The organism is Stenotrophomonas sp. STEN013 (assembly GCF_056760355.1).
The window spans coordinates 1-56,695 of sequence record NZ_JBRREO010000005.1 but is presented as its reverse complement, the minus strand read 5'-3'; the positions used below and the strand labels follow the sequence as shown (position 1 = coordinate 56,695).

General features: G+C 66.6%; 48 protein-coding genes and 2 rRNA genes (1 of these 50 cut by a window edge). 19 read left to right on the top strand and 31 right to left on the bottom strand.

Annotation, left to right across the window (positions count from 1 at the left end):
* The 11 genes from ACVOMH_RS11695 to ACVOMH_RS11645 form a co-directional block, all read right to left on the bottom strand.
* Positions 1-403: the 5' portion of an HAD family hydrolase gene (locus ACVOMH_RS11695; protein ID WP_057506616.1), read on the bottom strand. Its footprint begins 344 nt before the window's first position; 403 of the gene's 747 nt are visible here — the first part of the coding sequence; the start codon lies at positions 401-403; the stop codon falls past the left edge of the window.
* Positions 404-485: 82 nt separating this feature from the next.
* Positions 486-866, bottom strand: coding sequence for an EF-hand domain-containing protein (locus ACVOMH_RS11690; RefSeq protein WP_481523102.1), 381 nt, complete (start codon positions 864-866; stop codon positions 486-488).
* Positions 867-1,088: 222 nt separating this feature from the next.
* Positions 1,089-1,469 (bottom strand): hypothetical protein, encoded by a 381-nt coding sequence (locus ACVOMH_RS11685; RefSeq protein WP_481552063.1) that lies wholly within the window; start codon positions 1,467-1,469, stop codon positions 1,089-1,091.
* Between the two features lie 55 nt (positions 1,470-1,524).
* On the bottom strand, positions 1,525-2,187 hold the full coding sequence (locus ACVOMH_RS11680) for a M15 family metallopeptidase (RefSeq protein WP_481552172.1): 663 nt from the start codon (positions 2,185-2,187) through the stop codon (positions 1,525-1,527).
* A gap of 50 nt (positions 2,188-2,237) precedes the next feature.
* Positions 2,238-4,322, bottom strand: coding sequence for a hypothetical protein (locus ACVOMH_RS11675; protein ID WP_481552062.1), 2,085 nt, complete (start codon positions 4,320-4,322; stop codon positions 2,238-2,240).
* A gap of 57 nt (positions 4,323-4,379) precedes the next feature.
* Positions 4,380-5,126, bottom strand: a complete 747-nt coding sequence (locus ACVOMH_RS11670; protein ID WP_481552061.1) for an N-acetylmuramoyl-L-alanine amidase — start codon at positions 5,124-5,126, stop codon at positions 4,380-4,382.
* Between the two features lie 141 nt (positions 5,127-5,267).
* A complete protein-coding gene (locus tag ACVOMH_RS11665) occupies positions 5,268-8,159 on the bottom strand; it encodes a TonB-dependent receptor (protein ID WP_057506613.1) in 2,892 nt (963 codons plus the stop codon).
* Between the two features lie 474 nt (positions 8,160-8,633).
* On the bottom strand, positions 8,634-10,202 hold the full coding sequence (locus ACVOMH_RS11660; RefSeq protein WP_481552060.1) for a serine hydrolase domain-containing protein: 1,569 nt from the start codon (positions 10,200-10,202) through the stop codon (positions 8,634-8,636).
* Between the two features lie 23 nt (positions 10,203-10,225).
* The gene (locus ACVOMH_RS11655) at positions 10,226-11,005 is read right to left on the bottom strand and encodes an N-acetylmuramoyl-L-alanine amidase (RefSeq protein WP_481523095.1); all 780 of its coding nucleotides are present in this window, start codon (positions 11,003-11,005) and stop codon (positions 10,226-10,228) included.
* Positions 11,002-12,264 carry a diaminopimelate decarboxylase gene (gene lysA / locus ACVOMH_RS11650; RefSeq protein ID WP_481552059.1) on the bottom strand — a complete coding sequence of 421 codons (1,263 nt, stop codon included), beginning with the start codon at positions 12,262-12,264 and terminating at the stop codon, positions 11,002-11,004. Before lysA ends, ACVOMH_RS11655 begins: the two co-directional genes overlap by 4 nt.
* A 105-nt stretch (positions 12,265-12,369) precedes the next feature.
* The gene (locus ACVOMH_RS11645; RefSeq protein WP_054659150.1) at positions 12,370-15,366 is read right to left on the bottom strand and encodes a TonB-dependent receptor; all 2,997 of its coding nucleotides are present in this window, start codon (positions 15,364-15,366) and stop codon (positions 12,370-12,372) included.
* Positions 15,367-15,773: 407 nt separating this feature from the next.
* Between ACVOMH_RS11645 and ACVOMH_RS11640 the strand changes: the two genes are divergently transcribed.
* The 6 genes from ACVOMH_RS11640 to ACVOMH_RS11615 all read left to right on the top strand — a co-directional run bounded on the left by ACVOMH_RS11640 (position 15,774) and on the right by ACVOMH_RS11615 (position 22,641).
* Positions 15,774-17,234: a C40 family peptidase gene (locus ACVOMH_RS11640; RefSeq protein ID WP_481523092.1), complete on the top strand. Its 1,461-nt coding sequence runs from the start codon at positions 15,774-15,776 to the stop codon at positions 17,232-17,234.
* Positions 17,231-18,328 carry a dipeptide epimerase gene (locus ACVOMH_RS11635; RefSeq protein ID WP_054659146.1) on the top strand — a complete coding sequence of 366 codons (1,098 nt, stop codon included), beginning with the start codon at positions 17,231-17,233 and terminating at the stop codon, positions 18,326-18,328. The genes ACVOMH_RS11640 and ACVOMH_RS11635 overlap by 4 nt, the downstream gene beginning before the upstream one ends.
* A gap of 151 nt (positions 18,329-18,479) precedes the next feature.
* A complete protein-coding gene (locus ACVOMH_RS11630) occupies positions 18,480-19,328 on the top strand; it encodes a MurR/RpiR family transcriptional regulator (protein WP_057506610.1) in 849 nt (282 codons plus the stop codon).
* 17 nt (positions 19,329-19,345) lie between these two features.
* On the top strand, positions 19,346-20,119 hold the full coding sequence (locus ACVOMH_RS11625) for a L,D-transpeptidase family protein (RefSeq protein ID WP_481552058.1): 774 nt from the start codon (positions 19,346-19,348) through the stop codon (positions 20,117-20,119).
* Entirely contained in the window at positions 20,116-21,396 is a 1,281-nt protein-coding gene (locus ACVOMH_RS11620; RefSeq protein WP_481552057.1) for a dicarboxylate/amino acid:cation symporter, read from the top strand. Before ACVOMH_RS11625 ends, ACVOMH_RS11620 begins: the two co-directional genes overlap by 4 nt.
* Positions 21,397-21,477: 81 nt before the next feature.
* Positions 21,478-22,641 carry a PQQ-dependent sugar dehydrogenase gene (locus ACVOMH_RS11615; RefSeq protein ID WP_481552056.1) on the top strand — a complete coding sequence of 388 codons (1,164 nt, stop codon included), beginning with the start codon at positions 21,478-21,480 and terminating at the stop codon, positions 22,639-22,641.
* Positions 22,642-22,706: 65 nt separating this feature from the next.
* Here ACVOMH_RS11615 and ACVOMH_RS11610 read toward each other — a convergent pair whose 3' ends face one another.
* The 4 genes from ACVOMH_RS11610 to tsaD form a co-directional block, all read right to left on the bottom strand.
* A complete protein-coding gene (locus ACVOMH_RS11610) occupies positions 22,707-24,884 on the bottom strand; it encodes a glycoside hydrolase family 3 N-terminal domain-containing protein (RefSeq protein ID WP_481552171.1) in 2,178 nt (725 codons plus the stop codon).
* A gap of 115 nt (positions 24,885-24,999) precedes the next feature.
* Positions 25,000-26,262: a mechanosensitive ion channel family protein gene (locus ACVOMH_RS11605; protein WP_481552055.1), complete on the bottom strand. Its 1,263-nt coding sequence runs from the start codon at positions 26,260-26,262 to the stop codon at positions 25,000-25,002.
* Positions 26,263-26,410: 148 nt separating this feature from the next.
* Entirely contained in the window at positions 26,411-26,770 is a 360-nt protein-coding gene (folB, locus tag ACVOMH_RS11600) for a dihydroneopterin aldolase (RefSeq protein WP_054660366.1), read from the bottom strand.
* Between the two features lie 147 nt (positions 26,771-26,917).
* Positions 26,918-27,955 (bottom strand): tRNA (adenosine(37)-N6)-threonylcarbamoyltransferase complex transferase subunit TsaD, encoded by a 1,038-nt coding sequence (tsaD, locus tag ACVOMH_RS11595; RefSeq protein ID WP_481552054.1) that lies wholly within the window; start codon positions 27,953-27,955, stop codon positions 26,918-26,920.
* Between the two features lie 198 nt (positions 27,956-28,153).
* On the opposite strand from tsaD, the gene rpsU reads away from it, so the two are divergent.
* The 6 genes from rpsU to ACVOMH_RS11565 all read left to right on the top strand — a co-directional run bounded on the left by rpsU (position 28,154) and on the right by ACVOMH_RS11565 (position 33,450).
* The gene (rpsU, locus tag ACVOMH_RS11590; protein ID WP_002808376.1) at positions 28,154-28,369 is read left to right on the top strand and encodes a 30S ribosomal protein S21; all 216 of its coding nucleotides are present in this window, start codon (positions 28,154-28,156) and stop codon (positions 28,367-28,369) included.
* Positions 28,370-28,515: 146 nt separating this feature from the next.
* Positions 28,516-28,962, top strand: a complete 447-nt coding sequence (locus ACVOMH_RS11585; protein WP_481523087.1) for a GatB/YqeY domain-containing protein — start codon at positions 28,516-28,518, stop codon at positions 28,960-28,962.
* A 253-nt stretch (positions 28,963-29,215) separates the two neighbouring features.
* A complete protein-coding gene (locus ACVOMH_RS11580; RefSeq protein ID WP_481523086.1) occupies positions 29,216-30,112 on the top strand; it encodes a YihY/virulence factor BrkB family protein in 897 nt (298 codons plus the stop codon).
* A 57-nt stretch (positions 30,113-30,169) separates the two neighbouring features.
* A complete protein-coding gene (dnaG, locus tag ACVOMH_RS11575; protein ID WP_481552053.1) occupies positions 30,170-31,903 on the top strand; it encodes a DNA primase in 1,734 nt (577 codons plus the stop codon).
* A 21-nt stretch (positions 31,904-31,924) separates the two neighbouring features.
* Complete coding sequence (locus ACVOMH_RS11570) at positions 31,925-32,422, top strand: protein tyrosine phosphatase family protein (protein WP_481523084.1); 498 nt, start codon at positions 31,925-31,927, stop codon at positions 32,420-32,422.
* Between the two features lie 53 nt (positions 32,423-32,475).
* Positions 32,476-33,450 carry a bile acid:sodium symporter family protein gene (locus tag ACVOMH_RS11565; RefSeq protein WP_481552052.1) on the top strand — a complete coding sequence of 325 codons (975 nt, stop codon included), beginning with the start codon at positions 32,476-32,478 and terminating at the stop codon, positions 33,448-33,450.
* Positions 33,451-33,484: 34 nt separating this feature from the next.
* On the opposite strand, the gene ACVOMH_RS11560 is transcribed toward ACVOMH_RS11565, so the two are convergent.
* From ACVOMH_RS11560 to ACVOMH_RS11540, 5 genes are all read right to left on the bottom strand, one after another.
* Positions 33,485-34,294 carry a TraB/GumN family protein gene (locus ACVOMH_RS11560; RefSeq protein ID WP_481552051.1) on the bottom strand — a complete coding sequence of 270 codons (810 nt, stop codon included), beginning with the start codon at positions 34,292-34,294 and terminating at the stop codon, positions 33,485-33,487.
* A 156-nt stretch (positions 34,295-34,450) separates the two neighbouring features.
* Entirely contained in the window at positions 34,451-35,344 is an 894-nt protein-coding gene (gene cyoE, locus ACVOMH_RS11555; protein ID WP_054659329.1) for a heme o synthase, read from the bottom strand.
* A 4-nt stretch (positions 35,345-35,348) separates the two neighbouring features.
* Complete coding sequence (locus ACVOMH_RS11550) at positions 35,349-36,512, bottom strand: COX15/CtaA family protein (protein WP_481552050.1); 1,164 nt, start codon at positions 36,510-36,512, stop codon at positions 35,349-35,351.
* Between the two features lie 10 nt (positions 36,513-36,522).
* Positions 36,523-37,098 (bottom strand): hypothetical protein, encoded by a 576-nt coding sequence (locus ACVOMH_RS11545; protein ID WP_481523080.1) that lies wholly within the window; start codon positions 37,096-37,098, stop codon positions 36,523-36,525.
* Between the two features lie 27 nt (positions 37,099-37,125).
* Positions 37,126-37,848: an SURF1 family protein gene (locus ACVOMH_RS11540; protein WP_481523079.1), complete on the bottom strand. Its 723-nt coding sequence runs from the start codon at positions 37,846-37,848 to the stop codon at positions 37,126-37,128.
* A 57-nt stretch (positions 37,849-37,905) separates the two neighbouring features.
* On the opposite strand from ACVOMH_RS11540, the gene ACVOMH_RS11535 reads away from it, so the two are divergent.
* A complete protein-coding gene (locus ACVOMH_RS11535; RefSeq protein ID WP_054659890.1) occupies positions 37,906-38,124 on the top strand; it encodes a twin transmembrane helix small protein in 219 nt (72 codons plus the stop codon).
* Positions 38,125-38,171: 47 nt separating this feature from the next.
* Here ACVOMH_RS11535 and ACVOMH_RS11530 read toward each other — a convergent pair whose 3' ends face one another.
* The 6 genes from ACVOMH_RS11530 to ACVOMH_RS11505 all read right to left on the bottom strand — a co-directional run bounded on the left by ACVOMH_RS11530 (position 38,172) and on the right by ACVOMH_RS11505 (position 42,893).
* On the bottom strand, positions 38,172-39,047 hold the full coding sequence (locus ACVOMH_RS11530) for a cytochrome c oxidase subunit 3 (protein WP_481552049.1): 876 nt from the start codon (positions 39,045-39,047) through the stop codon (positions 38,172-38,174).
* 22 nt (positions 39,048-39,069) lie between these two features.
* Complete coding sequence (locus ACVOMH_RS11525; protein WP_481552048.1) at positions 39,070-39,657, bottom strand: cytochrome c oxidase assembly protein; 588 nt, start codon at positions 39,655-39,657, stop codon at positions 39,070-39,072.
* Entirely contained in the window at positions 39,654-39,788 is a 135-nt protein-coding gene (locus ACVOMH_RS11520) for a hypothetical protein (protein ID WP_275043996.1), read from the bottom strand. The genes ACVOMH_RS11525 and ACVOMH_RS11520 overlap by 4 nt, the downstream gene beginning before the upstream one ends.
* Positions 39,789-39,802: 14 nt before the next feature.
* The gene (ctaD, locus tag ACVOMH_RS11515; protein ID WP_481552047.1) at positions 39,803-41,413 is read right to left on the bottom strand and encodes a cytochrome c oxidase subunit I; all 1,611 of its coding nucleotides are present in this window, start codon (positions 41,411-41,413) and stop codon (positions 39,803-39,805) included.
* Positions 41,414-41,478: 65 nt separating this feature from the next.
* Positions 41,479-42,402: a cytochrome c oxidase subunit II gene (gene coxB / locus ACVOMH_RS11510; protein ID WP_481552046.1), complete on the bottom strand. Its 924-nt coding sequence runs from the start codon at positions 42,400-42,402 to the stop codon at positions 41,479-41,481.
* A gap of 17 nt (positions 42,403-42,419) precedes the next feature.
* On the bottom strand, positions 42,420-42,893 hold the full coding sequence (locus ACVOMH_RS11505) for a DUF2244 domain-containing protein (RefSeq protein WP_054660081.1): 474 nt from the start codon (positions 42,891-42,893) through the stop codon (positions 42,420-42,422).
* Between the two features lie 293 nt (positions 42,894-43,186).
* Between ACVOMH_RS11505 and putA the strand changes: the two genes are divergently transcribed.
* Positions 43,187-46,405 carry a bifunctional proline dehydrogenase/L-glutamate gamma-semialdehyde dehydrogenase PutA gene (gene putA / locus ACVOMH_RS11500; protein WP_481552045.1) on the top strand — a complete coding sequence of 1,073 codons (3,219 nt, stop codon included), beginning with the start codon at positions 43,187-43,189 and terminating at the stop codon, positions 46,403-46,405.
* A gap of 750 nt (positions 46,406-47,155) precedes the next feature.
* On the opposite strand, the gene ACVOMH_RS11495 is transcribed toward putA, so the two are convergent.
* Entirely contained in the window at positions 47,156-48,607 is a 1,452-nt protein-coding gene (locus ACVOMH_RS11495; protein WP_481552044.1) for an outer membrane protein transport protein, read from the bottom strand.
* A 216-nt stretch (positions 48,608-48,823) separates the two neighbouring features.
* On the opposite strand from ACVOMH_RS11495, the gene ACVOMH_RS11490 reads away from it, so the two are divergent.
* A complete protein-coding gene (locus ACVOMH_RS11490) occupies positions 48,824-49,516 on the top strand; it encodes a rhomboid family intramembrane serine protease (RefSeq protein ID WP_481552043.1) in 693 nt (230 codons plus the stop codon).
* Positions 49,517-49,551: 35 nt separating this feature from the next.
* Positions 49,552-49,875 carry a DUF1820 family protein gene (locus tag ACVOMH_RS11485; RefSeq protein ID WP_481552042.1) on the top strand — a complete coding sequence of 108 codons (324 nt, stop codon included), beginning with the start codon at positions 49,552-49,554 and terminating at the stop codon, positions 49,873-49,875.
* 45 nt (positions 49,876-49,920) lie between these two features.
* On the opposite strand, the gene ACVOMH_RS11480 is transcribed toward ACVOMH_RS11485, so the two are convergent.
* On the bottom strand, positions 49,921-51,339 hold the full coding sequence (locus ACVOMH_RS11480) for a S41 family peptidase (protein WP_481552041.1): 1,419 nt from the start codon (positions 51,337-51,339) through the stop codon (positions 49,921-49,923).
* Positions 51,340-51,448: 109 nt separating this feature from the next.
* Positions 51,449-52,729 (bottom strand): murein hydrolase activator EnvC family protein, encoded by a 1,281-nt coding sequence (locus ACVOMH_RS11475; protein WP_481552040.1) that lies wholly within the window; start codon positions 52,727-52,729, stop codon positions 51,449-51,451.
* A 109-nt stretch (positions 52,730-52,838) separates the two neighbouring features.
* On the opposite strand from ACVOMH_RS11475, the gene ACVOMH_RS11470 reads away from it, so the two are divergent.
* From ACVOMH_RS11470 to ACVOMH_RS11460, 3 genes are all read left to right on the top strand, one after another.
* On the top strand, positions 52,839-53,492 hold the full coding sequence (locus ACVOMH_RS11470) for a DUF4097 family beta strand repeat-containing protein (RefSeq protein ID WP_481552039.1): 654 nt from the start codon (positions 52,839-52,841) through the stop codon (positions 53,490-53,492).
* Between the two features lie 59 nt (positions 53,493-53,551).
* Entirely contained in the window at positions 53,552-55,258 is a 1,707-nt protein-coding gene (locus ACVOMH_RS11465) for a M28 family metallopeptidase (protein WP_481552038.1), read from the top strand.
* Between the two features lie 188 nt (positions 55,259-55,446).
* Entirely contained in the window at positions 55,447-55,911 is a 465-nt protein-coding gene (locus tag ACVOMH_RS11460) for a PepSY domain-containing protein (protein WP_481552037.1), read from the top strand.
* A gap of 243 nt (positions 55,912-56,154) precedes the next feature.
* Here the strand turns inward: ACVOMH_RS11460 and rrf (ACVOMH_RS11455) are convergent.
* Together rrf (ACVOMH_RS11455) and rrf (ACVOMH_RS11450) are read right to left on the bottom strand one after the other, a co-directional pair.
* Positions 56,155-56,269, bottom strand: a 5S ribosomal RNA gene (gene rrf, locus ACVOMH_RS11455).
* Positions 56,270-56,395: 126 nt separating this feature from the next.
* Positions 56,396-56,510 (bottom strand): 5S ribosomal RNA (rrf, locus tag ACVOMH_RS11450).
* Positions 56,511-56,695 lie beyond the last annotated feature (185 nt).

The window sequence follows — 56,695 nt, the reverse complement described above, 5'->3', positions numbered from 1 at the left end:
ACAGATCACCCTTGGTGATCAGCACCACCGGATAGTCGGCGGCAATGGCCGCCACCGCCTCGCGCACGCCGTCGATGACATCCACCGGATGCTGCAGGGTGCGGCGGCCGATCTCGATGATCTGGTGCAGGTGCGTGGCGGAGATCTTCTCGCCGGTCAGTTCGATGGCCGCTTCCAGCATCGACAGGGTCATACCCTTGGCGCCATAACCGAACACGGCCAGGTTGCGGCGCTCCACCTTCAACAGGTGCTGGGCGGTGCCGGCGTCGTGCAGGTCGATGTAGTGGCCGAGGATGCTCTCGAATTCCTGTTCGGCGGCGCGGTAATAGTCTTCGCTCTTCCAGAGCGTGTCATCGCCATCGAAGCCGACCAGGCCGATGGCGGAAATGTCTGCGCTGTTCATGGGCACAGGATAAACCCGGCCGCAGGCAGCTCAAAGAAAAGGGCGGCAGCGGCCGCCCTTTCCTCCCTCACCGCGGGGCGGCCTAGTTCTGCTGGGCCGCGACGTAACTGCGGTACTCGTCCGGGGTCAGCAGGCCGTCCTTGTCGCTGTCGGCCTGCTCGAACACCTGCGCCAACCCGGCATTGGCCTGCGCCTCGGTCTTGCTGATGCTGCCGTCACTGTCGGCGTCCATGCTGGCCCAGGTCTGGCCGCCATTGGCTGCCGCCGAGGCCTGGGCCGCATGCGCGGAAGCGTCCGCGGCAGCGTCCTGCGCCTGGGCGGCCTGCTGCTGCGCCTGCTGTGCCTGGACCTGTGCGGCGGCAGCCTGCTCTTTGGCGGCGCTTTGCGCCATCGCCGGCAGCGCCAGCGCCGAACCCACCACAGCAACCAGGGCGAACAGCGGGGTGCGATTACGAAGGGTCATCGGGTATTTCCTCGTCAGCTTGGAAAAGCGCGTCAACTGCGCGGAACCAACCCTGACAAGCCTTGGCTGAATGGTCTTGTCGCTGGAAAACAGCGAACGACATCGCCTTAACCCTTGTCGCACCGGCAGCAGTTACCGCGGCGGTTAGCGCCTCGTGACAGGAAAGTAAGCGGCGCATTCAAGCGTTCCACCCATCGCGCTGATACGCGATTGGAACGGTATTTAAGCGACATCGCTGTCGTCAGAAGGCTGATGGCGCGAGATGAACCACCACCAACCCAGCCCGACGCCGATCACCGCACCGAGCACTTCCAGCAGCACCCGCAGGCCCAGTTGATCCGGATCGTGGATGCCGGCCAGCGCCAGGCGCGCGTACAGCGGCGACTCCAGCCGCACCATGCCCAGATAGAACAGGTTCCAGCTGTCCACGCCCGCGGCGAGGGCACAGGCGATCAGGCTGGCCCAGGCGATCGCGTTCCCGTGTGACAGCCCGTTGCGCCTGCAGACCTGCCACCACAGCGCGAACACGACAAAACCGATCGCCAGCGCGATCAGCGCCGCCTCCAGCGAGCCCAGCAGGCCGAAATGCAGAACCAGATTCATGGGCGCGTCGACCGCTCCGGAACAGGGACACGCAGTCTACCCGCCGGCACCGGCGTCACCGCACCGGGAAGTCGTAGGCGGTGTCGGGCGTGGGCTCGGGCTGGAAGGTGAAATGCCACCATTCCATCGGGTAGTTGGCAAAACCTTCGGCCTGCATCGCGGCGACCAGCAGCTGGCGGTTGGCGCGTTGCGCGGCGCTGATGTCCGGGCTGTCGGTATGCGCCTTCAGGTCGAAGTGGTCGAAGCCGGTGCCCATGTCCAGTGCCACACACGGCCCCTGGCGGCAATCGAGCAGACCTAGGTCGACCGTGGCACCGCGGCTGTGCCCGGAGTGCTCGGCGATATAGCCGTCCAGCAGCCGGGATTTGTCGATGTTCGGGTAGTAGCGGGCTTTGGCCTGCTGGTCGGCCGGATCATGCGCCCAGACCACGAAGGCCTGCACCGCGCGCACCGGCCGATAGCAGTCGTACAGACGCAAGGCATGGCCTTGCGCCTGCAAGGCGCGTTGTACCCGTGCCAGGGCCTGCGCCGGGGCGTCGAGCAGATAGCAGTGTGGCGCCTCGTAACCGGGCACCGGACGGCCGGTGAAGTTGTCGCTGCCGGCGTAGCGCATCTCCAGGTCGAACCCCGGCGCCAGCGTGGCCACATCGCGCATGCCGGCCTGCTGCGGACCACTGGCCGGCGATACCGCCGGGGCGGCGCCGGCACTGGCCGCCATCAACAGCAGCCCCCAGCCACCGGTACGCGAAAAAACCATGCCAGCCTCCCTCACCGTGATTGTCCATTGTCCACCGCAGCGGCCGGCGGCGCCTGCGGCTGCGCGGCGTCCGCCCAGCCGCGCAGATAACCATTCAAGCCATGGTCGCGCAGCTGCTGCGCGGCACCGGGCCAGTCCAGCGGGTTGCCACTGTCCAGGCGCTCCAGCGCCGCGACGATCGCCAGTTCCACTTCCGGCAGTTTGCCCGTTTCGGGCAACACCGCGCGCCGGGCGATGGCCTCAAACAGCAGCGCGTTGGCTTCGGCATAGCTCAAGGCCGCGGTGGCACCGTGCCGCTGCCGCCAGCGCGCACTCTCCAGCACCGGATTGACGTGCGCCTGGATCAGGTAGGTGGCGCGGCCGATCAGCTTGAGGTTGCCCGGCTGCACCGCGGTCATGGTGTTGCCGACGGTGCGGCCAAGCCGTGCCATCACCGCGGTGGAATGGGCATTGAGCGCCATCTTCAGTGCCAGCGTGCGGTCCAGACCGAGCGGATCGTTGCCTTGCGGCAGGTCCAGCACGATGTCCGGCCCGGCACCGGCAGGCACCGGCACCGATTGGCTGCCATCCCTAGGCTGGCCCACCGTCACGGTGAGCACCCCGGCCCCGGCACGGTCGAAGGTCTGCCACCATTGCCGGGCCAGCGTATCCAGCGGTTCGTCGGCATAGCGCAGCAGCACACCCAGATCACCGGGCTGCGGCGGCAGCCGCTGGCGGTTGTCCGCCGACCACGACAGGTCGTACAGCGCCTGCTGTTCGCCGCCGGCGCGTTCCAGGCTGCGCAGCGCGGTCTGGCGCAGGGCCGGATCGTCCACCTGCTCGAACGCGGGACGGTAACGGGCCGTCTCCAAGCCCTGGAACGGCCGCTGCAGCAGCGCCTCCCAGGCCGCCTGCGGCGTGTCCACCGGCGCCCACACGCGGATCCACGAGGCCGGCGGCGCAGTGTCGGTACGGTCCAGCGGCGCCAAGCGGAAGGTCGGCGCGCGCTCGGTGACATCGACGAACACCGGCATCAGCGCCTGCCCGGCCAGATAGGTCGCGTGATGGCCGTCGGCATAGGCCTGGGCCTCGCGCTGCGTCCAGCGCGCCAGCTGCGGCGCATGGGCCGCCACAGCCTGCTGCAGCCGGGCAAAGCCACGCAGGCGGGTGGCGAGGGTGTCGCGCGCATCCAGTCCCAACCGCTGCGCATCGGCCGGCGCCAGCTGCGGCAGCAACAGCGCGCGCAGCGCATCCTCCAGCACCAGTCCGAGCACATACAGGCTGGTGGTGGTGGCCTGCATGCGGGTCGAGCCGGTGATCGCCTGCGGCCCGGTCGGCAGTGCGATCTTGCCGATGCGGGCGTCATCGAGCACCCGCCGGCTGCGCTCGAACGGGCGCAGCAGCGCATCGGGGTTGTTGTAGACGAACCAGACCCGGTCGGTGCCGGGACCGCGCTGGTCGGCGGCGGCCAGCGCGGTCCCGATCACCGCCGAGGTCTCGCCGCCTTCGGTCACCGCGAACACCACATCCCCGGCGCCGATGCCGTCATCGCGCAGCTGCAGCGCGCCGATCAGCGGCAGGTCCTCGAAGCCTTCCAGCGAACTGATCAGGGCGCGGTCGCCGCCGGTGATCTGGCCGCGTACCCGCTCGTCCAGTGCTGGCGGCAGCCCCTCGGCGAGCTGCGACCACCCCGGATCGGCCTGCAGCCGGTGCCAGAACGGACGCCACAGCCCGCTTTCCAGGGTTTCGGCCAGACGCCCGGTCGAGCCAGTGCCGTAGAAATAGATCCGATGGCCATCACGCAGCGCACCTTGCACCGCCGCCGAGGCGGCCTGCAGCGCGGCCATGCGCTGCGGATCGTCGGCCAGCGCCGCCAGCGCGATGGCCACATCCTCGTCCACCGACAGCAGCTGCGACAGCGCCTGCGCCGGATCGGCGGCGGCCACGTCGCTGAGGTTCCAGGTCTTGGGATGACGCTGCTCGGTCAGCAGCGTGTGCAACTGGAACTGGCCGCGCTGCTGCACGAACTGGGTCGATTCGGCGGACGCCACCAGCCCCAGCCGCTCGCTGGCGGAGGCAAGCGGACACACCGCCAGCAGGGTCAGGGCGAGGCTCATGGCAAGGCACCGGTGACGGGAAGAAAAGACGGGTTCCAGCCGGGACATGGGCACCTCTCAGCGCGTTGCCGGTGATGGCGCAGGATCGGCCGGGGCCAGGGCATGCAGGATGCGCAGGTCCTCGGCATCGAGCGCCTCGCCGCCCTGGCCGCGGTAGTGGTTGCGGAACGCGCGCACGGTGTCCGCGCGATCCTCCAGCGGATAGCCGATCAGCCGCAACGCCGTCCACGGGTCGAACCCGGCCGGTGCCGGCGGCGCATCGGCGGCCGGCCAGCGGCCGAAGCCGGCCTCGGCCAACCGTTGCCACGGAAACAGCGGGCCCGGATCGGGCTTGCGGGTGGGCGCCATATCCTGGTGGCCGATGATCTGCGTGCGCGGAATGCGCAGCCGCGTGCACAGGTCCTCCAGCAGCACCAGCAGGCTGTCGATCTGCGCCGCGGCGAACGGCGTGCTGCCATCGTTGTCCAGTTCGATGCCGATCGACACCGAATTGATATCGCGCCATCCGGCCCAGCTGCCGGCACCGGCGTGCCAGGCGCGGCGTTCGTCGCTGACCAGCTGGAAACGCCGACCATCGGCACCGATCAGATAGTGCGCGCTGACCGGGCCACCACTGTTGCGGCCGCGCAGTGTGTCCAGGCTCTGCTGCACCGAGTCCTGCTGGGTGAAGTGGATGACGATCAGCACCGGCCGGCGCAGATCCTGGTTGGCGGACGGCACCCAGGTCGCCAGCGGATTGCGCGACGGGGTCTGCGCGCAGGCGCCCAGCAGCGCGACCAGCGCCACGGGCAACAGCAGTTTCATCGGGGTTCTCATCATCACCGCGGTCCAGTAGCGACCCGTCCGGCGGTAGGCATTGCTCCGCAGCACGGGTCTGTCACGACAACCGTGCCGCCGCCGGCGGACCGGCAGCGGCACCCTCGCACTTTCAGCATCCCGCCCGCATCAGCGGAAGCGGTATTCCAGCAGCACGTTGAACGAACGGCCGCGCGGGTCGGCCACGCGCGCCTCCCAGCCGGCGCCGTCGCCGTCATCCAGATAGCGCACGGTGAACGGCGGGTCGGTGTTGAGCAGGTTGCGGATGCCGAAGGTCGCCTTCAGGTTCTCCATGCCGCTCCAGGTCAGGCTGTAGTTGTAGGTGGTGTAGGCATCCACGTTCGGATCCCACGCCGGCGGGGTGTAGCCGTTGACGATGCCGCCGGGCTTCCAGTCCTTGTAACCGCCCCGGTAGACCTGGGTCAGCGTGTGCGCCCAGTCGCCGCGGGCCCAGCCCAGGCTGACGGTATGCTTCCACTTGATCGGCAGGTTGAAGTAGCGCTCGTACTCGCCGACCAGGTTGTCGCTGTAGGGCAGGTTGTCGAAGGTCTTGGTCTTGAAGGTGTCCAGATAATTGCCGTTGAGGTGCACGTTCCAGGCACCGCCGGCCAGTTCCCCACGCAGGTTGGCGTCCAGCTCGATACCGCGGGTCAGCGTGCCACCGGTGTTGATGAAGCGCTGGTCGATCGCGATGATCGTGCCGCTGGCGTCACGGATGAAGTTGGACGCATACAGCGGGTAGTTCGCGGTCATCGTGGACAGGTTGAAACCGCTGCGGATCGTGTTGGTGCGTTCGATCTCCCACCAGTCGACGCTGAGGTTGAAGGCATCCCACGGCGCCAGCACGAAGCCGATGCTGCGCTGTTCGGCTTCTTCCGGCTTCAGGTTCGGATTGCCGCCGGTGATGATGTCCGGGCGGATCTGCACGCTGCAGGCGGCCACGTCAGGGTTGTACTGGCCGCGCGGGCAGGTCGCCGGATCGGCCAGGTCCAGACCGGTGTACTGGGTCTCGGTGATGCCGCGGAACAGCTTGGCGAAGTCCGGCACCTTGAAACCGGTGCTGTAGGAACCGCGGAACACCAGCCAGTCGATCGGCTGCCACTTCAGCGAGTACTTCGGATTGGTGGTGCCACCGAAGCCGTCATAACGGTCATGGCGCACCGCCAGGTTCAGTTCCAGGCTGTCGAGCACCGGCAGGTTGAACTCGGCGAACGCCGCTTTCACGTTGCGCTGCTTGGGCGACATGTAGTTGGCCGCATCGCCCGGCACACCGAACACATAGGCGTTGCCGGCCAGCCATTCGGCCGGACCGCCGAATTCGTATTCCTCGCGACGCAGGTCCACCCCCACCGCGGCCTGCACCTGGTCCTCGCCCCACAGCGTGAAGCCGAGGCCGCCGCTGAAACTGGCGTCGAAGGTGGTGGTGGTCGAGGTGCCCTCATAGATCTGCAGGCCGCTGGCATCGGCCGCGGCCAGCGCGTCACGGCCGGCCTGCGACTGCGCCTGGCCGGGCATCAGGAACGGATTGAGCAGGCCGCTCTTCAGCGCGGCCTTCAGCTGCGGAGTGAAGTAGTAGCCGCCGGCGGTGGTCGATTCGGCCTTGCTCTGCGCGCGCGACAGACCGACATCGTAATCCCACGTGCCCAGCGTGCCGGTCATGCCGAACAGCAGGCGGTAGGCCTTGGTGCTGGTCTCGATCTGGCGCGGGCCGCAGACCTCGCAGCGCCAGCGGTAGGCGATCGGCCGGCCATAGACCAGGTTGGCCTGGTTGCCGAAATAGCCCTGCAGCTGGTTGTAGACCGCGTCGTAGGTGGCCTGGGTGTTGGCGTTGAGCTCGTAGGCGTCGAGCTGGGTGGCGCTGGCATTGATGCTGGTGGTGATCTGCTGCGCCTCGAACTGGCGCTTGGAGGTCACCTTCGAGCCCATCAGCTCGGCGTAGAACTCGTGGCTGTCGCCGAGCCGGAAGGTGGCGCGGCCGACACCCTGCACGGTATCCACCGGCTGCTGGATGGTGCGCGCGCGGCCATAGTCCCAGGCGCAGCCGAAGCTGGCGCCGGGGCTGGCCCAGATCTTGTCGTCGTACGGGCCCATCATGTCGCCGCCGGCCTCGCAGCCGGCACCGCCGGGCAGATCCAAGGTGTTGACCGTGGTCTTGGTCAGGCCGCTGGCCGGGTCGCGCAGGCCGCCGCCGATCAGGCTGCCGGTGCCGCTGACGATGTTGGCGAACGGGGTGCCACGCGTGTCCGGCGACAGCCCGCGCTCGGGCTGGAAGCTGTTGACGAAATCGCGCTGGTTGCCGCGCAGGATCTTGTTCTTCTTGGCGTTGACCGCGGCCCAGACGTTCCAGCGGTCGCTGTCCAGATCACCCCAGCCACCGAGCAGGCTGGCGTGGTAGATGTTGCCGCCGCCTTCCTGGGTGACGTCGGCGCCGGAGGTCAGGGTGATCCCCTGGTAGTTGGTGCGGGTGATGAAGTTGATCACCCCGCCGATGGCGTCGGTGCCGTACACCGCCGAGGCGCCATCGCGCAGCACTTCCACCCGCTCGATCGCGGCGAAGGGAATCGAGTTCAGATCCACCACCTGGCCGGCCAGGCCATGGGCGGCGACCCGGCGGCCGTTGAGCAGCACCAGCGTCGCGTCGGCGCCCTGGCCGCGCAGGTTGGCGCCGGACACGCCGTTGTTGCCGCGGGTTCCGGGTGGGGCGACGCCGCTGTTGGCGGCCAGGCTGTCCGGACCGCTGCTGGCGATGTTCAGCTGCTGCAGCAGCTGTTCGGCCGAGGTGATGCCCTGCGCCTCGATCTCGGCCTTCTGGATGATGGTGACCGGCAGCGCGGCCTCCACGTCGGTGCGCTGGATACGCGAACCGGTGACCGAGACGCGGTCCAGGGTGCGGGCCTCGGGCGAGCCGGCCGCAGCCGTGGCCGGCGAGGTCTGGGCGAAGGCGGCCAGCGGGCTGCCCAGTGCAAGCAGCACTGCGGCGCTGAGGTGGTGACGACGTGCGGGACGGGACAAGGCGGGCATGCTCTCTTTCTCTCCAAAGGGCGCATTACGGTGGGTGCTCTGGAAGCGGCCCGGTCCACTGCCCGCCCGTTTCCGGAAACAGGACGACCGTGCACCGCTCCCTCCTGCAATGGCGGCAACAAGGCCGCCCACTCATCACAGGGACGTCCCTCCCCGGGACGTCTCCCTCCTTCCCTGGTTGCACTGCCCGGGGTGCCTCCCTGTCAGCCCCGACCTGCAACTACCCGGGCCCGACCGGCGCCCGCCTGCTCCTGCCGCCCCCGCGGCCGGCTGCTGCTGGTGCCTGCGTGGACGCTTGCGTTCCGTTCAATACCGGCGCGGCTTGACGGACAGCACGGATTTACAGTTGTTTAACATGACCTGAATCAAACGGTCAATAAAGTATTCCCAAGCTTGGGGGTGCAGAAAAATAAAATATTTTTGTGCGCCGCAGCAGGCGATTCGCCGGGTGCCTGCCCGGCGCCGCCCGCCCGCTCAGGGGCAATCCCCCAGCCGGCGGAACTCCAGGTCCTGGAAGTCGTAGCTGAAGTCGATGTCCGGATCGATCGCGCGCAGCTGCATGCGCCGCTGCGTGCCGGCACCGGAGAACTCCAGCCAGGCCTCGGCGTCTTCGCCCAGCGCCAGCCACTGCAGCCAGCGCCGCCCACCGGACTGCACCAGCCGCGCGCGCATGGCCGGCGACTTGTCCGAGACCCACAGCATCCCGCCTTCGCCGGGGCACAGCGTCACCCGGCCGAACCACGGATCGCTCCAGACCCCGGCATCGGCCCCGACCTGCGCCGGCGTCACCACCACCGGCGGCGCCAGCACCGGGCGCACCTGGCCGGCCGACCGCCGCTGCGCGGCCTCGCGCTCCAGCAGCCGGGCGTAATGCAGCACGTCGCCGGCCTCCTGCGGGGCGGTATAGCGCTTGAGCAGCGCCTGCATCAGCGCGGTGCGGGCCGCCTCGCCCTCGCCGTTGATCAGGATCACCACGCCGGTGCGCCGGTCCGGCAGCAGCGCCAGCGAGGAATACATGCCCGACAGCGTGCCGGTGTGGGCGACCTTCCACTGGCCGTCCATGTCCGACAGCCGCCAGCCGTAGCCATAAGCGTGGAAGTGGGTGTTGTCCCAGTCGCGCAGGCGCTGGCCGACCGGCATCGGCATGTGCGCCGTCCACAGCGCGCGCCGCTGGGCGGCGTCCAGCCAGCCCGGCGCCTGCGCCGGATCGAGCAGCACCTGCATCCAGCGCAGCATGTCGTTGACGCTGCAGCGCACGCCGCCGGCCGCGGCGGACGGGAAGTCGGCCACGGTGTCCGGATCGGCGTCCGCGGCGATATTGCGCTCGCCCTGGCGGTAATGCGGCCGGGCGATATTGCCGACCGCCGCGGCCGACCATTGCCCCACCTGGCAGCGCGTCAGCCCCAGCGGCTGGAAGATCTCCTCGCGCACCAGGGTCGCATACGGCTTGCCGGCCGCCGCCGCGGCGACCTCACCGGCGACCACGTACAGCAGGTTGTCGTAGGCGTAATCGGCACGGAAGCTGCCCACCGGCTTGAGATGGGCCAGTCCGGCGAGGATGTCCTGGCGGCTGAAGCGGTTCGGCTCCGGCCACAGCATCAAATCGCCGGCGCCCAGGCCCAGGCCGCTGTTGTGGATCAGCAGGTCGCGCACCTGCAGATTGGCGGTCACCCACGGGTCGTACATGCGGAACCCGGGCAGATGTTTCGTCACCGGGTCTTCCCAGCGCAGCGTGCCGGCCTGGACCAGCCGCGCCAGCACCGCGCCGGTCATCGCCTTGGTGTTGGAGGCGATCTTGAACAGCGTGTCGGCATCGACCGGCTGCCCCAGACCGGCGGCCTGCTCGCCGCGGGTGACGACCTGCACGATCCGGCCGTCCTCGATCACCCCGACCGCGATACCGGGCAGCCGGTAGTGCGCCATCGCCTGCTCGACCAGCGTCTCCACCGGTGCCGGCAAGGACGCCGGGGTGGCGGCAGAGGGAAGCGCCAGCCCGCAGGCGAGCGCCAGGGCGGCCATACGCGGCCAGACGGTAAACGACATCGTCAGGTGTCCTCGCTCATGGATCAGGGAACCGGCGCGGCGGCCGGCAACAGCGGCCGGGTCAGCGCGTGCAGGATGCGGCGGTCTTCCTCCTCCAGCACCGCGCTGTCGCTGTCGATGCCGCGGAAGCGGTGGCGGAACGCACGCAGCGTCGCCGCCGGATCCTCCAGCGGATAGCCCAGCGCGGCCAGCGCCAGCCAGCCATCGAACGCGGCCGGCGGCTCGCCGGCCGCCGGATCCGGCCAGATGCCGAAACCGGCCTGGTACAGGCGCTGCCACGGGAAGAGCGGGCCCGGATCGATCTTGCGTCCCGGTGCCAGATCCTGGTGGCCGATGATCTGGCTGCGCGGGATGCCCAGGCGCGTGGTCAGGTCGTCCAGCAGCACGATCAGCCGTTCGATCTGCACCTCCGGATACGGCGAGCGGCCATCGTTGTCGATCTCGATACCGATCGAGGCCGAATTGATGTCGGTGATCGCGCCCCAGCGCCCGCCGCCGGCGTGCCAGGCGCGCTTGCGCTCATCGACCAGCTGGTACAGCGTGCCGTCCTTGCCCAGCAGGTAGTGCGCGCTGACCGGCCCGTTGCTGTTGGCCGTCTGCAGGGTGCGCAGGCTGCCTTCGGCGGTCTCGCCGGCGGTGTAGTGCAGCACCACCAGCACCGGCCGCCGCGTGTCGTGGTTGGGCGAGCGTGCCCACTGCGCGAGCGGATTGTGATGCGCACAGCCCGAGACCAGGGCCACCAGCAGCAGCGCCAGCAGGCCGCGTGCCCAGCGCGATCGGCGTGCCACAGCGCCCGCGCTCATGTCCGCACCCATTCGGTGGCCGGCAGCTCGGCCGCGAGCAGCTCGTCCAGCGTCTGCCGGCGCCGCACCAGCGCATAGCGATCACCGTCCACCAGCACCTCGGCCGGCAGCGGCCGCGAGTTGTAGGTCGAACCCATCGAGGCGGCATAGGCACCGGCGCCGAGGATCGCGACCAGCTCGCCGGCCGCGCAGGGCGGCAGCAGGCGATCGGTGGCGAAGGTGTCGCCGGTCTCGCATACCGGCCCGACCACGTCGTAGCGAACCGACGCCTGCCCGCCATCGATACGCACGATGTCGTGCCAGGCGTCATACAGCGTTGGCCGCAGCAGGTCGTTCATTGCCGCGTCCAGCACCAGGAAGCGGCGTTCCTGGCCGTGTTTTTCCAGCAGCACGCGGCTGAGCAGCAAGCCGGCCTCGGCCACCAGCCAGCGGCCCGGCTCGACCAGGATGCGGCCGCCGAAGCCGGCCAGCGCCTGCGCGATCGCCGCGGCGTACTCGCGCGCATCCGGCGCCTGTTCGCCTTCGCGGTAACGCACGCCCAGTCCGCCACCGACATCGATACTGGCGATGGGATGGCCCGCCGCTTCCAGCTCTTTCCAGAACGCGGCCATGCGTGCCAGTGCCTCGCGTACCGGCGCCAGGCTGAGCAGTTGCGAGCCGATGTGCATGTGCAGCCCGTCCAGGCGCACATTCGGCCATTGCGCCCGCGCCTGGAACCAGCCGCGGGCCTCGGCGATGGAAACGCCGAACTTGTTCTCGGCCTTGCCGGTGGAGATCTTGGCGTGGGTCTGTGCGTCCACGTCCGGATTGATCCGCACCGCGGCGGTGGCCATCAGCCCGCGCGCGGCGGCGATGCGCTGGAGGCTGTCCAGCTCGGCCCGCGATTCGATGTTGAAACGGCCAATGCCCACTTCCAGCGCCAGCACGATCTCCGCATCGGACTTGCCGACCCCGGAGAACACGATATCGGCCGCGGCGATGCCCGCGCGCAGCGCGCGTTCCAGCTCGCCGGCGGAAACGATGTCCGCCCCCGCGCCCTCCTCGGCCAGCAGGCGCAGCACCGCCGCGTTGCCATTGGCCTTGAGCGCATAGCGGATACCCGCGTTCAGGCCGGACAGCGCCTGCCGCAGCGCCCGCACGCGCTGGCGCAGCGCCGGGGCCGAGTACACATACAGCGGCGTGCCTTCGCGGGCGGCCAGCGCCGGCAGATCCACCTGGTCGAACGTGGCCGGCAAACCGTCCCGGCGATGTTTTTCCACAACGTGCTCCAAAGCAGTGCTCCAGAAAAAAGGCGGCCCCACTGCACGGGGCCGCCGGAGGGGAATCTCAGAACCGATGGACCGTCATTGACGGACGCGGCCGGCTCAGAAGTTCCAGGTCACCACCAGATTCGTATAGCGCGGTGCCTGCCAATTGGTGCCTTCGCCGAAGTAAGGCATCTTTGTCCCCGGGGTGCTCTCGTAGCGGGAGTGCACATTGACCACGGTCTGCCGGTTGAGCAGGTTGTACACCGACAGGCGAGCCTTCAGGTCGATGCCTTCCACCGGCAAGGTCCACATCACGCTGGCACCCATATCGATCACCCAGGGCATGCGGCCGAAGGCGCCGCGTCCGGAATACTCCAGCTCGCGGGTCGCCCAGGTCGAGCAGTTGGCCTTGCACAGCCACCCGGAGCCACCGCCACTGTATTCACCCGGGCCACCGGCATTGCGGTTGTCGTCCGGCCACACCACGCCGAACGCGGTGATCGGGCCGCCCGAGCGGGCCGACAGCGTGCTGCCGAAGGACCATTGCTCATTGAGCTTGAAGGTGCCGCGCAGCTTGAACTGGTGGCGGGCGTCATTGAAGGTGACACCGAAACGCTCGTTGACGGCCGGGTGATCGTAGTACTGCACCAGGTTGGTGTCGTTGTAGCCGGTATCCGAATTGACCGGCCCTTCGATATTGCCCTCGCTCTTGGACAGCAGGTAGCTGGCATTGAACGACCACTTGTCATTCCAGGCACGGTCAACCTGGAACTCCAGCGCCTTGTAGGTACGCTTGGGACGCTTGTAGCCCATGATGTTGCCACTGCCCAGGGCCTTGTAGCCGTCCTTGGACGAATCCAGCGTCACCCAGCTCTCGGTATCCGGGCACCACAGCTGATTGGTTTCACCCGGGTTGATGATCGGCCAATCTCCGGAATACCAGGCGCAGCCTTCCACATGGTTGATGCGCGCATCTTCCACCGCACGCGTCATACGGCGGTAGGTGGCGTTCACGCCGTAGGACCATTCCTCGTTGATCGCCTGCTGGAAGCCCAGGATGTATTCGTCCTGGAAGACCTGCTTCAGGTCACGCGCCACCGCCGTGCGCACATCCGTCGGTGCCGGGGCATTGCCATCGGTGTTCACCGGGCCGATCTGCTGGCCGAGCACCGGAACCAGGTAGGTATTGCCAGTCGAGCTCTGCTTCTGTGCCCAGCCATTGAGCGCATAGTAGGTGTGCTCGTCGGTGGTACCACCACCGAAGTAGTCGGCGATCTTGTTGGTGAGCGGGGTGTAGTAGCGGCCGGCGTTACCAAACACTTTCATCGAGCCATCGCCCTTCACGTCCCAGCTGAAGCCCAGGCGCGGGGAGATCATGTCGGTGAACTTGCTCTTGGCAAAGGTCGCACCGGAAGCCAGCTTGTTGTGGAACTGGTCAAAGCGCACGCCAAGGTTCAACAGCAGGTTCGGCGTGACATTCCAGTTGTCTTCCACATAGAACGCCTGCGCCTTGGTGCTCACCGGCGAGCCGGTAACCTTGTAACGCGCATCGATGATGTCGGTGACGCCGGGGGGCAGCACCACGCCATTGACCGAACTACCGGCGTTCACCACCAGTGCCTGGTACATGAACCCGTCGCCCGGATAGACCACCGAGCTGTCCGAATCCATCACCTCCTGGTCCATGCCGAAGCGGACCAGGTGATCGCCCAAAGTCCATTCGAAGTCCAGGCGCGCCGCCTCTCGCTTGTCCTCGCGGCTGCTGATGGCGGCATTGGTCGGGTGGCAGCCCTCGTTGGTCTTGGGGCCGTACTTCTTGGTGTAGCTGGACGCCAGGGTGATGATGCTGCACTCGGCATCCAGCGGGCTGTTGCTCATGGCACTGCGCTTGTTGACGCCGTACATCGCCTTGGCGACAAAGTTGTCGGTGAGGCTGCCGGTATAGGTCAACGACCAGTTGTCGCCACCGGAGGAACCGCTGCTCTGGCCGCTGGAATCACCGAAGATGTTGGTATCCCAGTTGTAGTTCTCATAACTGGTGGTGACCGAATCGGCCTTGTCCGAGAATGCCAGCAGCTCCAGGCGGTTGTTGTCGTTGATGTACCAGTCGAGCTTGGTGCCCCAGAAATCGTTGTTGCTCTTGGTCTTCCACGCCTCGGTGGTGTCCACGTCCTGCGATTTGCTGTCGCGGTTCTCGTACATCGCGAAGAAGAACAGCTTGTCCTTCATGATCGGACCGGAAGCCCACACATTGGTCTTTGTCAACGGGCTGCGATCGCGGCTGGTACGGTCGCGCTCGTCGATGGTGCCGTCGCTATGGAAATGGTCCTTCTTCGCCGAAGCCCATGCCGAGGGCTCCATGGTGACTTCGACGCCGCCCTTGAACTCGTTGCTGCCGGAACGGGTGATGGCGTTGATGACGCCACCGGTGCTGCGGCCGAACTCGGCCGAGTAGCCTCCGGTCTTGATCTGGAACTCTTCGTAGAAATTGAAGGGCACCGTCGAGAAGCCCTGGCGACGATAGGGGTCGGTGACGTTCAGCCCGTTGATGTAGGCCACGTTCTCGGCGACGGAGGAGCCGCCGAAGCTCAAGCCGCCGAAGCTTGAGCCCGAGCTCACCACGCCCGGCGCCAGCAACGCGACCGCGGCCACGCTCTGGTCCACCGGCATGCGCGAAAGCTCTTCGCGGTTGATGTTGAACGAGGACTCGGTCGAGTACACGTCCACGCGGTTGACGATGCGAGAACCGAGCACCTGCACCGAATCCAGAGTCACCGCGCCGCCGGCGGTGGCGCCACCGAGGTTGACCGTGGTGGTGCCGCCCAGCGACACGTTCACGCCCAGCGGTTCCTTGTCGGTCTCGCCATCACGCTTGACCTGCAGGCTGTAGTCGCCGACCGGCAGCTGGCTCAGGCGGTAGGCACCATCGGCGCCGACGGTCACGGTACGGGTCAGACCGGTGGCCTTGTTGGTGATGGTGATCTGGTCACCGGAACTTGCCCGGCCGGCGATCGCACCGGTGGCACTCTGTGCCATCGCGCTCGGCGCCAACGCCCCCAGGCACGCGCCCAGCGCAACCGCCAAAGCCGCTTTCTTCAACATTTTCGTGTTCATCCCCTGCTCTCTCCTGCAGATATTGAAAGTACCGCGCAAAACAACTTGTTATGCCGCTGCCCGTGGCACAGCCGGTCACTGGCAGTGGGAGTTCCCCTGATCGAAACGGAAAGGCTGCCTGTCCCGGCGCTCCAGCAGGCGACCGCGTTGCCCACCCTCGCCCGGCTCGCCTGTCGCTCCCTCCGACATGCCGACCGTCAGGCCCGGCAACGCACCGCCCGGACATCGATTGGCGGGAAGCAACGGGATGAAGATTTGGCGAATGGCTGGATCCACGGCAACACTTCTCTGGTGCAGGGTGGTGACGGCTGTGTACCACGCACCCGACAGCCGGTCAATAATTTATTCTTGCTTTAATTGGCGAAAGGAATAAATATTCCAAGGCACCATCAGAGGGGAACGCTCCAATGACCACCATTCCGGCGCAGCTGTTGCACCGACGCCTCGCCCCGCTGACCCGGGCCCTGATTCTTGCCACGGCGCTGTGCGCCGGACCGGCGTTCGCGCTGACCCTGTCACCGCCCAAGCCGGCCGCGCAGGCACCCGCCTACGCCGGCATCATCGGACTGGAGGAACGCCTGCTGGCGCCGCAGCCGTGGATCGCCCAACTGCCCGATGCCGACAAGCTGATCCTGGACCGCGCCGCCATCGCCGCGCAGAACGCGCGCATGCGCCAGCTCGACACTTCGATCATCGACCTGCGCGCCCTGCCGGCGACACTGCCGGAAGTACTGGTGCGCGAGCACATCGACGGCATCTCCCGCCTGCCAACCCGCCCGCTGTACGACGTGCAGGGCAAGCGGGTCGGCGCCGACCAGCTGCGCGCGATCAGCGACAACCTGGCGCTGGAGCGCATTCCGGCAAGCCGCCCGATCCAGTACGGGCTGGTGGTGCACCGCGCCGCGCTGCGTGCTTTCCCCACGGCGCTGCGGGTGTTCAGCAGCCAGGGCGACACCGACATCGACCGTTTCCAGGAGTCGGCGCTGTTCCCCGGCGACGCGGTGGCGGTGCTGCATGAAAGCGCCGACGGCCAATGGGTGTTCGTCGCCAGCGAACGCTACGCGGCATGGATGGAGAAGCGTTTCATCGGGATCGGCAGCGCCGGGCAGGTGTTCGGTTACGGCGCGCAAGGGCCGTACCGGGTGATCACCGCGGGCAAGGCCTTCACCGCACACACACCGGAGGAACCGCGTGTGTCCAACCTGCAGCTGGAGATGGGCGTGCGCGTGCCGGTGCTGGCCGACTGGCCGGCGATGGAGCCGGTCAACGGCCAGCAGGCCCATGCCGGCCATGTGATCCAGCTGCCGGTGCGCAACGACGATGGCAGTCTCGGCTTCGCACCGGCGCTGCTGCCGCGTTCGCAAGAGTCTTCCGACGACTACCTGCCGCTGACCCAGGCCAACCTGATCACCCAGGCGTTCAAGTTTCTCGGCGAGCGCTACGGCTGGGGCCATTCCTACGACACCCGCGACTGCAGCGGCTTCGTCTCGGAGATCTACCGCAGCTTTGGCGTGCTGCTGCCGCGCAACACCAGCGCGCAGGCGATCAGCCCGGCCTTGAACCGCGTTCCTTTCACCGACAAGGACAGCAAGGCCAAGCGCAGTGATGCGATCGCCGGGCTGCAGGTCGGCGACCTGGTCTACATCCCCGGCCACGTGATGATGATGCTGGGCGACGCCAATGGCCTGACCTGGGTGATCCACGACACCTCCGGTGGCAGCTGGTATGGCGCCGACGGCAAGCGCGTGCACGCCAGCCTCAACGGCGTCTCGGTGACCCCGCTGCAGCCGATGATGGCCAGCGACACCGCCAGCTATATCGACCGCATCACCAACATCCAGCGCATCCGCCCGCAAGACACCAAATGAAGATCACCGACATCGAACTGGGCATGCTCCGCGTGCCACTGAAAACACCGTTCAAGACCGCATTGCGCACCGTGGAATCGGTGGAGGATGTGGTGGTTCTGGTGCGCACCGACACCGGCCATACCGGCTACGGCGAGGCCCCGGCCACGGCGGTGATCACCGGCGACACCCACGGCTCGATCATCGAAGCCATCAACAGCTTCATCAAGCCGCGCCTGATCGGCGAGGACATCGGCAACCTCAACCGGATCTGTGGCCTGATCCAGTCCTCGCTGGAACGCAACACCAGCGCCAAGGCGGCCGTGGAAATCGCCATCTACGACCTGTGGGCGCAGCTGCACGGCGCGCCGCTGTACCAGATGCTGGGCGGCGGCGACCCGGTGATCACCACCGACATCACCATCAGCGTGGACTACATCGACAAGATGGTGGCCGACTCGCTGTCGGCACTGGACCGCGGCTTCGAATCGCTGAAGATCAAGGTCGGCAAGGACATCGGCCTGGACATCGAGCGGGTCAAGGCGATCCACGCCGCGGTCGAAGGTCGCGCCCTGCTGCGCCTGGATGCCAACCAGGGCTGGACCGCCAAGCAGGCGGTGTACGCGATGAACGCGCTGGAGAACGCCGGCGTGGTGCTGGAACTGCTCGAGCAACCGGTCAAGGCCAACGACATCGCCGGCATGAAGTACGTCACCGAACGGGTCAACACGCCGGTGATGGCCGATGAGAGCGTGTTCAGCCCGCACCAGGTGTTCGACCTGATCCAGCAGGGCGCCGCGGACATCATCAACATCAAGCTGATGAAGACCGGCGGCATCTCCAACGCGATCAAGATCGCCGACATCGCCGCGCTGTACGGCGTGCCGTGCATGATCGGGTGCATGCTCGAATCGAGCATCAGCGTTGCTGCCGCCGTGCACCTGGCGGTGGCCAAGTCCGGTGCGATCAGCAAGGTCGATCTGGATGGTCCGTCGCTGAGCCAGTTCAATCCGGTCGAAGGCGGGGTGATCTTCAACGAATCGGAGATCAGCATCACCAATGCGCCCGGCCTGGGCATCATCGAAGTGCGCGGCCTGGAGATGATCGCCGCATGATCGCGATGGCAGCGGCAACCGTTCTCTCTCCGGTTGCCGCTGCCGTCTGCGGACCACGGTCTGCCCGCGGCGGCGTCCCCCTCATCGCCATGAGGCGCCACGGCCGGCCGCAATCCCGTAGAGTCGCCCCCAGCCCAACCGCCGATCGCTCATGGCCCCGCTGCTGAAAATCCGCGCAGAACGCGAACACATGTCGGCGATCGAACGTCGCATCGCCGATTTCATCCTCGACAACGCCCACCTGCTGCGCGACTACTCCTCGCAGCAGCTGGCCAATGCGCTGGATATCAGCCAGTCCAGCGTGGTCAAGTTCAGCCAGAAGCTGGGCTTCAAGGGCTACCCGGACCTGAAGTATTCGGTCGGTGCCGCGGTGGCGGCGGCCGGCAACGGCGAGAGCACGCGCTGGCCGCCGGAGGAGCAGGCCGGCGGCTATCTGCTGGCGGCCGAGACCCTGCGCCGTGCCAAGGCCGGCGCCGAAGAGGAAACCATGGCGGCCAATCCGCAGGCCGATGTGGAAGCGGTGATCGCGCTGATCGATACCGCACCGAAGGTCTTCATCTATGGGCTGGGCGACGACGGCCTGTACGCGCGCGAGTTCGCGATGCGGCTGTCGCTGCTGGGCATCCTCACCGTGCAGCACGCCGATCCGATTTTGATGACCGCCAATCTGTCGGCCGCGCGCGCGGGCGATGTGATGCTGGTGTTTTCCGAGTTCGGCAAACTGCCGCAGCTGTGGCAACTATCGCGGCAGTTCCAGGAGGTCGGTGGCAAGGTGGTGTCGATCACCCGCCATACCGCCAACCCGCTGCGCGCGCATGCCGATGCGGCGCTGGCGATATGCGCGCACGACCCGCAGCCGCAGATCGCGCAGCTGCTGTACCGTTGCTCGCTGCAGTACCTGCTGGATTTCGTGTTCGTGCTGCTGTGCCAGTCCAATCCGGACCGCCAACGGCAGCTGGCATTGAACCAGGAACGCATCCAGCAACTGATCGACAACTGATGACCGGAGCCGCCGCCATGTCTTTTCTGTTCCGTTCCACCACCCGGTGGCTGGTGTCCGCGCTGGCCTGCGTGGGGCTTGCATCGAACGCCAGTGCCACGCCGCTGGACAAGGCCCGCCAGCTGATCGTGGTCACCGCCCCCTCATGGGAAGCATCCTCCGGCCAGTTGCAGGCGTTCGAGCGCACGGAAAACGGCTGGCAGGCGCACGGCACCGGTTTCGAGGTGGCCCTGGGCCGCAGCGGCAGCGCCTGGGGTATCGGCCTGCATCCGCCACAGAACGGCGGCCCGCAGAAGCGCGAGGGCGACGGCCGCAGCCCGGCCGGCATCTTCGCCATCGGCCCGGCGTTCGGTTATGCAAGTCATCTCGGCACCGCACTGCCCTACCAGCCGATGCTGGCCACCAGTTACTGCATGGATGTGCCGGCTTCGCCGCTGTACAACCGCATCGTCGATGCCGCCAAGGTCGGCACCGGGGCGGTGAAAGGCTCCACCGAGGCGATGCGCCTGGACCTGCACAACAACGGCGATGTGCGCTACCGCGAAGGTTTCGTCATCGAGCACAACCCGGGCAACGTGGCCGGACAGGGCAGCTGTATCTTCGCGCACCTGTGGCGCACCCCGGGCGAAGCCACCGCCGGCTGCACCGCGATGGCACCCCGGCAGATGAGCGATCTTCTGGCCTGGCTCACGCCTGACGCCACCCCGCTGTTTGTGCTGTTGCCCGCAGCGGAGTATCAGCGCCTGCAACCCGGCTGGGGCCTGCCGGCGCGGGTGGAGACCGCACATTGAGCACGCCCGCACGCCGCTTCACCCTCTCGGCCCCGGTCAAGGTGCTGATCGCGCTGCTGATCGCCGCAGTCGTGGGTCTGTCGCTGACCGCCTATGACCCGGCACTGGCACTGCGGATTGCCGATGTGCTGCGCCCGATCGGCCGGCTGTGGCTCAACGCCCTGCAGATGACCGTGGTGCCGCTGGTCACCGCACTGGTGATCGTCGGCGTCAACACCGCCAGCAATGCCGCCGCCTCCGGCCGTACCGCGCGCAACGCGATCATCGTGTTCCTGGTCCTGCTGGTGGGCTCGGCCGCGTTCTCCGCGGTCATCACCCCGGCGTTGCTGGATCTGCTGCCGCGCGATGCCGACAACATCCAGGCCTTCCGCGACGCGCTGCGTTCGCCCACCACTGCGGCAACCCCGCCCAGCGCCGCGCAGTGGATCAGCTCCTTGATCCCCAGCAACGCGCTGGCGGCGGCCGCCTCCAGCGCGATGCTGCCGCTGGTGGCCTTTGCGATGTTCTTCGGCTTTGCATTGAGCCGCCAGGAACCGGAGCGCCGCGACCGCATCCTGGACATCATCCGCATCATCGCCGACACCATGATCACCATCGTGCGCTGGGTGCTGTGGGCGGCACCGGTCGGCGTGTTCGCGCTGGTGTTCGTGGTCTGCGCCGAAGTGGGCATGAGCATCCTCGGCGTGCTGGGCTACTACATCGTGCTGATGTGCGTGATCTACATCCTGATCACCCTGCTGCTGTACGTGGTGGCCCGCTTCGCCGCCGGCGAGCCGTTCGGCCGCTTTGCCCGTGCGCTGGTGCCGGTGCAGGTGATTGCCGGCAGCACGCAGTCGTCACTAGCCTCGCTGCCGGCCATGATCGACAGCGCGCGCAACCGGCTGGGCTATCCGGCCGGGCTCACCTCGCTGGTGCTGCCGATGGCGGTGTCGCTGTTCCGCATCACCAGCCCGGCGCAGTACATCGCCGTGGCCAGTTTCATCGCCTGGCTGTATGGCATCGACGTGCACGCCTCGCAGTACGCGGTGGCGGTGCTGCTGGCCGCGGCGATCAGCATGGGCTCCACCGGCCTGCCCGGCCAGGCCAATTTCATGACCAACAACCTGCCCATCACCCAGAGCCTGGGGCTGCCGGTGGAACCGCTGGGCGTGCTGCTGGCGGTAGACACCATCCCCGATGTGTTCTGCACCATCGGCAACGCCACCGGCGGCGTCACTGCCACCGGCATCGTCGCCAGGCACACGCCAGCGGATCCCCAAGCGGCTGCGGAAAGCTGAGCAAGGCGGGGCGCCCCCCCGGCCCCCCGACATGCGGTACAACACGCCCCTGGACATCGCTTCCCGCCACTGGAGATCCCCATGCCCCGTTCCACGCTGCTGGCCATGACCCTGGCTCTGGCCCCGATCCTGTTCACCAGCGCCTGCGCCGCCGCACCCGATCCCGCTGCGGACGCGGCGGTGAAAGCCGCGCACTGGCCTTTCGCCGTCACCGACGTCGCCCGCTTCCGCGAGCCGTGGGCGATGACGTTCCTGCCTGACGGCAGCCTGCTCATCACCGAGAAGGGCGGCAAGCTGATCCATTTCGACCCTGCCAGCGGCAACCGCGGCGTGGTGAGCGGCACACCGGCCGTGGCCTATGGCGGCCAGGGCGGTTTCGGCGATGTGGTCGCGCATCCGCAGTTCGCCGGCAACGGGCTGGTCTACTACAGCTACGCCGAGGAAGGCGATGGCGACACCCGCGGCGCGGCGGTGGCACGCGCCAAACTGGTGCTCGATGCCGACGGCGGCGGACAACTGCGCGAGGCGCAGGTCATCTGGCGACAGACCCCGAAAGTCAGTGGCGGCGGCCACTACGGCCATCGTCTGGCGTTTGGTCCGGATGGCAAGTTGTGGATCAGTTCCAGCGAACGGCAGAAGTTCGATCCGGCCCAGGACATGAAGGCCAATCTGGGCAAGATCATCCGCCTCAATGACGATGGCGGCATTCCCGCGGACAATCCGTTCGTGGCCCAGGGCGCGCCGGCCGACCAGGTATGGTCACTGGGCCATCGCAATGCGCTGGGCCTGGCATTCGATGCCAACGGCAGACTGTGGGAACACGAGATGGGCCCCAGGGGCGGTGATGAGCTGAACCTGATCCGGCGCGGCGGCAACTATGGCTATCCCATCGTCTCCAACGGCGACCACTACGACGGTCGCGATATTCCCGACCATGACACCCGCCCGGAATTCATTGCCCCGGTAGTGACTTGGCGGCAGGTGATCTCACCGGCCGGTTTCATCATCTACAACGGTGCGCTGTTCCCGCAGTGGCAGGGCAGCGGCTTTATCGGCGGGCTCTCGTCCAAGTCGCTGGTGCGGGTGGCCTTTGATGGCGAGAAGGCCCGCGAAGCCGAACGCTTCGACATGGGCCAGCGGATCCGCGAAGTGGAGCAGGGCCCGGACGGCGCCATCTGGCTGCTGGAAGACCAGAAGGATGGCCAGGGCGGCCGGCTGCTCAAACTCACGCCCAAGGCCGGCTGAGCCGCCTGCGCATGCGCATGCGCCGCCACTCCGGTGGCGCAGGCGTCACGGCGTGGATTGCCGCCTCAGGGCGGCGCCAGCAGCTCGAACGTCACCGCCTCGCCACTGACTGACGAGGCGCAGACCCACACATCGAACAATCCCGGTTCGGCACGGAACTGGCCATCCACACCGGTGAACGCCAGTTGCTGGCGGTCCAGGTGGAACGTCACCGACTGCGACTGGCCCGGCGCCAGCGCGATCTTGGTGAACGCCTTCAACTCGCGCACCGGGCGCACGCGGCTGGCGACGCGGTCATGCACATACAGCTGCACCACTTCCTCGCCGGCCACGCTGCCGGTATTGGTGACCCGGGTGGTGATCCGCAATTGGCCATTCCACTCCAGCTGCGGCGCACTCAACTGCGGCGAACCGTAGGCGAAGGTGGTGTAACTGAGGCCATGGCCGAAGGCATACAGCGGTGCATTGGGAATTTCGCGCCAGCGCGCCTTGAACTCGGACATGCTCGGCAGTTCCGGGCGACCGGTCCGGGGGTGGTTGTAGTAGAACGGCTGCTGTCCGGAGACCTGCGGAAAACTGACCGGCAAACGCGCCGAAGGGTTGTAGCGGCCAAACAGCACATCGGCCACCGCATGCCCGGTCTGCGTCCCCAGATACCAGCTCACCGCGATCGCCTGCGCATCGCGGACCGCGCCTTGCAGCGCCAGTGCGCGGCCGTTGCGCAGCAGCACCACCAGCGGCTTGCCGGTCATCGCCACCGCCTCGGCCAGTGCCTGCTGCGCCGGCGGCAGGGTGATCTCCACCCGCGACTGCGCCTCGCCGCTGTACTGCTGCGGCTCGCCCAGCGCCAGTACCACCACATCGGCGCGCAGGGCCGCGGCCACCGCCTGCTCGATGCCGCCGGGCAACGGGGCCTCCAGCGCACAACCGGCCACGACTTCCAGCGACGCAGGGTCTTCGAGCTGCGCCCGCAGCCCGCTGTCCAACGGCACATAGCGCGTCTTGTCGCCGAACAGCGTCCAGCAGCCTTCGATGTTGTCGCGGTCCGGACCGAACGGGCCGATCAGCGCGATCTTCTGCCCGCGCGCGTGCAGCGGCAGCAGGCCGCCGTCATTTTTCAGCAGCACGATCGAACGCCGCGCCGCCTCGCGCGACAGCGCGTCGTGGGCGGCGACAGGGGAACCATCGGCTTCGCGCAGCGGGTCCAGCGAGCGGTACGGATCATCGAACAGGCCAATGGCTTCTTTCAGCTGCAGCATCCGCCGCACCGATTCATCCAGCAGCGCCATCGGCACCTGCCCGCTTTCGACCAGCGCCGGCAGGTGTTCGGCATAGAAGCCGCTCTGCATGCTCAGGTCGAGCCCGGCCAGAAACGCCTTGGCGGTGGCATCGCGCTCATCGGCGGCGTAGCCGTGCGCGACCAGTTCCATGTCGGCGGTGTAATCGGACACCACCACTCCGGGAAACCCCCACTCCTGCCGCAAAATACCCGTCAGCAACGCGTGGTTGGCGCTGGCCGGCACGCCGTTGATGTCGTTGAACGCACTCATGACCGCCAGCGCGCCGGCGTCGAACGCCGCCTTGAACGGCGGCAGGTGCACATCACGCAGGGTCTGCGGCGAGATATCCACCTGCGCGTATTCCATGCCGCCCGCCACCGCGCCGTAGGCGGCAAAATGCTTGGGCGTGGCCAGCAGTGCGTCATCCGCCCGCAGGTCATCGCCCTGGAAGCCGCGCACCCGCGCCGCGGCGAAGGCGCAGCCCAGCACCACATCCTCGCCCGCGCCTTCGGCGCCGCGGCCCCAGCGCTGGTCGCGGGCGATATCCACTGCCGGCGCATAGGTCCAGTGGATACCTGCCGCTGTGGCTTCGACCGCCGTGGCGCGGGCGGTACGCCGGGCCAGCTCCGGTTCGAAGCTGGCCGCTTCGCCCAGCGGGATCGGAAACACCGTGCGCATGCCGTGGATCACGTCGGCGGCCAGGATCACCGGAATGCCGAGCCGGCTCTGCTCCACCGCGACCTGCTGGATGCGGCGCCCGGCTTCAGCGCCGACACCGTTGAACAGCGAGCCGACCCGGCCGGCGCGCACCTGCTCGAGCACCTGCTCGGCATTGCGCACGTTCGCCTCCGGGTTCACGTCCGGCGCGAACGGACGGACCATGTCGGCGAACACCCCCAGCTGCCCGACCTTTTCCTCCACGGTCATGCGCGCGATCAGCGATTCGATACGGTCCGAGGCCACCGGAAGTCCTTTGGGCAAGACAGCTGCAAAGCGCGGATTCTAGCGCCGCGCATGTTAAGCGCCGGGCCAGCGCGGACCTGCAGGCCACCGGCCGGCCTGGCGACACCGGCCATGTTCAGTCCCGCGGCGCCATGCGCTGCTCACGCACACTCATCAACATCGCGTCGCTGGACTCCTGGAACACCCGCAGACCGAACTCCGGCAGGATCGCCAGCAGGTGGTCGAACACATCGGACTGGGTACGTTCGTAGGTTGCCCACTCGGTGGGCGCAAAGCAGTAGATCTCCAGCGGCAGGCCCTGCGGGGTGGGCGCCAGCTGGCGGACCAGCAGCGTCATGTCCTGCCTGATGTCCGGATGGCTGCGCAGATAGCGCTCGATATACGCGCGGAACGTGCCCAGGTTGGTCAAGCGGCGCGCGTTGACCGGCTCCGGGTGCTGCGCGGCCAGTTGCGCGTTCCACTGTCCCAGCTCCTGCTGCTTGCTGGCCAGGTAGTCGTCAAGCAGGTGGAACTGGCCCAGCCGCTCCAGCCCCGGCGCATCGAGAAACCGCACGCTGTGCTGGTCCAGATACAGCGAACGCTTGATCCGGCGCCCGCCCGCCTCCTGCATGCCGCGCCAGTTCTTGAACGACTCGGTGACCAGCTTCTTGGTCGGGATAGTGGTGACGGTCTTGTCGAAGTTCTGCACGGTGACGGTGTGCAGGGCGATGTCGATCACGTCGCCATCAGCGTTCTGGCTGGGCATCTCGATCCAGTCGCCGATCCGTACCCGGCCATCGCCGCTGATCTGCACGCTGGCCACCAGCGACAGGATGGTGTCCTGGAAGATCAGCATGAACACCGCCGTGGCCGCGCCCAGGCCGGTGATCACGTGCAGCAGCTTCACTCCCGCCAGTGTGGCCACGATCGACAGCCCGGCCAACACGAACACCACGATCTTGGCCACCTGCAGAAAGCCCTTGATCGGCTTGTTGCGCGCATCGGCGCGGCGCTCGTAGAACGCGTTGAACGCATCCAGGGCATGCGACACCGCCAACGCGATGGTCAGCACGGTCCACGAGTGCGCCAGGGCCTGCAGGCCCTTGACCAGTCCCGGCGGCAGTTCCGGCACGATCGCCAGGCCGACGGCAATCACCACCGAAGGCACGATATTGGCCAGGCGGGCGACCACCCGCAGCGAGTGATGGGCGCTGTGCTGCGGGCCGGAGAAGCGCTCGATCACCTTGCGCAGACCACGCAGCAGGATGTGCTTGGTGAGAAAGTTGGCCAGCCAGGCCAGCAGCAGCAGGGCCACCAGCACCACCGCCGGATAGGCCATGGGATACGGCGCCAGCAGGTTTTCCAACTGGTCCAGCCAACGGATTCCGATTACCGCCATCGCGTGTTGTTCCTCTTGTTGGGATTGCAGCAACGCACCTCCAGCCCCCGCCGCGGATGGGCCGGGCCGTCGCAGGTGGCGACCAGAAGGAGGGCGTGCCGCTGCCGCGCCCGGCCCACCGCCGGACGTGGCAAAGTCAGGCGGGATTTCAGTCTGCCGCGCGCGTGCGCTCGATGATCACGCCGACCGCGCGAGCGCCACGCACCGCACCGGGCTTGCTCAGCTTCAACCGCAGCCAGTGCACGTTGAACTCGTCCAGCACGATCTGCGCGCAACGCTCGGCCAGTGTTTCCACCAGGCCGAAATCGGAGGCGCGCACGAACTCCATCAGGCGCTTGCTCACCGCCTTGTAGTTGAGCGTGTCGACGATGTCGTCGCTGGCGGCAGGCTTGCGGTTGTCAAAGCCCATTTCCAGATCGAACACCAGCGTCTGGCGGATACGCCGCTCCCAGTCGTAGATGCCGATCAGGGCGTCGATTTCCAGCCCTTCGATGAATACCTTGTCCATTGCATCCGTCGCAGTGAATGAGCGGCCATGGTAACGGCCCCTTGCTGAGCCTGCCGTGGATGCTGCCGGCACTTGGCCAAATTCGCGGGTTTTCGTGCCCATTGGCCGCTTTCACCGGGAAGGCGGCCATCTGTGCCGCAGCGCTGCTCAGGTGCCGGCGTGCAGCGGCGGCAACGTGGCCATGTCCCAACGCGGGGTGACCTTGACCTCGGCCGGGCTGTGCTGCCCGGCCTGCAGGCGCAGTGCGCCGGCGAAGGCGATCATCGCGCCGTTGTCGGTGCACAGCTCCGGCCTCGGGAAACAGACCCGGCCACCGCGCCGCTGGGCCGCGTCCTGCAGCTTGGCGCGCAGGCGCTTGTTGGCGCCGACCCCGCCAGCCACCACCAGCACGTCGCAGCCGGCCTCATCCAGCGCGCGGCCGCACTTGATCGCCAGCGTGTCGACCACCGCGTCCTCGAAGCCGCGGGCGATGTCGGCGCGGGTCTGCTCACTCTGGTCACTGTCGCGCCAGGCCAGCAACACCTGGGTCTTGAGACCGGAAAAACTGAAATCCAGCCCCGGGCGGTCGGTCATCGGACGGGCGAACTTGTAACGCCCGGGCGTACCGGTCTCGGCCAGCCTGGCCAGCTGCGGCCCGCCCGGATACGGCAGACCCATCAATTTGGCGGTCTTGTCGAAGGCCTCACCGGCGGCATCGTCCAGGGTTTCGCCGAGCAGGCGGTACCTGCCGATCGCGTCGACCGCGATCAGCTGGGTATGGCCACCGGACACCAGCAGCGCCACGAACGGCGGCTCCGGCGGATCATCCTCCATCAGCGGCGCCAGCAGGTGCCCTTCCATGTGGTGTACGCCGATGGCCGGCACGTCCAGCCCCCAGGCCAGCGCGCGTGCCACCCCTGCACCCACCAGCAGCGCGCCGACCAGACCGGGCCCAGCCGTGTAGGCCACCCCGTCGATCTCGGACATGGCGATGCCGGCCTCGTCCAGGGTCTGCCGGATCAGCGGCAGGGTCTTGCGGACGTGGTCGCGGCTGGCCAGCTCCGGCACCACTCCACCGTATTCAGCGTGCAGCGCGATCTGGCTGTAGACCGCATGGGCGCGCAGCGCCGCCGCACCGGACAGGCCGGTGTCGTACACCGCCACGCCGGTCTCATCGCAGGATGATTCAATACCGAGAACTTTCATGCCACTATTGTGGACCTGCGCGGAGGTCTTGGCGATGCATCAAGATCCGCCCGCAGCCTTGCAGCGGCGGGCTCGCCGCCACTGGCCGCGCGTAGGCGGATGACCTGCTTGGCCCTGCCCTCTTGCATGGCTCGCCAAAGCCGATATAATGCGCGGCTCGCCGGGCGTGACCCGGTTTCATTGTGTCCCGGAGATTCCATGCCCAGCGTTAAAGTCCGCGAGAACGAGCCCTTCGAGTTTGCTCTCCGCCGCTTCAAGCGCACTTGCGAAAAGGCCGGTGTGCTGGCCGAAACCCGCAAGCGCGAGTTCTATGAAAAGCCGACCCAGGAACGCAAGCGCAAGGCTGCTGCTGCCGTGAAGCGCCAGCTGCGTCGTTCCTCGCGTGACGTTACCAAGCGTCAGCGGCTGTACTGATCGTACGTGACTCCTGAACGGGGGGCTCTGGCCTTCCGTCCTGGAGTAAAAGCCGGCACGCGCAAGCGTGGCCGGCTTTTCGCGTTCGCGGCGCTTGACTATTCCCAGCGCCTCACCGTATTCCCGATCCCGCAACGAGGTGATCCATGAGCCTGAAGCAACAGCTGACCGATGACATGAAAGCCGCCATGAAGGCCGGCGACAAGCACTCCCTGGGCGTGATCCGCCTGATCAACGCGGCCATCAAGCAGCGGGAAGTGGACGAGCGCATCGAGCTGGACGACGCCGCGGTGATCGCCGTGCTCGACAAGATGGTCAAGCAGCGCAAGGACTCGGTGACCCAGTTCGAAGCCGCCAACCGTGAAGACCTGGCCGCCATCGAGCGCGACGAGATCGGGGTGATCGAGCGCTACGTGCCGGCGAAGATGGGCGAGGCCGAGATCCAGGCCGCCATCACCGCCGCCATCGCCGAAACCGGCGCCAGCAGCGCCGCCGACATGGGCAAGCTGATGGGCGTGCTCAAGCCCAAGCTGGCCGGCCAGGCCGATATGGGCCTGGTGTCCAAGCTGGTCAAGCAGGCCTTTGCCGGCTGAACCGGCCCGCCCGCGCTGTCCCGACAAGGCCCGCCAACGCGGGCCTTGTCGTTTGCGCAACTGCCGCAGACCCGCCAGCACAGCGCTCCGGAGCCCTCGGTATGGAACATGAAGCACGCTCCGGAACCCTGCCTTCCCGCCCCTACGGCGGCAACGCCACGCAGTTCCCGACGCCACGCCCGGCACCGGCGTTTCATCCCGGCCCACGCCCGCTTTTGCTAGAACAACGCCCTGCCTTCAGCCGAGACCACCGATGCCAGCGAGCCGCCCCGCTTTGCACACCTTCAAATCCCGCCTGGAACGCCTGCAGCAGAGCCTGCCGGCCGCACTGGTACGCCGCTTCATCGACACCGATGTGATGACCCAGGCCGCCTCGCTGGCGTTCTACACCCTGCTGTCACTGGCCCCGCTGCTGATACTGCTGTTGTGGCTGACCGCCTCGCTGTATCCGCCCGCGCAGCAGGCGCTGATCGATCAGATCGTGTCGCTGGCCGGGCCCAGCGTTGCCGCGGTGGCGCAGACCGTGATCGCCAATGCCCGCGCCCAGCCCGATCTGGGCTCGCTGGCCGGGATCTGGAGCCTGGCTTTGCTGTTGATCGGCGCCACCGTCGTGTTCGCGCAGCTGCAGGCGGCACTGAACCTGATTTTCCGTACCGATTCGACCCGCTTTGACGGCTTTGCCGGCTGGCTGAAGAAACGCGTGTTCTCCGCCGGCGTAGTGCTGGCGCTGGGCTTTCTGCTGATCGTCTCGATGGTCGCCACCACCGCGCTGCAGGTGGTCTTCGCCCAACTGCCCTCCTTGCTGCCGGCGGTGGGCTACACCACGACGCTGCTGCTGTACGCACTGGGTTTTGCCTTCCTCTACCACTACCTGCCCGACCGCCCGGTCGACTGGCGCCAGGCCTTTCTCGGCGGCGCGATCACCGCGGCGCTGTTCACCTTTGGCCGCTACGCGATCGGCCTGTACCTGGCCAATACCGCGCCCGGCAGCGCCTACGGCTCGATGGGCGCACTGGTGATCATGCTGGTCTGGGTCTACTACGCCAGCGTGGTGTTCTTCGCCGGTGCACTGATCACCGCGGTGATCGACGAACGCGCCCATGTCGCGCGCAGGACTGCCACCGCGCCTGCCGGGGCCACCGCACCCTAGTACACTTGCATCACTCTTTTGCCATGACCGCCTTACGGTGGTGTGTTCTTTCGCCGCATGGCCAGACTTCCCGACGCCTTCATCGACGACCTGCTCGCCCGCACCGACATTGTCGAGGTGGTCGGCACGCGCGTGCCGCTCAAGCGCCAGGGCAAGGAGTACGCGGCGCGCTGCCCGTTCCATGACGAGCGCTCGGCCTCGTTCACCGTTTCACCGACCAAGCAGTTCTATCACTGCTTCGGTTGCGGCGCGCACGGCACCGCGATCAGCTTCCTGATGAATTACGACCGCCTCGAGTTTCTCGATGCGGTGGATGAACTGGCCAAGCGTGTGGGCATGGAAATCCCGCGCGAAACCAGTCCGCGCACCGCGCAGCAGCAGGACGACAGCCGCGACCAGTACTCGGCGCTGGATGCGGCCAGCCGTTTCTTCCAGAAGCAGCTGGAAAGCAGCGACAAGGCCCGCGCCTATCTGGATGGCCGCGGCGTGGACGCCGACACCCGCACCCGCTTCGCCATCGGCTACGCGCCGGACGGTTACAGCGCGCTGAAGGATGCGCTGGGCAAGGACGAGCGGCGCATGAAGCTGCTCGAGCGCGTCGGCCTGTTCTCCAAGAACGACCGCGGCCACGTCTACGACAAGTTCCGCGACCGGGTGATGTTCCCGATCTTCGACCGCCGCGGCCGCGTCATCGCCTTCGGCGGGCGCGTGTTCGAGAAGGACGACGGCCCCAAGTACCTCAACTCCCCCGAGACCGCGCTGTTCCACAAGGGGCGCGAACTGTACGGCCTGTGGCAGGTGCGCCAGGCCAACCAGAAGATCGAGCGGCTGATCGTGGTCGAGGGCTACATGGATGTGGTCAGCCTGTTCCAGTTCGGCGTCACCCAGGCGGTGGCGACACTGGGCACGGCGACCACGCCGGACCATGCCGAGCTGCTGTTCCGCAACGCGCCGGATGTGTATTTCTGCTTCGACGGTGACGCCGCCGGGCGCCGCGCCGGCTGGCGCGCACTGGAATCGGTATTGCCCCGCATGAAGGACGGCCGTCAAGCGTTCTTCCTGTTCCTGCCCGATGGCGAGGACCCGGACAGCATCGTGCGCAAGGAAGGCGCCGCGGGCTTTGATACACGCCTGAAACAGGCCACGCCGCTGTCGCAGTTCTTCTTCGACGAGCTGACCCGCGAGATCAACCTGGGCACGCTCGACGGCAAGGCGCGCCTGGCCGAGCGCGCGCGGCCGATGCTGGCGCAGATTCCCGATGGCGCTTTTGCCGACCTGATGAAACAGGAACTCGCGCGCCTGACCGGTATCGGCAGCACCTCCGGCGCCATGCCCGCCGCGCCGCGTCCTGCCGCGCGCAACACGGTGCCGGTACAGAAGCGCAGCCTGGTGCGCGCGGCCATCGCGATCCTGCTGCAGCAACCCTCGCTGGCGATGAATCTGGAAGGCCACCACGCCTTTGCCGGCCTGCGCCTGCCGGGCATCGAGCTGCTGCTGGAGCTGCTGGAGCTGGTGCAGCAACGCCCGGACATCAGCACCGGCGCGCTGCTGGAGCACTTCAACGACCGCGAGGAGCAGGCCGCCCTGCACAAGCTGGCGGCACAGGTGTTGCCCGGCAATGAGGCCAGCTGGGGGCAGGAACTGCAGGACGCGGTGATCCAACTGGAAAAGCAGCTGCTGCAGCAGCGGCTGGATGAACTGCAGGCCAAACAGCGCCAGCAGGGGCTGGACGACACCGACAAATACGAACTGCGTGAACTGCTAAAAACCCGCGCCAGCCTGCGCCTCTGACATCGGCAAGGAAACATCTGCATGCACATCCACCGCCTGCCATTGCTGCTTACGCTGATGCTCTGCGCCAGCGCCAGCGCCTTCGCCGCTGACACGCCCCTGCATCAGCCGCGCCCGGACCTGATCACCGCCGGCCAACCCAGCGCGCAGCAGCTGCGTGAGGCGGCCGCAACCGGCGTCACCACGGTCATCGACCTGCGCGGGCCGGAGGAGGATCGCGGCTATGACGAAGCCGCCCTGGCGGCCCAGCTGGGACTGCGCTACGTGCGCCTGCCGATCAGCGGCGCGACCGACATCACCGAAGCCAACGCGCGCACGCTCGATCGCCTGCTCAAGCAGGGCGACGGCAAGACCCTGCTGCATTGTGCGTCGGCCAATCGCGCCGGCGCGCTGCTGGCGCTGATCGAGGCCCGCATCCATGGCGCCTCCATCGATGACGCCCTCCAGCGCGGCCGTGCGGCCGGCCTGACATCGCTGGCACCGGTCGTACGCACCACGCTGGAGACGCCCACGCCCTGAGCGGGCGCGCCATTCATCCACCTGATCATCCACCTGAAAGGAGGCTCTTGCCGATGATGCACTGGTGGTCGCGCCTGCGACCGGACAACTTCACCCTTGCCCTGCTGGCCACGGTCGCGCTTGCCACGGTCGCACCGATGACCGGCGCCGCAGCCACCGGACTGGACCACGTCACCGATCTGGCCATCGCGGCGCTGTTTTTCCTGCATGGGGCGCGCCTGCCACGTGAATCCATCCTCGCCGGGATGCTGCACTGGCGCCTGCATCTGGTCATCCTGGGCTGCACCTTCCTGCTGTTTCCACTGCTCGGGCTGGCGTTCAAGCCCCTGGCCGGCTGGGCGCTCACACCGGAACTGTTCATCGGCGTGCTGTTCCTGTGCGCGCTGCCGTCCACCGTGCAGTCCTCGATCGCCTTCACCTCGATGGCCGGCGGCAATGTGCCGGCGGCGGTATGCGCAGCCTCGCTGTCGAGCATCCTCGGCGTGTTCCTCACCCCCTTGCTGATGACCCTGCTCACCGGCGCCGAAGGCGGCATCGCCAATCCGCTGCACGCCGTGGGCATGATCATGCTGCAGCTGCTGGTGCCGTTCGTCGCCGGCCATCTGCTGCGACCATGGATCGCCGGCTGGGTGGAGAAACAGCGCGCGTTGCTGCGCTACACCGACCAGGGCACGGTCTTGCTGGTGGTGTATGCCGCCTTCGGCGAATCGGTCAATGAGGGGCTGTGGCACAAGACGCCGGCGCTGTCCCTGCTGACCGCCGCGCTGGTCTCGGTGGTGCTGCTGGCCATCGCCATGCCGGGCATCACCTGGCTCTCCCGGCGGCTGGGCTTCAGCCGTTACGACGAGATCCCCATCGTGTTCTGCGGTTCGAAGAAGAGCCTGGCCACCGGCGTGCCGATCGCCAAGGTGCTGTTCGCCGGGGGCAGCCTCGGTGCGATCGTGCTGCCGATCATGATCTACCACCAGCTGCAGCTGATCGTCTGCGCGCTGATCGCGCAGCGCTACGCCAGACAGAACGGGCAGTAGCGGCCGGGGACGACGTACGCGCGTCCCCGCGGTCTCATTTCAGCAACCGTCCTACGCTCAACTCCGGCATCCACACCCACAGATCGTACTGGCGGCCGGGTTCGGTACTCACGCGCAGCTCCCGGCCAGGTCTATCGCGCAGCGGCAATGATTTGCAGGTATCCGGCAGACATCCCCAGATGCTGCCTTTGCGTGCGTCCAGCCGCACGCTGTACAGATCCAGATCGGCCAGCGTGGTGGCCAGTGGCCGCAACTGCATTTCTGGTGGTGCGTCTGCCGGGCGCTGGCGCATGGCATGCACATTTCCGGTGAGTACCAGCATCCGCGCATTTCCCGGCATGCGCGCATAAACCTGCCGGAGTCTGGCCGCCATGGCGTCATCGCGGACCTGGTTGCCGCGCGTGCTGACCACAAGGTCATAGCCGATCACCTGCACCGCACGGCCTTGCACCCGCAGCGCGCGCACCGCTTCGATCAGCTCCAGCATGTCGTAGCTCCGCCGACCGTCGTGGCGGTCGCCGATCACGCTCCAGTAGCGCCCTGAGCGCAGGGCTGCCATCGCCTCGGCATCACCTTCGGAAGCGAGATAGGCCGCCAACGCCGCGTCCTCGCTGCGCGGCAGCTCCAGCGCCAGCACCACCGGCGTGCCATCGCGGCTGTAGTCATCGACCAGCTGCCGTACCAGCAATGGCGTCTCGCGCGTACCGTGATATTCACCCAGTACCAGCAGCCGATGCTCGCCGGCGTGCTGGCGTATCTGCATGGCGGTTTCATCGGCGCGCGCCGTCGTGACCAGCGCCGTCGCCAACAGCAGCGCGGCCATCACGCGGGTCCAGATCTGCATCCGTGCGTCCTTCGTTCCATCAGGGGTCGAAGAAGCGATGGCGGTTGCGCCAGCCGAATTCAAGGCATGGCCAGGCCGCATGTGCCCCCGACCGATGCAGACCTGCCGTTCAGCGGTCAGAAGCCGCGGAACGATACGTGGCGCATCAGCCCGGGATCACAGCCACGGCAGCAGCCAGTGATCGACCAGCAGGAAAGCGAACAGCGCCATCAGGTAGACGATGGAATAGCCGAACATCTTCATGTTGAACATCTCGTCCGGCGGGTTCTGCATCTTCCACGCGTACCAGAGAAATACCAGGTTCAACACGGTGGCACCGCCCAGGTAGAACATGCCGCTCATGCCGATGGCCACCGGCAGCAGGGTCACCACCGCCAGCACCACCGAGTACACCAGGATCTGCCTGCGCGTGTGCGGCACGCCGTGGGTGACCGGCAGCATCGGCACATCGGCCTTGGCGTAGTCGGCGCGACGGAAGATCGCCAGCGCCCAGAAGTGCGGCGGGGTCCAGATGAAGATGATCAGCACCAGCAGCAGGGCATGGGCCCAGTCGGAACTGCCCTGCATGCCGGTGATCGCCGCCCAGCCCAGCAGCGGCGGGGTGGCGCCGGCCAGGCCGCCGATGACGATGTTCTGCGAGGTCGCCCGCTTCAGATACACGGTGTAGATCACCGCATAGCCGATCAGCGAGGCGAAGGTCAGCACCGCGGTGATCACGTTCACCCACAGCACCAGGATGGTCATCGACAACGCGGTGAGCGCACCGGCGAACACCAGCACCTGGCGCGGCGAGACCTTGCCCACCACCAGCGGGCGCCACGAGGTGCGCGCCATCTGCGCATCGATACGCGCATCCAGCAACTGGTTGATCGCCGCCGCCGCGGCCGCCGCCAGCCAGATGCCCAGGAAACCCAGCGCGCCGGACAGCACCTGTTCGATGGTCGGCAACGCCGGAACCGCCAGGAACATGCCCACCAGCGCGGTGAACACGATCAGGGCCACCACCTTGGGCTTGGTCAGATCCCAGTAATCGCGCCAGGTTGTAGTCATGCCATCACTCCGGCGCGCGCAGCCGCGCCAGCAGCGTGACCAGTACGAACAACAAGGCGACCGCACCACCGTTGTGCATCACCGCCACCGTCAGCGGCAACGACAGCTTGACGTTGAGAATACCCAGCGTGACCTGCAGCACGATCAGCACGCCCAGCGTGGTCGCCCAGCCGCGCATGCCCGGCAGGCGGAACAGCCGCACCGACAGCACCAGCAGGTACAACGCCACCACCACAGCCATCATCCGGTGCGCCATCTGGATGGCGATACGCGAGGCGCCGTCGAGCACGCCACCTTCGTAGTCCACGCCGATGCCACGCCACAGGGTGAAACCTTCGCTGTAGTTCTGCTGCGGCCACCATTGGCTGACGCAGCGCGGAAAATTGTCCAGCGAGGCACTGCCGCCGCCACAGGCCAGCGCCGCGTAATTGGCACTGACCCAACCGCCAAGCGCGATCTGCAGCGCCACCAGCACCACCGCCGCGCGCAGCCACCAGCGCAGGCGCGGCGCCTCTGCCAGCGTGATCGGCAGGTGGGTGGCTTTCCACGCCATCCATACCAGCATGCCGAACATCAGCATGCCGCCCAGCAGGTGGCCCATCACCACGATCGGCTTGAGCAGCCAGGTGACCGTCCACATGCCCAGCAGCGCCTGGAATACCACCACCGCCAGGGTCAGTACCGCCGCGCGGGCCAGATCGATGTTGGACCAGCGCAGCGCCGCCAGCAGCAGAATCGCTTCACCGCCGATGGCCAGGATGCTGGAAGCCACATGTTCGCCGCGCATATACAGCGGTATCGCCAACGCCACCAGCGCCGAAGCGGTGATGATCTGCGCGATGCCGCGCTTGCGCCGGCGTGCCGCCAGCAGCGCCAAGGTCAACACTTCCACGCCCAGCAGACCGGCCAAGAAGCGGTGCACCTGCTCAAGCCATGCCTTGTGGGTTTCCAGCGGACGGATCTCGCTGGCCACGTGCTGGGCCGCTTCCATCTGTGTCTGCGGCCAGGTGACGCGGCCATAGCAGGTCGGCCAGTCCGGGCAACTCAGGCCGGCATCGGACAGCCGCACGAACGAGCCGAACATGATGGTGCTGGCGGTCATGATCAGCGCGAACCACGCCAGGCGGTGGAAATTGCGGTACAGCGCCGGACGCGCGGAGGCATTCATCGAACGGGACTCACATCAGTTTCAACAGCTTGGATAGATCAGCCCGCAATCCACCCGGCTCAAAACCCGGCGCATAGCGGAGTACCACAAAGCCATTGGGATCAATCACATACACCGGGATACCGACCGGGTCATCGACCCCCGGCAGTTTGGCCCGGAACGCAGGCTGGGGCTGCAGCACTTTCAGTGCCGGAGTGGCTGCCACCTGCTCCGGCGGCGTGCCCAGCCACAGTATCTCGACATTATCGGCGTTATGGCCGAACAACTGCCACACCTTGTCCAACTGCTGCGACAAAGTGACGCAGGCCGGGGCGCAGCCACGGTCGGGGGCCAGCAGGATGCGCCAATGGCGCTGGCCCGGATTCCATTCATAGGCAGTGCCGTCGACCAACTGCAGGCGCTCGCTGCGCAGATCCAGCGCCGGTTGCAGCATCTGCCCATGATGGCGGTTGATCTGCGGGGTCCAGCCGGAAAAGCGCAGGATCCCGGCCAGTGCCATCGAACCGAAGAACATCGCAAAAATCAGCAACAGCACGCGGCGACCACGGTTGCGTATGGCGAGCTGGTCGGGGGTCAGAGCATTCATGCCGGGCATCTTCCCATGTGAGGGGGTTCAGCGCTTGCGCGCCAGACGCCGACGCACATGCAACAGCGTGGCGATCAGCAGCACCGTCAGCGCCATGGCGAACCATTGCACCGCATAGCCGAGGTGACGCGAGGGCGGCAAGGTGTTGGGCAGCAGGTCCAGATCCCGCGCATAGCCCAGCGGCAGCGCCGGATCCAGCCGCAGCACCCGCGGTGCGAGCGGCACCTGCTCCAATCCCAGCTGGGCGGCAATGGCGGGCAGATCGATACGGGTGGCCAGCCAGGTCTGCGGCTGCTTCGCCGGCACCAGGGCTGGCCCCAGCGCGATTCCGGCAGCCGGCGCGGGCGCCCACAGCCCGCGCAGCGCGTGCGTGCCCTGCTGGCCGGACAACGGGGGCAGCGCGCGATCGGCCGGCAGCGGCAGCCAGCCAAGATCGACCAGCACCGCCGGACCAAGCTCCGCCCGCGCGGCCTGGTAAACCTTGATGCCGGCGCGGCCCTCGCGCAACTGGTTGTCCAGCAACACCGTGCCCGGAACAAACCGCAATCGATCCTCTATCCAGTGCAGGGCATCGGGCGAGCGCACCGCCTCGGCCAGCGTCACCATGCTGGCGCTTGCCGACGGCAGTTGCGCCAGCACGTGTTGCTTTTCGTGCATGCGTTGCAGCTGCCAACTGCCCAGCACCATGAACACCGCCGCCACGGCGACGGCGAGCATCCATCCGGAAAAGACCGTGTGCTGTCGCGTCATGACAAGCCGGCCGCGAGCAGGTGATATAGCGGGGACTTCCCACCCGCCGAGCCGCGCATGAATGATTCGCTGAAGACCCTGCTGGTAATCGCGTTCTTGATCGTCATCGTCTGGAATCTGGGGGCCGGCCTCTACTACCTGATGATCGATCGCGGCCAGACCAAGCGCACGGTCAACGCGTTGACCCGGCGCATCGCCCTGTCGGTGGCGCTGATCCTGCTGGTGGTCCTTGGCATCTACAGCGGCTGGATCAAGCCGCACGGAGTCGGCGGCTGAGTCCGGCCACGGCCGCGTTGCCCGATGCGACGCGGCCGGCGCATCGCCTACAGCACGTAGACGAACAGGAACAGCATCAGCCACACCACATCGACGAAGTGCCAGTACCACGCCGCCGCTTCGAAACCGAAGTGGTTGTCGCGGCTGAAGTGGCCCTTGGCCGCACGCAGCCACATCACCGCCAGCATGATCGTGCCCAGCGCCACATGCGCGCCATGGAAACCGGTGAGCAGGAAGAAGGTGGAGCCGTAGATACCCGAGCCCAGGGTCAGATTCAGCTCCTTGTAGGCGTGGATGTATTCCTCGGCCTGGAAGAACAGGAACACGCAACCCAGCACCACCGTCGCGCCCAGCCACAGCAACAGCTGCTTGCGTTTACCGGCCTTGAGCGCGTGGTGGGCAATGGTCAGCGTGATGCCCGAACTCAGCAGTATCAGCGTATTGAGCAGCGGCAGCCCCCACGCCGGAATGGTCTGGAACGCCCCGCCGATATCGCCGGGGCCATTGGTCGGCCACGCCGCCGAATAGCCGTCCCACAGCAGTTCGTTGGTCATCACCCCGTGACCTTCACCGCCCAGCCACGGCAGGCCCATCTGGCGGGTGTAGAACAGCGCACCGAAGAACGCGCCGAAGAACATCACCTCGGAGAAGATGAACCACACCATTCCCATCCGGAACGAGCCATCGACCTGGTGGTTGTAGTGCCCGGCCACCGACTCGCGGATGACATCGCCGAACCACAAAAACAGGGTGAAAACCATCATCGCCACCCCGGCGAAGAAGGTCCAACGCCCCCAGCCGGCGTCGTTCAACCAGCTGGCCACTCCCACCATCATCACCAGCATGGAAATCGAGCCGACGAAGGGCCACTTGCTGTGGCTCGGCACGAAGTAGACATTGGCATCAGAGGTGTTGTGGGCCATGGCTTGCTTCCGGGTCCGTGATCTAGGGGGCCGCATGCGCAGCGGTCGCGGTCGAGGCCGAAACCAGCTGCTCTGTCAGCGCATCATTCTTGAAGAACGTGTAGGACAAGGTGATCGTTTTGACGTCGGCCGGCAGGTCCGGATCAACGATGAAACGCACCGGCATGTCGCGCTTTTCCCCGGCCTGCAAGGTCTGCGCGGTGAAACAGAAACATTCGGTCTTGTTGAAGTAGCCCGACGCCCGTGCCGGCGCCACCGACGGCACCGCGCTACCGACCAGCGCGCGATCGCTGTCGTTGCGGGCAAAGTACAGCGCCTCGTTCAATTCGCCCGGCACCACATCCATCGTCAGCCGTTCCGGATGGAAGGCCCACGGCAGCTTGGAATTGACCCCGCCATCGAACTCCACCCGCACCGTGCGTTTGCTGGTGCCGGCCGAGGTCGCCGCCGGCGGGCTCGCACCGCGCTCCAGCCGCACGCCGAACACCTTCTCGCAAGCAATGCGGTACAGCGGCACCAGCGAGAAGGTCAGCACGAACACCGCCAATGCCACGCCAATCAGCCGGCCCATGCCGGCATTGCGCTCGGGTTTGGGCGCGGGCGTGGTCAATGCGCCAGAACGCCGGAAAGGATGAAACCGGCGTAGATCGCCACCGCCAACAGCCCCACCACCAGCGCGGTGCGGCGCGAGCGGCGGCGACGCAGCGCCAGCTCCTCAGGTTGCAATGGGCGAGGGTCCATCTGTTTCCCCTGTTTCAGTGGGTGACGTCATCGTGGGCCAGATCGCCCGGCTTGATGACCGGTGGCACGGTGAAGGTATGCGCCGGTGCCGGCGACGGCAGCGTCCACTCCAGTCCGCGGGCGCTTTCCCACGCCCGGGCCTCGGCGCGTTTGCCGTTGCGCAGCGAGCTCAGCAGGATCGCCGCCATCAGGAACGGGGTGACGAACATGCCGAACGCACCGATCGAGCTGACCAGGTTCCAGTCGGCGAACACCGGGTTGTAGTCGGGGATACGGCGCGGCATGCCCGCCAGGCCAAGGAAGTGCTGCGGGAAGAACAGCAGGTTGACGAACACCATCGTCCACCAGAAATGCACCTTGCCCCAGAACTCGTTGTACATGCGGCCGGTCCACTTCGGCCACCAGTAGTAGACCGCGGCGATCAGCGCCAGCACCGCGCCGGTGACCAGCACGTAGTGGAAGTGCGCCACCACGAAATAGGTGTCGTGGTACTGGAAGTCGGCCGGCACGATGGCCAGCATCAGGCCGGAAAAACCGCCGATGGTGAACAGGATCACGAAGGAGATGGAGAACAGCATCGGTGTCTCGAACGTCAGCGAGCCTTCCCACATCGTGCTGACCCAGTTGAACACCTTCACCCCGGTCGGGATCGAGATCAGCATCGTGGCGAACATGAAGTAGATCTCGCCCCCCAGCGGCATGCCCACCGTGAACATGTGGTGCGCCCACACGATGAACGACAGGAACGCGATCGCCGCGGTCGCGTAGACCATGGCCTGGTAACCGAACAGCGGCTTGCGGCTGAAGGTGGGGAGGATCTCGCTGACCACACCGAACGCCGGCAGGATCATGATGTAGACCTCCGGATGGCCGAAGAACCAGAAGATGTGCTGGTACATCACCGGGTCGCCACCACCGGCGGCATTGAAGAAGCTGGTGCCGAAGAACTTGTCGGTCAGCAGCATCGTCACCGCTCCGGCCAGCACCGGCATCACCGCGATCAGCAGGAACGCGGTGATCAGCCAGGTCCAGCAGAAGATCGGCATCTTCAGCAGGTCGATGCCAGGTGCGCGCATGTTCAGTACGGTGGCGATGATGTTGATCGCGCCCATGATCGAGCTGACACCGGCGACGTGGATGGCGAACACGCTGAAGGCGACGTTGTAGCCGCCCTGCAACGACAGCGGCGGGTACATGGTCCAGCCGCCGGCCGGTGCGCCGCCCGGCAGGAACAGCGTCAGCAACAGCAACGTGAAGGCCACCGGCAGCAGCCAGAACGACCAGTTGTTCATGCGCGGCAGCGCCATGTCCGGCGCGCCGATCTGCAGCGGGATCATCCAGTTGGCCAGGCCGACGAAGGCCGGCATCACGCCGCCGAAGATCATCACCAGCGCGTGCACGGTGGTCATCTGGTTGAAGAATTCCGGCTTGACGTACTGCAGCCCGGGCTGCGCCAGCTCCATGCGGATCACCACACTCATCGCCGCGCCGACGATGAACATCAGGAAGCTGAAAAGCAGATACAGCGTGCCGATGTCTTTGTGGTTGGTGGAGAAGAACCAGCGTTCGAAAAAGCCCTGTTGGTGCCCGTGGTGATCGGAGTGCTCGACTGCGGAATTCGCCATTGCAACTACACCTCGTTATCCGTTTTCAGGCATCGCGCCGGCCGTCACGCCGGCACGCTGGAATATCAGGCACCGCTGGCTTTTGGCGCGGGCGCGGCTTCGGGTTGCGCCGGGGCGGTCTCGGGCACGGCCGGTGCGGGCGCGGGGACGTCCGGCGTCGCGGCAGCCGGCTTGCGCGCGGCCAGCCAGGATTTGAATTCGTCTTTGGACACGGCCTTGACCACGATCGGCATGAAGCCATGATCCTTGCCGCACAGCTCGGCGCACTGGCCGCGGTAGACGCCTTCGCGTTCGATATTGGTCCAGCGCTCGTTGATGAAGCCCGGCACCGCGTCCTGCTTCCAGCCCAGGGCCGGCACCCACCAGGCGTGCACCACGTCATCGGAAGTGATGACGAAACGCACCTTGGTGTCCACCGGAAGCACCAGCGGGTTGTCCACCTCCAGCAGATAGTGCGGATCGGTGGCCATCGTCGGCACCGCACCGCTCTGGCGGATCTGGTCGGACTTGCGGTCCATGCGGCTGGTGAAGGCCACATCCTCGCCGAGGTATTCGTACTTCCACATCCACTGGTAGCCGGTGATTTTCACCGTCATTTCCGAGTCGCGGTAGTCGTACATGGCGATCAGTTTGGCGGTGGCCGGCCACGCCATCACCACCAGGATGATGATGGGAATGACGGTCCAGATGATCTCGGCCTTGGTGTTGTGCGAGAACTGCGCCGCCACCGCCCCTTTTGACTTGCGGAACTTGAAAATGGCGTAGGCCATCGCCGCAAACACCAGGACGCCGATCACCGCGCATACCCACAGCGCGACCATGTGGGCTTCCCACGCCATCTGCGCGGTATGGGTAACCCCCTTGCCCATGTTGAGCTGCCATGGCGCGGGATCGGCCGATTGCGCCCACGCGCTTGAGGTCGCCAGCCCCGCGGCGGCAACGACCAATGCGGATTTCAACGCCCCACCCCACCTGCTGCTTTGCTTCATTGCCTAGACCCTTGACGTCATCGGTTGCAGCCGTTGCCGGTTGCGAGCAAGCCTTCAAGTGTCACCGCAAGTTCCCGACGTTCGGCGGGTGCGAGGAAACTCCCCACTTCGACCCGCCTGCCGCTGGAAACCAGCAGGACCCGTTCCTTCTCGGCAACCACGCGGACCCAGTAAGGGTGCGCGCGGAATACCGGTGAACTCCCGGCCGCGAGGAGGACCTCCACGCAGTCCGGTCCTACCCGGATCTCTTCCCGGCGCTCGCCGCTGCGCCAGACCGCACGCAACGCCACGCCCACCAGAAAGCTGTGCAACAGCGCGAAAGCCGGAGCGAGGCGGTTACCGGACCACCAAGCCAGGCTGGCCGTGAACCACATCAATCCTGCCAACGCGGCGAACAACTGGACGAACTGCCGGGCCGTAAGCGCCCGTGGGGGATGCAGCACCAGCTGCGCATGTGAGCCATCGGAAACTGACCGAAGCACCTGGATCATGTCGCAACCGCGTCCATACCGCGGATAACGATCTGGATGGTAGCCGTGCCCAATCCCCCCGGCAAGCTTGCATTCATCATCGTTGCGAATGCTGCATTGCACACAGGGATCCCCGCAAAACCCCTTCAAGCCCGTCATTAAAAATGACGGAATCGGCACAAATAACGGAAAACTCGTGAAAGCCGCCCAATCCGCCTGATACCAGTGGTTTACAGCTCCGTTGCAGCGCCCTGAGGCACTGGGAAAAAGCCTGTATCCGATTAAAATGGTCAAATCCCACTGTGGTCAGGCGCATGAACTCGACTCCTCCTTTTGATGCTGCATCTTCGCTGCCGACAGGCCCGTGCCTGCTCGCGCCGGAACTTCCGCCGACGCCTGCCGCGTTGCGCCAAGCCATCACCGATGCCTGGCTCAAGGACGAAGCCGGTCATGTGCGCGAACTGCTGGAACAGGCCCGCCTGCCGGCCGCCGAACAGGCGCAGATCCAGGCAACCGCCGCCGATCTGGTGCGCCGCGTGCGCGCCCGCGCCAGCAACCAGGGCGCCATCGAAGCCTTCATGCGCCAGTACGACCTGGGCAGCGAGGAAGGCGTGCTGCTGATGTGCGTGGCCGAAGCCCTGCTGCGCATCCCGGATCAGGAAACCGCCGATAAGCTGATCCGCGACAAGCTCGGCGAGGCGGACTGGAAAAAGCACATGGGCCAATCGGACTCGGTGCTGGTCAACGCCTCGACCTGGGGCCTGATGCTGACCGGGCACCTGGTCGATCTGGCCGATGCCACCAAGCGCGACGTGCATGGCGCCTTCAAGCGGCTGATCGGCCGCGTGGGTGAGCCGGTGATCCGCCTGGCTGTGCGCCAGGCGATGAAGATCATGGGCCACCAGTTCGTCATGGGCCGCACCATCGACGAGGCGCTGGCACGCTCGCACAAGGGCGACAACAGCAACTACCGCTACTCCTTCGACATGCTCGGCGAAGGTGCGCTGACCATGAAGGACGCGCGGCGGTACCTGGAAGACTACCGGCGCGCCATCCACGCGATCGGCAAGGACAACCTGGCACGCGGCGGCAAGGCCGATGGTGACGTCACCACCTCGCACGGCATCTCGATCAAGCTCTCGGCGCTGTACCCGCGCTACGAACATGCCAAGCGCGAACGCGTGCTCAAGGACCTGGTGCCGGGCGTGCTGGAACTGGCACAGCTGGCCAAGTCCTATGGCATCGGCTGTACCGTCGACGCCGAGGAAAGCGACCGCCTGGAGCTGTCGCTGGACATCATCGAGGCCGTGGTCAGCGATCCGTCACTGAAAGGCTGGGAAGGCTTCGGCATCGTCGTGCAGGCCTACCAGAAGCGTACGCCGTACACGATCGATTACCTGGCCGACCTGGCCCGCCGCATCGGTCACAAGCTGCAGGTGCGTCTGGTCAAGGGCGCCTACTGGGATGCGGAGATCAAGCGCGCACAGATCGACGGCCTGCCCGGCTACCCGGTGTTCACCCGCAAACAGAACACCGACGTGTCCTACATCGCCTGCGCCAAGCGCCTGTTCGGCCACCGCGATGCGATCTACCCGATGTTCGCCACCCACAACGCGCACACCATCGCGGTGATCAAGCAGATCGGCGCCGGCCACACCTACGAGCACCAGAAGCTGCACGGCATGGGCGATGACCTGTATGCCGAGGTGATTCCGGCCGACCGCCTCAATGTGCCGTGCCGTGTGTACGCACCGGTCGGTTCGCACGAGGACCTGCTGCCGTACCTGGTGCGCCGCCTGCTCGAGAATGGCGCCAACTCCAGCTTCGTCAACCGCATCACCGATGACGAGGTTTCGATCGAGGATCTGATCCGCGATCCGGTCGAGGCGGTGTCCTCGTTCGCGTCCATTCCCCACCCGAAGATCCCGCTGCCCATCGACCTGCTGCGCAGCCAGAACCACGACAGGACCAATTCCATGGGCATCAACCTCGCCAACGACAACGACCTGCGCGCGCTGGCCGGGCAGCTCACTGCCGCCATCAAGCCGTGGCACGCCGCCCCGCTGGTGCCCGGCGCCACCGCCACGACCGCCGCACAGCCGGTCACCAACCCGGCCGACACGCGCGAGGTGGTCGGCCAGTGGCAGGCCGCCGATGCCGCCACCGTGCAGCAGGCGTTGAGCAACGCCGTAGCCGCACAACCGGCCTGGAACCGCACCCCGGCCGCCAGCCGCGCCGCCATCCTCGAGCACGCCGCCGACCAGCTGGAAGCGCGCATTGCCGAGTTCATGGCGCTGTGCGTGAAGGAAGCCGGCAAGAGCCTGCCCGACAGCATCGCCGAAGTACGCGAGGCGGTGGACTTCCTGCGCTACTACGCCAAGCAGGCACGCGAGCAGTTCAGCCACGCCGAGAAGCTGCCCAGCCCGACCGGCGAGAGCAACGAGCTGCAGCTGCATGGCCGCGGCGTGTTCGTCTGCATCAGCCCGTGGAACTTCCCGCTGGCGATCTTCCTGGGCCAGGTCAGCGCCGCGCTGGCCGCCGGCAACAGCGTCATCGCCAAGCCGGCCGAGCAGACCAACCTGGTCGGCTACTACGCGGTGAAGCTGCTGCATGAGGCCGGTGTGCCCGAAGGCGTGCTGCAGTTCCTGCCAGGCGATGGCGCCACGGTCGGTGCCGCGCTCACCGCCGATCCGCGCGTGGCCGGCGTGGCCTTCACCGGTTCCACCGAAACCGCCCGCGCGATCAACCGCGCGATGGCCGCACGCGATGCCGCCATCGGCGTGCTGATCGCCGAGACCGGCGGCCAGAACGCCTTCATCGCCGACTCCTCGGCGCTGCCCGAGCAGATCGTCAAGGACGCCATCGGCTCGGCCTTCACCTCCGCCGGCCAGCGCTGTTCGGCCGCGCGCGTGCTGTTCGTGCAGGACGATATCGCCGATAAGGTGATGACCATGCTGGCCGGCGCGATGGCCGAACTGAAGATCGGTGATCCCGGCCTGCTGTCCACCGACGTTGGTCCGGTCATCGATGCCGATGCGCTGCAGATCCTCACCGACCATGCCGCCCGCATGGACCGCGAAGCGCGCCTGATCGCCGCCGCGCCACTGTCCGAGGCCGCCGCACACGGCACCTTCTTCGCCCCGCGTGCCTATGAGCTGAAGGACCTGAACCAGCTGCACAAGGAGATCTTCGGACCAGTGCTGCACGTGATCCGCTGGAAGGCCGACCAGCTCGACGCGGTGATCGCGCAGATCAACGCCACCGGCTACGGCCTGACCCTGGGCGTGCATTCGCGCATCGACGAGACCGTCGAGCGCATCGCCAACGGCGTCCACGTCGGCAACGTCTACGTCAACCGTAACCAGATCGGGGCAGTGGTCGGCGTGCAGCCGTTCGGCGGCCAGGGCCTGTCCGGCACCGGCCCCAAGGCCGGCGGCCCGCACTACCTGCTGCGTTTTGCCACCGAGAAGACGGTGACGGTGAACACCACCGCCGCCGGCGGCAACGCCTCGCTGCTGACCCTGGGCGACTGAGTCGGCCGCAGCACGGAAGCAACGAAGAACCCCGCGAAAGCGGGGTTTTTTGTTGTCCATCCAGCTCCGCTCACAGGCACGCCCCAGGCCCCGGCGGTGGTCGATCGAACCGATCCGATCACTGGACCGCCGCGTATCGCCACGTATCGCCGCGTTAGCGCTGACGGCTGCTGCGGCCGAAGCCCGGCGTGTACTCCAGTTCCACGCGGCCCCCGCGAGCGGGGCAATCCGGAGGCGCGGTCCTTGAAGGTCTGCGGCCGCTGGTCGATTTCGACCTCCCGATCCTTGAAGCCGACAACGGTGTCGTCACTGAAGCCGTCATCGTCGATCACCGGCCCGCTCTGGCCGACGTGGTGAGGGCGCGCTGCTGCCGTTGACGGCAACGGGCTGGCCCGCGAGGGGGCGGAAAATCCCCCACAGGATCGAAGCAGCCGTCATCACCGGCCGGTGGGGATCGCCGCCTCAGGCCGCGCTGCCGCAGCGGATCGTCACCTGCAACATCCGGCCGCTGGATGCGCACACCCGGATCCCGTGGCCCCGCCGTCGGAAGTGATCCCCATGCGGGCTCACCTGAGCACAGCGCGGGGGCGTTGTCGATCAGCACCTCCGCGATCGACAGCCCGCCTGTCGTCCCGCCGGCGCGATGCCGGCCGTCCGTTCCGGCGGCCAAAAAAAACCCGGGAGAATTTCTCCCGGGCTGCGTTCTTCGGTGGCACACGGCTACGGCAAAGTGCGCCGCGCCACGCCCGATCAGAACTTGTAGTTGACCGATGCGGCGAGGATGTCGCCACCCACGTCGTACTTGCCCTTCAGCGTGCTGCCGGTGGCCGAGACGATGTTGATCGCCGGCTCGTTGGTGAACAGGTGGGTATAGCCGAAGTTGAACTCGGTCTTCTCCGACGGCGTCCAGCCCAGACCGAACGACAGCCACTTGCGGGTCACGTCCGGCACCTTGACGTCACGGTGCGCATAGCTGGTCGGGGTTTCGTCATAGGCCACGCCACCACGCAGGGTGATGGTGTCAGACAGTTTGTACTCGGTACCGATCGAGCCGAAGGTGGTGTCGTTGTAGCCGAATTCCAGCACGTTGTCGGGCTGGTTCGATGCGAAATCCACGGTCACCTTGTCGAACGACGGCTTCCATGCGGTACGGGTCACATCGCCCATCACCGTCCAGCGGTCGTTGATCCGGTGGGTGACGCTGGCGGTCAGCGACGCCGGCAGGGTCAGGGTAGCCTTGCCGCTGGTCGGTACGAACAGACCGCTGCCCGGCATGCCGAGGGCGACCTGCACCGCCGGCGGCACATCGAACTTGCCCTTGCCGCCGGTGATCTTGTGCTCGACCTTGGAGCGATAGCTAAGCGCGATATTGGTGTCTTCGCTCGGGCTGAAGGTACCGCCCAGCACGTAACCGACCGCATTGTTGTCACCTTCCAGCGAGGCGTAGCCATCGGCGCTGCCCGGGTAGAAGCCCTGCTGCGCCGCAGCGCCAGAGGCCTGGCGGGCAGCGTTGGCAGCTTGGGCCGGAGTGCCACCGGCGGCCAGCACTGCCGCGGCGGCCTTCTGCTGCGCGGCGCCGTTGACCACGGCACCGAAGTCCACCGCGTTGGTCAGCTCGATGGTCAGGTGCTGCACGAACACGCTGGCACCAAAGGACACATGCGGGTTGACGTCATAGGAGAATGCCGCGCCCAGATCGACCGCCTTCAGGTCGGTGGTCACGCCGTGGTAACGGCCCACCCAGTCCTTGTCGTAGTCGGTCTTGAAGCCGAACGGCGCGGTCAGCGACAGGCCGAAGTGCATGTTGTCGTTCTCGCCGAACGGCACATGGAAATAGGCCGCCGGAACCGGCGCAATCATGCCGGCGTCACCGCCGTTGCCGCCGCTGACCGGTGCACCGGTACCCGGGCCGCCGGTGCCGTTGTAGCGGGCGTCGAACTTCTCGAAATCGGCCGAGAAGCTGATGGCGCTCAGGTCCGCCTGGAACTGGCGGCCGTCGAGCAGGCGCATCGAGGCCGGATTGGTGGCGACCACAGACGCATCACCCCAGGCGCTGGTGGAACCGGCAAACGCACGGCCCAAACCCTTGGCGCTGTTCTCCTTGAGCTGGAAGGCGGCAGCATCGGCGTTGCTGAATGCGAGGGCGCCGGCGATGCCGACGGCCAGAGCGGTGATGCGGGCAATCGAGGAAGCGGTATGCATGTTGGAAGCTCTCTCCTGGAACTGATGAAAAGTCGTTGATGCGGGTGGCATTAACGGACTGCAGTAATAGCTTGACGATGAGCCGGAGACCCCTCCCGACATACCACGCCGTATGCAGTATCTCCCAGCTTGCTTAACTAAACAATAACGGCACCGAATTCAGTTTCCTGTTCCGAATGAAGCGCTTAGGCGAGGAACCGATTACGCTTCCGGCATATGTTCCTTTCCATCCCCTCCCGTAAGAAGCCCGGCCTGCGCTGGGCGGTGCCAGCGCTGGTTACCGTCACCTGGATCGCCTTCCTGTGGTCGATCTCCCGACCGACCGAGGCCTGGCGGTCGCTGTGGATGAACTGGGGGGCGCTGTCCACCGGTCTGGGCAACCCGCAGGAGGTCTGGGCGGCGCTGCGCGATGGCAGTGCGTTGCGGCTGTTCACCGCGCTGTTCCTGCATGCGGACTGGTCGCACCTGCTGGGCAACCTGGTGTTCCTGCTGATCTTCGGACTGCCGGCCGAACGCGTGCTCGGGCCATGGCGGCTGCTGCTGCTGTTCCTGCTCGGTGGCGCGGCCTCCAACCTGGCCGCGCTGTATGTGATGGACACGCCGGATCAGACCATCATCGGTGCCAGTGGCGCGGTTTCGGCATTGCTGGGCACCTATCTGGCATTGTTTCCCGGCGCCCGCCTGGGCGTGGTAGTGCCGCTGGGGCTGTTCCTGGAATTCGTCCGCGCCCCGGCATTCCTGCTGATCGGCGTCTGGGCCGCACTGCAGGTGGTGTTCGCCTATATCGGCCCCAGCTTCGGCCAGGTGGCGTGGTCGGCGCATCTGGCCGGCTTCCTGTTCGGTATCGTCTACGGCCTGTATGTGCGCGCGGCCATCGCCCGCCGTCTGCGCAAGCGCCAGGGCTTCTAGCGCCCGGCCCCTGCGGCGGATTCTATAATCGCGGCATGAGTAGCAAACCGCTGTACAAGGTCACTTTCCTCAACCACGGCAAAGTCTACGAGCTGTATGCCCGGCGCGTGGGTGGCAGCCATCTGTGGGGCTTCAACGAAGTGGCCGAACTGGTGTTCGACCGCCACGACGGACTGGTGGTGGACCCCACCGAAGAGCGCCTGCGACAGGAGTTCGGCGACACCCGGGTGTTGCACCTGCCGATGCAGAGCATCGTACGCATCGAGGAAGTGGAGAAGAAAGGGCAGTCGGCGATCCGCGATGCCAGCACCGGCGAGAAGGTGGTCACTCCGTTCCCGCTGCCGGGCAAACCGCGCTGAACGGACCTGCGGCGGCCCCGGCAACATGCAGGGCCGCCGCGACGCTTACTTGTCGCCGTCGCTGGCCGGCACGGCTTGTTCCGGCTTGGTGGGAGCCTCCGGCTTGGCCGGGGCCGCAACCGCGGGCTTCGTCGCGGCGGCTGCGGCGGCCGGTTTGGGCTTCACTGCCGCGGCAGCCACCGAGCCGGGATGCTTGAGCTCGCGCAACGCCGCCTGCACCGGCGCATCGCCCGGCAACACCACCCCGGCCTTGCTGCCGGCCGCCTCGTCATCGCCGCGCAGGTGCCCGGGCAACTTGGCCTCGCTGTAGTCGGCCAGGCTGGCCGGCAAGTCCTTGGGCAGATCGGCCGGATCGGGCTGCAGCTCCACGTCGGGGATGATGCCGGTGGCCTGGATGGATTTGCCGCTGGGGGTGTAATAGCGCGCGGTGGTGAGCTTCACCGAATCACCGTTGTCCAGCGGCAGCACGGTCTGCACCGAGCCCTTGCCGAAGGTGCGGCTGCCGACAATGCGGGCCCGCTGGTTGTCACGCAAAGCGCCGGCCAGCACTTCGGAGGCGCTGGCCGAGCCGGCATCGGTGAGCACCACCACCGGTGCGCCCTGCATGAGGTCGCCCGGAGTGGCATCGAACGTCGCATCGCTGATGGAGATGCGCCCGCGCGTGCTGACGATGCCGCCCTTCTCCAGCAGGTCGTCGGCCACCTGCACCGCAGCGGTGAGCAGGCCGCCCGGATTGCTGCGCAGGTCCAGCACCAGCCCCTTGAGCTTGCCGCCGGCCTGGGCCTGCAGCTGCGCCACATGCTTCTGGAAGTCGCTGCCGGTATCGGCCTGGAAGGTGCTGATGCGGATATAGCCATAACCGGGCTCCAGCATCTTGCTGCGCACGCTGGTGACGCGGATGGTTTCGCGGGTGACGCTGACGTCGAACGGCTTTTCGCCCGCGCGCTCGATGGTCAGCACCACCGAGGTGCCCGCCGGGCCGCGCAACGGCTCCATCGCCTCGATCGCACTGATCGGCTGGCCATCGATGGCGATGATCAGATCACCGGCGCGCAGGCCGGCCCGGGCCGCCGGAGTGTCATCGATCGGCGATACCACCTTGAGCGTGTCTTCCTGCTGCTGCAGTTCCACGCCGATGCCTTCGTAGGCGCCGGTGGCCTGCTCGTCGAACGCCTGCGCGTCTTCCTTGTCGAAATAGGTGCTGTGCGGATCCAGCTCCAGCAACAGGCCGCGTACCGCCGACTGCATCAGCTTCTTGTCGTCGACCGGATCGACATAGGCCGCACGCACCGCGTTGTAGACCCCGACAAAGCGGCGGATCTCATCCAGCGGCACGCGCGAGGTGACCGACTCCTTGGCATCGGGATCATCGGCGCTGACGGCCTTGTCCGGGGCGCTCTGTGCCAGCGCGACCGCAGGAGACAGGGCGAACAGCAGGGCTGCAGCAAGACGGGCTACGCGCATGAACCACTCCATGAGAAAACAGGCCCGCGCCCGAAGCGCGGTCGTTTCGATTATGCGCGATGCCCGGCTAAATTCCCGTTGAACCGGCGCCGGCGGCGCTCAGCCTGGGTTACTGGCGCTGCAGCCAGGTGGCCGGGTCCACCGGCTGGCCATGGCGGCGCAATTCGAAATACAGCGCGGTGGTGCCCTGCCCACCGGAGTTGCCCACCTTGGCCACCGCATCGCCGCGCTTGATCCGCGCGCCGGCATCTTTGAGCAACGCGTCGTTGTGTGCGTACAGGCTCAGGTAACCGTTGCCGTGATCGACAATCAGGATCATGCCGTAGCCGGTCATCCAGTCGGAAAACACCACGGTGCCATCGGCCACCGCGGTGACGGTGGTTCCGGCCGGGGCACCGATCAGCACGCCGGTGCTGCTGCGCCCGTCGGGCAAGCGGCCGCCATAACGGGCCAGCAGATTGCCCGACAGTGGCCAGCCCAGTCCGCCGACCTTCGGCGCCGGTGCATTGGCCACCACCCGTGGCGGCGTTTTGCCCGCAGGCGCACGCGGACCGGTGCGTGTTGAACCGGCTCCTGTCGCCGCTTGCCGGGATTGCGCGGTGGCGGCTCGCCGTGCCGCGGCTCGGCGCTCGGTTTCGGCACGCGCCGCGGCGGCACGCAGGTTGGCCAGCACCCGCTCCAGCGAACGCGCATCCTGGCCCAGCGCCTTTTCGCGTTCGCTGCGATCCTGGTAACGGCGCTCCAGTTCCGTCAGCATCGTCGCCCGCTGGTGCCGGTCACGTTCCAGCGCGGCGACCTGCTGGCGTTGTTGTTCGCGCGCCTGTTGCAACTCCTGGCTGCGCGCCAGAATCTGCTGCTCGGTTTCACTCAAGGTCCGCAGGTCCGCGGTCAAAGCACTGATCGAGCGCGCCCGCTCGCGCTGCAGGTAACGGTGATAGGCCAGCTCGCGGTTGGCATCGGCCACGGTATCCTGCGACAGCAGCAGCTTCAGCGGTGCGTGCGTGCCCAGCTGATAGGCACCACGCAGCAAGGCGGCCAGTTGCTGGCGCTGGCGGGCCAGACCGCTCTCCAGCTCGGTTCTGCGCTGCTGCAGCGCGGCCAGTGACCGCTGCTCACGCGCTACCGCCGCCTCGGCCTCGGCCACCGCGCGGGCGCTGCGGGCGACCTTCTGGTCGGCCTCGCGCAACTGCTGGTTGACCTGTGCCCGCTGTTCTTCCAGCTGCCGGCGCTCCTGGGAAACGCTCTTCAGTTCGCCGCGCAGCTGCTGCAGCTTCTTTTCCGTATCGCGCGGCGCGGTCTGCGCCAGCAACGGCCCGCTCACCAGCGCCAGCACCAGCAGCCAGCTGCCACGCCACTGGGGCGGGACCGCTGCTTGACCGGGGCGGCGCATGTGGAAAGTCGGGCGCAATGCGGTTCCAATGACTTCAGGCAGGTGCGGATTGTAACCAAGCGTGGTGCCATCGGCTCCGGTCCATCGGAATACCCCTCCTGGAGGTCGCATGAAACGTGTATTTCTGCTGCTGGCCCTGACAGCCACCACCCCGCTGGTCCTGGCCGCCGATGACATCAGCAAGGTCAATGGCAGCATCCACACCGAGGCCAATGCCAGCTATGGCGATCTGGATACGGTCAACGGCAGCATCCAGCTGGCCAGCGGCGTGCAGGTGCGCGGCGTGGAAACCGTCAACGGCAGTATCCGCATTGAGGACAACGTGCAGGCCCGGGCGATCGAGACGGTCAATGGTGGCATCCGCGCCGGCCGCAACCTGGTACTCGAACGGGGTCTGGAAACGGTCAACGGTGGCATCTATGTCGATCGCGGCAGCCGTATCGGCGGCGATATCGAAACGGTGAATGGTGCGATCGGGCTGGTCGGCACCCAGGTCGGCGGCGACATCGAAACGGTCAACGGCGACATCACCGTCGGTATCGATTCGCATGTCAAAGGCGGCATCAAGGTCAGCCGCCCCTCCTTCAACATCTCGCTGACCGCACCGCGCAAACCGCGCATCGTCATCGGTCCCAATGCGGTGGTCGAGGGCGCGCTGGTGTTCGAACGTGAGGTGACCCTGTACGTGCATGACACGGCCCGCACCGGTCCGGTCAGTGGCGCCACGGCGCAGCGCTTCAAAGGTGAAAGTGCGCCGCGCTGAGCAGGCAGCCGGCGTGCATCCCGCCTAGAATCGGGTATCGAACGCAAACCGGAGTTTTCATGCATCGCAAATTGTTGTTGTGCCTGGCCGCCAGCGCCGCGCTGGTCGCCTGCAAGCAGGAGGCGGCCGCACCGCCGGCCACCGCAGCGCTGCCGACCGCGGTCCCGGCGCACGCGTTCGCCAGCGCCATCAATGCCGCCGACTTCGCCGAGCTGGTCAAGACCCTGGCCTCGGATGAGTTCGAAGGCCGCGCGCCAGGCAGCAACGGCGAGGAACTCACGGTCAACTACATCCGCGACCAGATGCAGCGCATCGGCCTGCAGCCGGGCAACGGCGACAGCTGGTTCCAGGACGTGCCGATGACCGAAACCACCGCCGATCCCAACACCGTGCTGAAGATCCAGCGCGACGGCACGGTGCAGGAACTGACGTTCGGCACGGACATGGTCATCGGTACCCGCAGCGGCCAGCCGGAAATCAAGATCGCCGACAGCGACCTGGTCTTTGTGGGCTACGGCGTGGATGCCCCCGAACAGGACTGGAACGACTACGCCGGCCAGGACTGGACCGGCAAGACGGTGGTGATGTTCGTCAACGACCCCGGCTTCCATGTCGATGACGCCAAGCTGTTCGACGGCAAGCGCATGACCTATTACGGGCGCTGGACCTACAAGTTCGAGGAAGCCGCGCGCAAGGGTGCTACGGCCGCACTGATCGTGCACGACACCGCCGGTGCCTCCTATGGCTGGGACGTGGTGAAGAACTCCTGGGGCGGCGCGCAGTACGACCTGCCGGCCACAGAGGACAAGGAGCCGCGCCTGCAGGCACAGGGCTGGCTCAGCGCCGACGCGGCGCGGCAGCTGTTCGCCGAAGCCGGGCTGGATCTGGACAAGGCCTACCGCGATGCCAGCAAGCGCGGTTTCAAGCCCGAACCGCTGAAAGCCAAACTGTCACTGGATCTGAAGAGCACCATCGCGCAAAAGAAGTCGCGCAACGTGGTGGGTGTGCTGCCCGGCGGCAAGCGCGCCGACGAAGCCGTGCTGTACATGGCGCACTGGGATCACCTGGGCAAGCACGAGGGCGAAGAAGGCGACAACATCTACAACGGTGCGGTGGACAACGCCACCGGCGTGGCCGGCATCCTCGAGATCGCCGACGCCATGGCGCACCAGCCCACGCCACCGGAACGCTCGGTGGTATTTCTGGCCGTCACCCTGGAAGAATCCGGGCTGCTGGGTTCGCAGTACTACGTGAACCACCCGACCTTCCCGCTGGACAAGATCGCCGGCGTGATCAATATCGACGCGATGTCGGTCAATGGCCGTGCGCGCGACATGACCGTCACCGGGTTTGGCAGTTCCGAGCTGGAAGACATCCTCAAGCCGCTGGCAACCGGGAAGGGCCGTACGCTGCATGCCGAAGAGGCCGTACAGAGCGGCTTCTACTTCCGCTCGGACCACTTCAACTTCGCCAAGGCCGGCGTCCCCGCGCTGTACGCAGACGGCGGTGAAGATCTGGTCGACGGCGGCACCGCGGCAGGCAAGCGTGCCGCCGAAGCCTATGGAAAGGAGCGCTACCACGGGCCCAAGGACGAGTACGATCCGGCGACCTGGAAGCTGGACGGCGCAGTCGAAGACCTGGAACTGCTGTACGGCGTCGGCAGCCAGCTGGCCGCCGGCGATGCGTGGCCGAACTGGTACGAAGGCAACCCGTTCAAGGCCAATCGCGACGCGATGATGAAGAGCAAGCCAAACGGCAAGCCCTGAGCTCCCCACCGCTCCACTCAAACGGTGCCTTGATGGCGCCGTTTTTCGTTCTGCGACGCCAGCGCATGCCCTGAAGCCGCCGGCTTCATGAGACTGAACAGTGCACATCCCCGCAACACCTCCTTCACCTGGTCTGCGAGCCGTGGCACCCAACATTGCCCGTGCCACCCATCAATGGAGAACGAGCGATGCATTTTCGGATCCTCACCACTTCCCTGCTTGTTGCCGCTTTCGGCGCCACGGTTCCGGCCTATGCGCAGAGCGCCTCCAGTGATCCGGCCGCCGGCAGCAACGGTCTGACCCAACGGGAGGTCAGGACCCTGCTGGAAGAGCAGGGATACCGCGACATCAAACAGATCCAGTTCGACGATGGCCTGTGGGAAGCCCATGCGGTCAGCGGCAACGGCAAACGCCTGGAAGTGAAAGTGGACCCGCTCCGCGGCCGGATCTATCCCGAAGATGGCACCGCCGTTTCACGCATGAACAAGGACGAGATCCATGCCTCCCTCAGCGCGCAGGGTTTCTCCAATATCCGCGACCTGAAGTTCAAGGACAGTCTCTGGCATGCCGAAGCCGACAATTCCAACGGCCGCAAAGTCGAGCTGCGGATCGACCCGGAGGACGGCACGATCGTCACCGCCCGCAATGACTGAGCCTGCCGCCGTGTCGAGCGCTCACACCGACCCGCTCTTTCACATCACCGCCCCGGGTATTGCTTCTCGCTGGGCGCATGCGGTGCGGATGCGGCAGCGGGCGCGCTGAACGCCATTTTCTGGCGGCGTTCCCCCAAGCCCGGCCGCTGCCGGGCTTTTTGTTGCCGGCGTCCTTTACGGCCTGCAGCAGGGCGTGGCGCAATAAAAAACCCCGCTGCGTGAGCAGCGGGGTTGGGGTGTAACTCCTGACGATGACCTACTCTCGCAAGGCTTGAGCCTCACTACCATCGGCGCGGCTGCGTTTCACTTCCGAGTTCGGGATGGGATCGGGTGGTTCCACAGCGCTGTTTTCATCAGGAAGACGGTTGGAGCAGCGCAGTGCGCCGGCTCGGATGCGATTTCCGTTCAGTTCCCACCACGGGTGCGGAAGGAGCCTGGTAAAAGCAAATCCCCGCTGCATTGGCAGCGGGGATTTCAGTAAAAACCCTGGCGATGACCTACTCTCGCAAGGCTTAAGCCTCACTACCATCGGCGCAGCTACGTTTCACTTCCGAGTTCGGGATGGGATCGGGTGGTTCCATAGCGCTAGTTTCACCAGGGAGACAGTTGGAGCGTCGCCGGCTTTTCATTCGAGCAACCGGGAGTGATCCCTTGGTTACTTGAGCAAAAAGCGCATAAAGGCGCTCAGTCTCACGTTTGGTCTTGTGACGTAGCGTGCACTTGGATCTATCGACATGTCATGTCGGCCAAGGCAACTTGAGGTTATATGGTCAAGCCACACGGA

Excerpts from the sequence above, each read along its gene's own strand:
- ACVOMH_RS11665 (WP_057506613.1), bottom strand. The coding sequence starts at position 8,159 with ATGCCCGCCTTGTCCCGTCCCGCACGTCGTCACCACCTCAGCGCCGCA.
- cyoE (WP_054659329.1), bottom strand. The coding sequence starts at position 35,344 with ATGACTACAACCTGGCGCGATTACTGGGATCTGACCAAGCCCAAGGTG.
- ACVOMH_RS11605 (WP_481552055.1), bottom strand. The coding sequence starts at position 26,262 with ATGGCGGTAATCGGAATCCGTTGGCTGGACCAGTTGGAAAACCTGCTG.
- ACVOMH_RS11560 (WP_481552051.1), bottom strand. The coding sequence starts at position 34,294 with ATGCAGATCTGGACCCGCGTGATGGCCGCGCTGCTGTTGGCGACGGCG.
- ACVOMH_RS11580 (WP_481523086.1), top strand. The coding sequence starts at position 29,216 with ATGCCAGCGAGCCGCCCCGCTTTGCACACCTTCAAATCCCGCCTGGAA.
- ACVOMH_RS11465 (WP_481552038.1), top strand. The coding sequence starts at position 53,552 with ATGCATCGCAAATTGTTGTTGTGCCTGGCCGCCAGCGCCGCGCTGGTC.
- ACVOMH_RS11490 (WP_481552043.1), top strand. The coding sequence starts at position 48,824 with ATGTTCCTTTCCATCCCCTCCCGTAAGAAGCCCGGCCTGCGCTGGGCG.
- ACVOMH_RS11565 (WP_481552052.1), top strand. The coding sequence starts at position 32,476 with ATGATGCACTGGTGGTCGCGCCTGCGACCGGACAACTTCACCCTTGCC.
- ACVOMH_RS11495 (WP_481552044.1), bottom strand. The coding sequence starts at position 48,607 with ATGCATACCGCTTCCTCGATTGCCCGCATCACCGCTCTGGCCGTCGGC.
- ACVOMH_RS11475 (WP_481552040.1), bottom strand. The coding sequence starts at position 52,729 with ATGCGCCGCCCCGGTCAAGCAGCGGTCCCGCCCCAGTGGCGTGGCAGC.
- ACVOMH_RS11680 (WP_481552172.1), bottom strand. The coding sequence starts at position 2,187 with ATGGCGGCCAGTGCCGGCGCCGCCCCGGCGGTATCGCCGGCCAGTGGT.
- dnaG (WP_481552053.1), top strand. The coding sequence starts at position 30,170 with ATGGCCAGACTTCCCGACGCCTTCATCGACGACCTGCTCGCCCGCACC.
- ACVOMH_RS11655 (WP_481523095.1), bottom strand. The coding sequence starts at position 11,005 with ATGAGCGCGGGCGCTGTGGCACGCCGATCGCGCTGGGCACGCGGCCTG.
- ACVOMH_RS11535 (WP_054659890.1), top strand. The coding sequence starts at position 37,906 with ATGAATGATTCGCTGAAGACCCTGCTGGTAATCGCGTTCTTGATCGTC.
- ACVOMH_RS11640 (WP_481523092.1), top strand. The coding sequence starts at position 15,774 with ATGACCACCATTCCGGCGCAGCTGTTGCACCGACGCCTCGCCCCGCTG.
- ACVOMH_RS11470 (WP_481552039.1), top strand. The coding sequence starts at position 52,839 with ATGAAACGTGTATTTCTGCTGCTGGCCCTGACAGCCACCACCCCGCTG.
- folB (WP_054660366.1), bottom strand. The coding sequence starts at position 26,770 with ATGGACAAGGTATTCATCGAAGGGCTGGAAATCGACGCCCTGATCGGC.
- ACVOMH_RS11550 (WP_481552050.1), bottom strand. The coding sequence starts at position 36,512 with ATGAATGCCTCCGCGCGTCCGGCGCTGTACCGCAATTTCCACCGCCTG.
- ACVOMH_RS11505 (WP_054660081.1), bottom strand. The coding sequence starts at position 42,893 with ATGATCCAGGTGCTTCGGTCAGTTTCCGATGGCTCACATGCGCAGCTG.
- ACVOMH_RS11635 (WP_054659146.1), top strand. The coding sequence starts at position 17,231 with ATGAAGATCACCGACATCGAACTGGGCATGCTCCGCGTGCCACTGAAA.
- rpsU (WP_002808376.1), top strand. The coding sequence starts at position 28,154 with ATGCCCAGCGTTAAAGTCCGCGAGAACGAGCCCTTCGAGTTTGCTCTC.
- ACVOMH_RS11480 (WP_481552041.1), bottom strand. The coding sequence starts at position 51,339 with ATGCGCGTAGCCCGTCTTGCTGCAGCCCTGCTGTTCGCCCTGTCTCCT.
- ACVOMH_RS11485 (WP_481552042.1), top strand. The coding sequence starts at position 49,552 with ATGAGTAGCAAACCGCTGTACAAGGTCACTTTCCTCAACCACGGCAAA.
- ACVOMH_RS11675 (WP_481552062.1), bottom strand. The coding sequence starts at position 4,322 with ATGAGCCTCGCCCTGACCCTGCTGGCGGTGTGTCCGCTTGCCTCCGCC.
- tsaD (WP_481552054.1), bottom strand. The coding sequence starts at position 27,955 with ATGAAAGTTCTCGGTATTGAATCATCCTGCGATGAGACCGGCGTGGCG.
- coxB (WP_481552046.1), bottom strand. The coding sequence starts at position 42,402 with ATGAAGCAAAGCAGCAGGTGGGGTGGGGCGTTGAAATCCGCATTGGTC.
- ACVOMH_RS11630 (WP_057506610.1), top strand. The coding sequence starts at position 18,480 with ATGGCCCCGCTGCTGAAAATCCGCGCAGAACGCGAACACATGTCGGCG.
- ACVOMH_RS11570 (WP_481523084.1), top strand. The coding sequence starts at position 31,925 with ATGCACATCCACCGCCTGCCATTGCTGCTTACGCTGATGCTCTGCGCC.
- ACVOMH_RS11625 (WP_481552058.1), top strand. The coding sequence starts at position 19,346 with ATGTCTTTTCTGTTCCGTTCCACCACCCGGTGGCTGGTGTCCGCGCTG.
- ACVOMH_RS11530 (WP_481552049.1), bottom strand. The coding sequence starts at position 39,047 with ATGGCCCACAACACCTCTGATGCCAATGTCTACTTCGTGCCGAGCCAC.
- ACVOMH_RS11615 (WP_481552056.1), top strand. The coding sequence starts at position 21,478 with ATGCCCCGTTCCACGCTGCTGGCCATGACCCTGGCTCTGGCCCCGATC.
- putA (WP_481552045.1), top strand. The coding sequence starts at position 43,187 with ATGAACTCGACTCCTCCTTTTGATGCTGCATCTTCGCTGCCGACAGGC.
- ACVOMH_RS11520 (WP_275043996.1), bottom strand. The coding sequence starts at position 39,788 with ATGGACCCTCGCCCATTGCAACCTGAGGAGCTGGCGCTGCGTCGCCGC.
- ACVOMH_RS11685 (WP_481552063.1), bottom strand. The coding sequence starts at position 1,469 with ATGAATCTGGTTCTGCATTTCGGCCTGCTGGGCTCGCTGGAGGCGGCG.
- ctaD (WP_481552047.1), bottom strand. The coding sequence starts at position 41,413 with ATGGCGAATTCCGCAGTCGAGCACTCCGATCACCACGGGCACCAACAG.
- ACVOMH_RS11460 (WP_481552037.1), top strand. The coding sequence starts at position 55,447 with ATGCATTTTCGGATCCTCACCACTTCCCTGCTTGTTGCCGCTTTCGGC.
- ACVOMH_RS11660 (WP_481552060.1), bottom strand. The coding sequence starts at position 10,202 with ATGTCGTTTACCGTCTGGCCGCGTATGGCCGCCCTGGCGCTCGCCTGC.
- ACVOMH_RS11645 (WP_054659150.1), bottom strand. The coding sequence starts at position 15,366 with ATGAACACGAAAATGTTGAAGAAAGCGGCTTTGGCGGTTGCGCTGGGC.
- ACVOMH_RS11670 (WP_481552061.1), bottom strand. The coding sequence starts at position 5,126 with ATGAAACTGCTGTTGCCCGTGGCGCTGGTCGCGCTGCTGGGCGCCTGC.
- ACVOMH_RS11540 (WP_481523079.1), bottom strand. The coding sequence starts at position 37,848 with ATGACGCGACAGCACACGGTCTTTTCCGGATGGATGCTCGCCGTCGCC.
- ACVOMH_RS11545 (WP_481523080.1), bottom strand. The coding sequence starts at position 37,098 with ATGAATGCTCTGACCCCCGACCAGCTCGCCATACGCAACCGTGGTCGC.
- ACVOMH_RS11690 (WP_481523102.1), bottom strand. The coding sequence starts at position 866 with ATGACCCTTCGTAATCGCACCCCGCTGTTCGCCCTGGTTGCTGTGGTG.
- ACVOMH_RS11585 (WP_481523087.1), top strand. The coding sequence starts at position 28,516 with ATGAGCCTGAAGCAACAGCTGACCGATGACATGAAAGCCGCCATGAAG.